This window comes from Pantoea sp. GW821-FHT03E06 (assembly GCF_059420725.1).
Window position 1 is genome coordinate 4073352 of sequence record NZ_JBWKUG010000001.1, and the last position, 56525, is coordinate 4129876.

The 56525-nt window shown below is 52.8% G+C and carries 59 protein-coding genes (1 of these 59 only partly in view); 40 read left to right on the plus strand and 19 right to left on the minus strand.

Annotated elements, in window-relative coordinates:
• Window positions 1-156: 156 nt before the first annotated feature.
• From rfaD to rfaC, 3 genes are read left to right on the plus strand one after another with little or no spacing between them, the layout of a single operon-like run.
• Window positions 157-1089 carry an ADP-glyceromanno-heptose 6-epimerase gene (rfaD, locus tag AC07WB_RS19030; protein ID WP_097095594.1) on the plus strand — a complete coding sequence of 311 codons (933 nt, stop codon included), beginning with the start codon at window positions 157-159 and terminating at the stop codon, window positions 1087-1089.
• Window positions 1090-1106: 17 nt separating this feature from the next.
• Entirely contained in the window at window positions 1107-2150 is a 1044-nt protein-coding gene (gene rfaF, locus AC07WB_RS19035) for an ADP-heptose--LPS heptosyltransferase RfaF (RefSeq protein WP_494941008.1), read from the plus strand.
• A 2-nt stretch (window positions 2151-2152) separates the two neighbouring features.
• On the plus strand, window positions 2153-3121 hold the full coding sequence (gene rfaC / locus AC07WB_RS19040) for a lipopolysaccharide heptosyltransferase RfaC (RefSeq protein ID WP_097095592.1): 969 nt from the start codon (window positions 2153-2155) through the stop codon (window positions 3119-3121).
• Window positions 3122-3140: 19 nt separating this feature from the next.
• Here rfaC and AC07WB_RS19045 read toward each other — a convergent pair whose 3' ends face one another.
• A complete protein-coding gene (locus AC07WB_RS19045; RefSeq protein ID WP_400459206.1) occupies window positions 3141-4112 on the minus strand; it encodes a polysaccharide deacetylase family protein in 972 nt (323 codons plus the stop codon).
• Between the two features lie 319 nt (window positions 4113-4431).
• Between AC07WB_RS19045 and AC07WB_RS19050 the strand changes: the two genes are divergently transcribed.
• The 8 genes from AC07WB_RS19050 to coaD all read left to right on the plus strand — a co-directional run bounded on the left by AC07WB_RS19050 (window position 4432) and on the right by coaD (window position 12613).
• Complete coding sequence (locus AC07WB_RS19050; RefSeq protein WP_494941009.1) at window positions 4432-5556, plus strand: glycosyltransferase; 1125 nt, start codon at window positions 4432-4434, stop codon at window positions 5554-5556.
• Between the two features lie 42 nt (window positions 5557-5598).
• The gene (locus AC07WB_RS19055) at window positions 5599-6708 is read left to right on the plus strand and encodes a glycosyltransferase family 9 protein (protein ID WP_494941010.1); all 1110 of its coding nucleotides are present in this window, start codon (window positions 5599-5601) and stop codon (window positions 6706-6708) included.
• The gene (locus tag AC07WB_RS19060; RefSeq protein WP_494941011.1) at window positions 6705-7706 is read left to right on the plus strand and encodes a glycosyltransferase; all 1002 of its coding nucleotides are present in this window, start codon (window positions 6705-6707) and stop codon (window positions 7704-7706) included. Before AC07WB_RS19055 ends, AC07WB_RS19060 begins: the two co-directional genes overlap by 4 nt.
• Before the next feature lie 73 nt (window positions 7707-7779).
• Window positions 7780-8856, plus strand: a complete 1077-nt coding sequence (gene rfaQ / locus AC07WB_RS19065; protein WP_097095588.1) for a putative lipopolysaccharide heptosyltransferase III — start codon at window positions 7780-7782, stop codon at window positions 8854-8856.
• On the plus strand, window positions 8849-9982 hold the full coding sequence (locus tag AC07WB_RS19070) for a glycosyltransferase family 4 protein (RefSeq protein WP_494941012.1): 1134 nt from the start codon (window positions 8849-8851) through the stop codon (window positions 9980-9982). Before rfaQ ends, AC07WB_RS19070 begins: the two co-directional genes overlap by 8 nt.
• Window positions 9983-10067: 85 nt before the next feature.
• Window positions 10068-11342 carry a lipid IV(A) 3-deoxy-D-manno-octulosonic acid transferase gene (gene waaA, locus AC07WB_RS19075; protein ID WP_097095586.1) on the plus strand — a complete coding sequence of 425 codons (1275 nt, stop codon included), beginning with the start codon at window positions 10068-10070 and terminating at the stop codon, window positions 11340-11342.
• A 3-nt stretch (window positions 11343-11345) separates the two neighbouring features.
• Window positions 11346-12122: a glycosyltransferase family 2 protein gene (locus tag AC07WB_RS19080; protein ID WP_400459219.1), complete on the plus strand. Its 777-nt coding sequence runs from the start codon at window positions 11346-11348 to the stop codon at window positions 12120-12122.
• Window positions 12119-12613, plus strand: coding sequence for a pantetheine-phosphate adenylyltransferase (coaD, locus tag AC07WB_RS19085; RefSeq protein ID WP_494941013.1), 495 nt, complete (start codon window positions 12119-12121; stop codon window positions 12611-12613). The genes AC07WB_RS19080 and coaD overlap by 4 nt, the downstream gene beginning before the upstream one ends.
• Window position 12614: 1 nt before the next feature.
• On the opposite strand, the gene mutM is transcribed toward coaD, so the two are convergent.
• From mutM to radC, 4 genes are all read right to left on the minus strand, one after another.
• Window positions 12615-13424 (minus strand): bifunctional DNA-formamidopyrimidine glycosylase/DNA-(apurinic or apyrimidinic site) lyase, encoded by an 810-nt coding sequence (gene mutM / locus AC07WB_RS19090; RefSeq protein ID WP_097095583.1) that lies wholly within the window; start codon window positions 13422-13424, stop codon window positions 12615-12617.
• 69 nt (window positions 13425-13493) lie between these two features.
• Window positions 13494-13661, minus strand: a complete 168-nt coding sequence (rpmG, locus tag AC07WB_RS19095; RefSeq protein WP_001051798.1) for a 50S ribosomal protein L33 — start codon at window positions 13659-13661, stop codon at window positions 13494-13496.
• A gap of 11 nt (window positions 13662-13672) precedes the next feature.
• Window positions 13673-13909 (minus strand): 50S ribosomal protein L28, encoded by a 237-nt coding sequence (gene rpmB, locus AC07WB_RS19100; RefSeq protein WP_007885297.1) that lies wholly within the window; start codon window positions 13907-13909, stop codon window positions 13673-13675.
• A 243-nt stretch (window positions 13910-14152) separates the two neighbouring features.
• Window positions 14153-14809, minus strand: coding sequence for a RadC family protein (radC, locus tag AC07WB_RS19105; RefSeq protein WP_097095582.1), 657 nt, complete (start codon window positions 14807-14809; stop codon window positions 14153-14155).
• Between the two features lie 185 nt (window positions 14810-14994).
• Here radC and coaBC point away from each other — a divergent pair, with 185 nt between their 5' ends.
• The 3 genes from coaBC to slmA all read left to right on the plus strand — a co-directional run bounded on the left by coaBC (window position 14995) and on the right by slmA (window position 17364).
• Window positions 14995-16215, plus strand: coding sequence for a bifunctional phosphopantothenoylcysteine decarboxylase/phosphopantothenate--cysteine ligase CoaBC (gene coaBC, locus AC07WB_RS19110; protein ID WP_494941014.1), 1221 nt, complete (start codon window positions 14995-14997; stop codon window positions 16213-16215).
• Entirely contained in the window at window positions 16193-16651 is a 459-nt protein-coding gene (gene dut / locus AC07WB_RS19115; RefSeq protein WP_400459248.1) for a dUTP diphosphatase, read from the plus strand. Before coaBC ends, dut begins: the two co-directional genes overlap by 23 nt.
• A 116-nt stretch (window positions 16652-16767) precedes the next feature.
• Window positions 16768-17364: a nucleoid occlusion factor SlmA gene (gene slmA / locus AC07WB_RS19120; protein ID WP_097095579.1), complete on the plus strand. Its 597-nt coding sequence runs from the start codon at window positions 16768-16770 to the stop codon at window positions 17362-17364.
• 87 nt (window positions 17365-17451) lie between these two features.
• On the opposite strand, the gene pyrE is transcribed toward slmA, so the two are convergent.
• Together pyrE and rph are read right to left on the minus strand one after the other, a co-directional pair.
• Window positions 17452-18093, minus strand: a complete 642-nt coding sequence (pyrE, locus tag AC07WB_RS19125) for an orotate phosphoribosyltransferase (protein WP_097095578.1) — start codon at window positions 18091-18093, stop codon at window positions 17452-17454.
• Between the two features lie 49 nt (window positions 18094-18142).
• Window positions 18143-18859, minus strand: coding sequence for a ribonuclease PH (gene rph, locus AC07WB_RS19130; protein WP_097095577.1), 717 nt, complete (start codon window positions 18857-18859; stop codon window positions 18143-18145).
• A gap of 144 nt (window positions 18860-19003) precedes the next feature.
• Between rph and AC07WB_RS19135 the strand changes: the two genes are divergently transcribed.
• Window positions 19004-20188, plus strand: a complete 1185-nt coding sequence (locus AC07WB_RS19135; RefSeq protein ID WP_097097622.1) for a NupC/NupG family nucleoside CNT transporter — start codon at window positions 19004-19006, stop codon at window positions 20186-20188.
• A 71-nt stretch (window positions 20189-20259) separates the two neighbouring features.
• On the opposite strand, the gene AC07WB_RS19140 is transcribed toward AC07WB_RS19135, so the two are convergent.
• Complete coding sequence (locus tag AC07WB_RS19140) at window positions 20260-20703, minus strand: DUF3574 domain-containing protein (RefSeq protein WP_097095576.1); 444 nt, start codon at window positions 20701-20703, stop codon at window positions 20260-20262.
• A gap of 155 nt (window positions 20704-20858) precedes the next feature.
• On the opposite strand from AC07WB_RS19140, the gene AC07WB_RS19145 reads away from it, so the two are divergent.
• The 3 genes from AC07WB_RS19145 (at window position 20859) to AC07WB_RS19155 (ending at window position 22551) form a co-directional block, all read left to right on the plus strand.
• On the plus strand, window positions 20859-21722 hold the full coding sequence (locus AC07WB_RS19145; protein ID WP_097095575.1) for a YicC/YloC family endoribonuclease: 864 nt from the start codon (window positions 20859-20861) through the stop codon (window positions 21720-21722).
• Between the two features lie 249 nt (window positions 21723-21971).
• The gene (locus tag AC07WB_RS19150) at window positions 21972-22100 is read left to right on the plus strand and encodes a DUF3289 family protein (RefSeq protein ID WP_494941015.1); all 129 of its coding nucleotides are present in this window, start codon (window positions 21972-21974) and stop codon (window positions 22098-22100) included.
• A complete protein-coding gene (locus AC07WB_RS19155; RefSeq protein WP_494941016.1) occupies window positions 22087-22551 on the plus strand; it encodes a DUF943 family protein in 465 nt (154 codons plus the stop codon). Before AC07WB_RS19150 ends, AC07WB_RS19155 begins: the two co-directional genes overlap by 14 nt.
• A gap of 490 nt (window positions 22552-23041) precedes the next feature.
• On the opposite strand, the gene AC07WB_RS19160 is transcribed toward AC07WB_RS19155, so the two are convergent.
• Entirely contained in the window at window positions 23042-23557 is a 516-nt protein-coding gene (locus AC07WB_RS19160; protein WP_345827713.1) for a hypothetical protein, read from the minus strand.
• Complete coding sequence (locus AC07WB_RS19165) at window positions 23554-24405, minus strand: winged helix-turn-helix domain-containing protein (protein WP_494941017.1); 852 nt, start codon at window positions 24403-24405, stop codon at window positions 23554-23556. Before AC07WB_RS19165 ends, AC07WB_RS19160 begins: the two co-directional genes overlap by 4 nt.
• Window positions 24406-25014: 609 nt before the next feature.
• On the opposite strand from AC07WB_RS19165, the gene AC07WB_RS19170 reads away from it, so the two are divergent.
• From AC07WB_RS19170 to AC07WB_RS19205, 8 genes are all read left to right on the plus strand, one after another.
• On the plus strand, window positions 25015-25572 hold the full coding sequence (locus tag AC07WB_RS19170) for a fimbrial protein (RefSeq protein ID WP_494941018.1): 558 nt from the start codon (window positions 25015-25017) through the stop codon (window positions 25570-25572).
• 101 nt (window positions 25573-25673) lie between these two features.
• On the plus strand, window positions 25674-28172 hold the full coding sequence (locus AC07WB_RS19175; protein ID WP_494941019.1) for an outer membrane usher protein: 2499 nt from the start codon (window positions 25674-25676) through the stop codon (window positions 28170-28172).
• Between the two features lie 50 nt (window positions 28173-28222).
• Window positions 28223-28972: a fimbria/pilus periplasmic chaperone gene (locus tag AC07WB_RS19180; RefSeq protein ID WP_494941020.1), complete on the plus strand. Its 750-nt coding sequence runs from the start codon at window positions 28223-28225 to the stop codon at window positions 28970-28972.
• Window positions 28973-28976: 4 nt separating this feature from the next.
• On the plus strand, window positions 28977-29459 hold the full coding sequence (locus AC07WB_RS19185; RefSeq protein WP_494941021.1) for a fimbrial protein: 483 nt from the start codon (window positions 28977-28979) through the stop codon (window positions 29457-29459).
• Window positions 29460-29468: 9 nt separating this feature from the next.
• Window positions 29469-29966: a fimbrial protein gene (locus AC07WB_RS19190; RefSeq protein ID WP_494941022.1), complete on the plus strand. Its 498-nt coding sequence runs from the start codon at window positions 29469-29471 to the stop codon at window positions 29964-29966.
• A 2-nt stretch (window positions 29967-29968) separates the two neighbouring features.
• Entirely contained in the window at window positions 29969-30445 is a 477-nt protein-coding gene (locus AC07WB_RS19195) for a fimbrial protein (protein WP_494941023.1), read from the plus strand.
• A gap of 2 nt (window positions 30446-30447) precedes the next feature.
• Window positions 30448-30981, plus strand: coding sequence for a fimbrial protein (locus tag AC07WB_RS19200; RefSeq protein ID WP_494941024.1), 534 nt, complete (start codon window positions 30448-30450; stop codon window positions 30979-30981).
• Window positions 30981-31820 (plus strand): MrpH family fimbial adhesin, encoded by an 840-nt coding sequence (locus AC07WB_RS19205; RefSeq protein WP_494941025.1) that lies wholly within the window; start codon window positions 30981-30983, stop codon window positions 31818-31820. The genes AC07WB_RS19200 and AC07WB_RS19205 overlap by 1 nt, the downstream gene beginning before the upstream one ends.
• Window positions 31821-32154: 334 nt before the next feature.
• On the opposite strand, the gene AC07WB_RS19210 is transcribed toward AC07WB_RS19205, so the two are convergent.
• Complete coding sequence (locus AC07WB_RS19210; RefSeq protein ID WP_494941026.1) at window positions 32155-32625, minus strand: fimbrial protein; 471 nt, start codon at window positions 32623-32625, stop codon at window positions 32155-32157.
• An 899-nt stretch (window positions 32626-33524) separates the two neighbouring features.
• Between AC07WB_RS19210 and lpxP the strand changes: the two genes are divergently transcribed.
• The 5 genes from lpxP (at window position 33525) to AC07WB_RS19235 (ending at window position 37590) form a co-directional block, all read left to right on the plus strand.
• Complete coding sequence (lpxP, locus tag AC07WB_RS19215; RefSeq protein ID WP_097095562.1) at window positions 33525-34448, plus strand: kdo(2)-lipid IV(A) palmitoleoyltransferase; 924 nt, start codon at window positions 33525-33527, stop codon at window positions 34446-34448.
• A gap of 76 nt (window positions 34449-34524) precedes the next feature.
• A complete protein-coding gene (locus tag AC07WB_RS19220) occupies window positions 34525-35667 on the plus strand; it encodes an alanine racemase (protein ID WP_494941027.1) in 1143 nt (380 codons plus the stop codon).
• Window positions 35668-35773: 106 nt separating this feature from the next.
• On the plus strand, window positions 35774-36169 hold the full coding sequence (locus tag AC07WB_RS19225; RefSeq protein ID WP_097095560.1) for a polyketide cyclase: 396 nt from the start codon (window positions 35774-35776) through the stop codon (window positions 36167-36169).
• 435 nt (window positions 36170-36604) lie between these two features.
• Complete coding sequence (locus tag AC07WB_RS19230; RefSeq protein WP_494941028.1) at window positions 36605-36871, plus strand: hypothetical protein; 267 nt, start codon at window positions 36605-36607, stop codon at window positions 36869-36871.
• A gap of 74 nt (window positions 36872-36945) precedes the next feature.
• Entirely contained in the window at window positions 36946-37590 is a 645-nt protein-coding gene (locus AC07WB_RS19235; protein ID WP_097097621.1) for an oligosaccharide flippase family protein, read from the plus strand.
• An 80-nt stretch (window positions 37591-37670) separates the two neighbouring features.
• Here the strand turns inward: AC07WB_RS19235 and AC07WB_RS19240 are convergent, their stop codons facing one another.
• Window positions 37671-38558, minus strand: a complete 888-nt coding sequence (locus AC07WB_RS19240) for a response regulator transcription factor (protein ID WP_494941029.1) — start codon at window positions 38556-38558, stop codon at window positions 37671-37673.
• Window positions 38559-38715: 157 nt separating this feature from the next.
• On the opposite strand from AC07WB_RS19240, the gene AC07WB_RS19245 reads away from it, so the two are divergent.
• On the plus strand, window positions 38716-39333 hold the full coding sequence (locus tag AC07WB_RS19245; protein WP_345827691.1) for a trimeric intracellular cation channel family protein: 618 nt from the start codon (window positions 38716-38718) through the stop codon (window positions 39331-39333).
• Here AC07WB_RS19245 and ligB read toward each other — a convergent pair.
• Complete coding sequence (ligB, locus tag AC07WB_RS19250; RefSeq protein WP_494941030.1) at window positions 39247-41016, minus strand: NAD-dependent DNA ligase LigB; 1770 nt, start codon at window positions 41014-41016, stop codon at window positions 39247-39249. The two genes, AC07WB_RS19245 and ligB, sit on opposite strands and share 87 nt — an antisense overlap.
• A gap of 240 nt (window positions 41017-41256) precedes the next feature.
• On the opposite strand from ligB, the gene gmk reads away from it, so the two are divergent.
• From gmk to recG, 5 genes are read left to right on the plus strand one after another with little or no spacing between them, the layout of a single operon-like run.
• Complete coding sequence (gene gmk, locus AC07WB_RS19255) at window positions 41257-41880, plus strand: guanylate kinase (protein WP_097095555.1); 624 nt, start codon at window positions 41257-41259, stop codon at window positions 41878-41880.
• A 57-nt stretch (window positions 41881-41937) separates the two neighbouring features.
• Window positions 41938-42213, plus strand: coding sequence for a DNA-directed RNA polymerase subunit omega (rpoZ, locus tag AC07WB_RS19260; RefSeq protein WP_007885265.1), 276 nt, complete (start codon window positions 41938-41940; stop codon window positions 42211-42213).
• Window positions 42214-42233: 20 nt separating this feature from the next.
• Complete coding sequence (gene spoT, locus AC07WB_RS19265; protein WP_097095554.1) at window positions 42234-44345, plus strand: bifunctional GTP diphosphokinase/guanosine-3',5'-bis pyrophosphate 3'-pyrophosphohydrolase; 2112 nt, start codon at window positions 42234-42236, stop codon at window positions 44343-44345.
• A gap of 3 nt (window positions 44346-44348) precedes the next feature.
• Complete coding sequence (gene trmH / locus AC07WB_RS19270; protein WP_097095553.1) at window positions 44349-45044, plus strand: tRNA (guanosine(18)-2'-O)-methyltransferase TrmH; 696 nt, start codon at window positions 44349-44351, stop codon at window positions 45042-45044.
• The gene (recG, locus tag AC07WB_RS19275; RefSeq protein ID WP_097095552.1) at window positions 45041-47119 is read left to right on the plus strand and encodes an ATP-dependent DNA helicase RecG; all 2079 of its coding nucleotides are present in this window, start codon (window positions 45041-45043) and stop codon (window positions 47117-47119) included. The genes trmH and recG overlap by 4 nt, the downstream gene beginning before the upstream one ends.
• On the opposite strand, the gene AC07WB_RS19280 is transcribed toward recG, so the two are convergent.
• On the minus strand, window positions 47116-47601 hold the full coding sequence (locus AC07WB_RS19280; protein ID WP_494941031.1) for a MarR family winged helix-turn-helix transcriptional regulator: 486 nt from the start codon (window positions 47599-47601) through the stop codon (window positions 47116-47118). The genes recG and AC07WB_RS19280 overlap by 4 nt on opposite strands.
• Window positions 47602-47671: 70 nt before the next feature.
• Here AC07WB_RS19280 and AC07WB_RS19285 point away from each other — a divergent pair, with 70 nt between their 5' ends.
• The 3 genes from AC07WB_RS19285 to AC07WB_RS19295 all read left to right on the plus strand — a co-directional run bounded on the left by AC07WB_RS19285 (window position 47672) and on the right by AC07WB_RS19295 (window position 51884).
• On the plus strand, window positions 47672-48607 hold the full coding sequence (locus AC07WB_RS19285) for a quinone oxidoreductase family protein (RefSeq protein WP_494941032.1): 936 nt from the start codon (window positions 47672-47674) through the stop codon (window positions 48605-48607).
• 92 nt (window positions 48608-48699) lie between these two features.
• On the plus strand, window positions 48700-50085 hold the full coding sequence (locus tag AC07WB_RS19290) for a nucleobase:cation symporter-2 family protein (RefSeq protein ID WP_494941033.1): 1386 nt from the start codon (window positions 48700-48702) through the stop codon (window positions 50083-50085).
• Window positions 50086-50207: 122 nt separating this feature from the next.
• Complete coding sequence (locus tag AC07WB_RS19295; protein ID WP_097095548.1) at window positions 50208-51884, plus strand: AsmA family protein; 1677 nt, start codon at window positions 50208-50210, stop codon at window positions 51882-51884.
• Between the two features lie 249 nt (window positions 51885-52133).
• Here AC07WB_RS19295 and fabY read toward each other — a convergent pair whose 3' ends face one another.
• From fabY to typA, 5 genes are all read right to left on the minus strand, one after another.
• Window positions 52134-53081 carry a fatty acid biosynthesis protein FabY gene (gene fabY / locus AC07WB_RS19300; RefSeq protein ID WP_007885253.1) on the minus strand — a complete coding sequence of 316 codons (948 nt, stop codon included), beginning with the start codon at window positions 53079-53081 and terminating at the stop codon, window positions 52134-52136.
• 59 nt (window positions 53082-53140) lie between these two features.
• Window positions 53141-53578: a D-aminoacyl-tRNA deacylase gene (dtd, locus tag AC07WB_RS19305; protein ID WP_097095547.1), complete on the minus strand. Its 438-nt coding sequence runs from the start codon at window positions 53576-53578 to the stop codon at window positions 53141-53143.
• Window positions 53575-54447 (minus strand): virulence factor BrkB family protein, encoded by an 873-nt coding sequence (locus AC07WB_RS19310; RefSeq protein ID WP_097095546.1) that lies wholly within the window; start codon window positions 54445-54447, stop codon window positions 53575-53577. The genes dtd and AC07WB_RS19310 overlap by 4 nt, the downstream gene beginning before the upstream one ends.
• On the minus strand, window positions 54448-55044 hold the full coding sequence (gene yihX, locus AC07WB_RS19315) for a glucose-1-phosphatase (RefSeq protein ID WP_097095545.1): 597 nt from the start codon (window positions 55042-55044) through the stop codon (window positions 54448-54450).
• Window positions 55045-55227: 183 nt separating this feature from the next.
• On the minus strand, window positions 55228-56525 hold the 3' portion of the coding sequence (gene typA / locus AC07WB_RS19320) for a ribosome-dependent GTPase TypA (protein ID WP_097095544.1). The gene runs 523 nt beyond the window's last position; the window shows 1298 of its 1821 coding nt (coding positions 524-1821); its start codon lies beyond the right edge, outside the window; it ends in the stop codon at window positions 55228-55230.

Below are 56525 nucleotides of genomic sequence, written 5' to 3' on the forward strand. Positions count from 1 at the left end.
AATATCTCGGTTTTGCAGCATAGTTCACGCTGCGAACAGGATTTGTGCAGCGCTTACGGAGTCATCTGGCTGCCTGCGTCTGGTTGAAATGTTATGATGGTAGGTATTCGTGGCTGAAACCTCCTGTTTCACCCTAACTCTTTAAAGGCAAAGCATATGATTATCGTAACCGGTGGCGCTGGCATGATTGGCAGCAACATTGTTAAAGCGCTGAACGATCGCGGTCTTACCGACATTTTGGTGGTGGATAATCTGAAGGATGGCACCAAATTCGTGAATCTGGCCGATCTGGACATCGCTGATTACATGGATAAAGAGGAGTTCCTCAGCTATATCATGTCCGGCGAAGATCTGGGCCCTATCGAAGCCGTGTTCCATGAAGGTGCGTGCTCCGCGACCACCGAATGGGATGGCAAGTACATGATGGACAACAACTATCAGTACTCGAAAGATCTGCTTCACTTCTGTCTTGAGCGTGAAATCCCGTTCCTGTATGCCTCTTCCGCCGCGACCTACGGTGGCCGCAATGAAAACTTCATTGAAGAGCGCCAATACGAGCAGCCGCTGAACGTCTATGGCTACTCGAAAATGTTGTTCGATCACTATGTGCGCCAGATTCTGCCAGAAGCCGAATCACCGGTGTGCGGTTTCCGCTACTTCAACGTGTATGGTCCGCGCGAAGGCCACAAAGGCAGCATGGCGAGCGTGGCCTTCCACCTCAACACGCAGATCAGCAACGATGAAAATCCGAAGCTGTTTGAAGGCAGCGACGCTTTCCGCCGCGACTTCATCCATGTTGATGACGTGGTCGCCGTGAATCTGTGGTGCTGGGAGAACGGCGTTTCTGGTATCTACAACTGCGGTACCGGCCGCGCTGAATCTTTCCAGGAAGTGGCGGATGCGGTGCTGAACTTCCACCAGAAGGGCCAGATTGAGTACATTCCCTTCCCTGACAAGCTGAAAGGCCGCTATCAGGCATTCACTCAAGCCGATCTGACCAATCTCCGAGCGGCCGGTTACGACAAGCCGTTTAAAACCGTGGCGCAAGGCGTGGGCGAATATATGGCCTGGCTGAATCGTAACGCATAAGGAAACCGGCACCAGCGATGAAAATTCTGGTTATTGGCCCATCATGGGTCGGCGATATGATGATGTCGCAAAGTCTCTATCGCACGCTCAAGGCGGAACATCCTGACGCGGTAATCGATGTAATGGCCCCAGCCTGGTGCCGCCCTTTGCTGTCGCGTATGCCGGAAGTGAATCAGGCACTGGCGATGCCGCTCGGTCATGGCGCTCTGGCGTTAGGTGAGCGTCGACGCCTTGGGAAAACGCTGCAGGCGAGCGGTTACGATCGCGCCTATGTGTTGCCGAACTCCTTTAAATCCGCGCTGGTGCCCTTCTTCGCCGGCATCAAGCGTCGCACCGGCTGGCGCGGCGAGATGCGTTATGGCGTGTTAAATGATGTCCGCGTGCTGGATAAAGCCGCGTTTCCGTTGATGGTTGAGCGCTATGTGGCGCTCGGCTATGACAAGCCCATCGCCTCGGCGCAGCAGCTGCCGCAGCCCTTGTTGTGGCCGCAGCTGCGTGTGGATGACGACGAAAAACGCATGACGGCGGCACAGTTTGCGCTGTCAGCCGATCGTCCAGCAATTGGCTTTTGCCCGGGTGCAGAGTTTGGTCCGGCCAAACGCTGGCCACATTATCACTATGCCGCGCTGGCAGAACAGCTGATCGGCGAAGGCTATCAGGTGGTGCTGTTTGGTTCGGCAAAGGATCGCGAAACCGGCGAAACCATTGTACAAACGCTGTCAGAAACAGCGCGTGCGCACTGCAAGAATCTGGCCGGCGATACGCAACTGGAACAGGCGGTGATTTTGCTGGCCAACTGCACGGCAGTGGTTAGTAATGATTCGGGCTTAATGCATATTGCGGCGGCTCTTAACCGTCCGCTGGTGGCGCTATATGGCCCAAGCAGCCCGGATTTCACCCCGCCGTTGTCCCATCAGGCGCGCATTATTCGCTTGATCACCGGTTATCACAAAGTCCGCAAAGGGGATGCCGATCAAGGCTATCACCAAAGCCTGATTGATATTCAACCGGCGCGAGTTCATCAGGAGCTTAGCGCGCTGTTGCATCCGGTGCAGGAGTAAAGATGCACGTTTTGATAGTAAAAACCTCCTCAATGGGAGACGTGCTGCATACGCTTCCGGCGCTCACCGATGCGATGCAGGCCATTCCAGGCATTCGCTTTGATTGGGTGGTGGAGGAGAACTTCGCCCAGATTCCAGGCTGGCATCCGGCGGTGGATAAAGTGCTGCCCGTCGCGATTCGCCGCTGGCGCAAACACTGGTTTGGCAGCCAGCAGCGCGAAGAGCGCGTGCGCTTCAAACGCGATCTGCAATCGCGCGACTATGATGTGGTGCTGGATGCGCAAGGTCTCATCAAAAGCGCCGCGCTGGTGACGCGCCTGGCAAAAGGGGTGAAGCACGGTCAGGATAGCCGCAGTGCCCGCGAGCCTTTCGCCAGCTGGTGGTATGACAAGCGTCATGAAATCGACAAGCAGCAGCATGCCGTGGAACGTACGCGCGAGCTGTTTGCCAAAAGCCTCGGCTATGAAAAACCGGCTACACAGGGTGATTATGCCATTGCCGGTCATTTCCTGACGTCACTTCCGGCGGAGAGCAGCCCTTATCTGGTGTTTCTGCACGCGACCACGCGTGACAACAAACACTGGCCGGAATCGCACTGGCGCGAGTTAATCGAATTAATGCAACCTACGGGCCTGCGCGTGAAGTTGCCGTGGGGCGCAGAGCACGAGCATCAGCGCGCGCAGCGTCTGGCGGAAGGCTTCTCACATGTTGAAGTGTTAGCCAAATTAACCCTCGAGCAGGTCGCGCAGCAATTAGCGGGCGCGCGCGCGGTGGTATCGGTGGATACCGGCTTAAGCCATCTGACCGCGGCGCTGGATCGGCCCAATATCACCTTATACGGCCCAACCGATCCGGGACTCATTGGTGGATATGGGAAAAATCAGTATGTGCTGCGCCCTGCACAAGGCCACAGCATGGCAGATATCCAGGCAAAGGATGTCGCGGCAATGATGAAAGAAATCGCGGTATAGAGGTATACCGCGTCTTGATTCAGCTCGGCTGGCGATCGCGCTTTAATAACGCATATTCTGTTAGCGTCATGCCCTGGGTACGTGACTGGAGCCAGCTGAAAAGCTGCTCTAAATCATCATAAAGACGTTCAATGTCAGCCTCATTTTTAAACGTGGGGCTGCCATCCGGCATGAATTCTGAAGAGTGCAGCATAAATTCAACGTAGTCATTCCCACGCCTGAGCGTCTGCTCAGCCACCTGCTTCATCTGCGCCACATTGCCACCAACCGGCCGCAGCCAGTTGACTGAATGGCCGCGTTTCTTGCCGCGAATGTCATTCCACACTTTTTTTAACTGATTGGTCAGCGCACCGTAGCGATATTCGATGCTCATCGGCAGCTCTAAAAGCGCGCTGTCGCCCTCTTTGGAAATATCATTCACATCAAGATAATAAGCGTGATCGGGAAAGTGGCGATAATCGGTGCCGCCTTTACCCTGAGGCGCGCCAGAAGAGGTACGCCAGTCAACGCGCGGTGTGACGGAACAATCAACCAAATAACCGTGGTCGAGCAGTGCGCGCGCATAGATTTCATTGAAAGCCCAGCGTCCAGCACGGTGACTGGTCATCTTCTGCTGAAAGGCCGTTTCCAGTAAATCTGTCATGAAAGCGACTTTTTCACGCAGCACATCTTCAGGATATTCAATTAAATAGGGCTGATAGCGCCAATCATCATTCGTTAGCGCATAGTCTGGCGGGCTATACCATGCGTGCAGATGCATGCCGATTTCACCCTGCCCCCGCGCCAGCAGATCGCGGCCAAACTCTACATAAGCGGGATCGCTCGCCATTTCAAAATTGGTTAGCCAGGTTGGTTTAAAACCGTATTTCTCACATAACGACTGAAAACGCGGCAGGAATCGAACATTATGCGTGGTAACCTTGCCGCTGCGATTGCGCCAGAGGTTATCCCCTTCAGTATCGAGAGTGATTAAAAACGCAGGCTTATCCATAACTTATCCGATAAAATGAGCAATTTCTCGTCGTTATGGTACGCAAGCCCGGGAATGAGGGCAAACATTTCATCGGACAGGCGCGGCGATAAGTGTGTAGCAGTATAAGCACGGTTAAACTAGAGTGAATTAAACTACATAAGGTTCAGAATACGCTGGGTGCTCAGCTAAAATGCCCTGCGAATTTATTTAATACCAAACACATCTAATAAATTGATTTATCTTATATTCAGTCCTGTTTTTAGCGGGGATGATAGTTTTTGTATCATTAAAAACAGGCTGGCGATTAGGAGTAACGAATTTGTCAAAGCGCATTCTGATGGTGATTGATGGCCTGCCGGGAGGAGGGGCCGAAAAAGTCGTCCTGACGCTGGCAGAAGGTTTTATAAGTCAGGGACATCGGGTGTCGCTTTTTTCATTGCGTAAGGTGTGTGATTACCCTATTCCATCCGGCGTTGATTATCAGACCATCATTGATAGCAGCTCTCGTCCCTGGCGTAAGTTGACTGAAACTTATCGTCGAGCGCATCTCCTTGACGCCGCCGTGCGTGCAAGCGAAGCAACGCACGGAAAATTTGACCTGGTTCTTTCACATCTACACAAAACCGATCGCATTGTGCGGCGCGCACGCGCGCTGGATACGAATAAAACCTGGTATTGTCTGCATGGCGTCTTCTCAGCCTCGTACCTTAAGCGTAAATCAGGATTCTCGCTGTGGCTTAAACGGCTCAAAATACGCCTGACTTATCAAGGCAAACAATTGATTGGTGTTTCACAATACGTCATTGATGATGTTGTTCAGAATATTGGCGTAAAGCCCAGCAAAACGCGTGTGATAGTCAACCCCTTCGATTTCAATCTTATTAGTCGCCTTGCCGCCGAACCTTGCCCCCTGGCCGGCAGTGATTTCGTCCTGCACGTTGGGCGTTTTCATGAAACAAAACGCCACGATCGCTTGCTGGACGCCTATGCTATGAGTGGTATCAGCGCTCCCTTAGTGTTATTGGGTCAGGGAAGTGAAAAAATCACGGAAAAATTACGTCAGCAAACCGCTGATTTAGGTATTGCTGAGCGCGTGCGCTTCGAAGGCTTTCACGCCAATCCTTACCCGTGGATTCGCCACGCACGTCTGTTAGTGCTTAGTTCAGATAGCGAAGGATTCGGTAATGTGCTGGTAGAAGCCCTGAGCTGCGGCACTTCCATCGTCAGTACGCGTTGCCCTGGTGGCCCGGCGTCGATAATGAGCGGTGACCTTGCGCGTGGGCTTGCTGAATTAAATGCGCAGTCACTGGCGGAAAAAATGCGCGAAATTTATGCAAACCCGCCAGAGTTGCAACATCTGGACTTAAGCATTTATAGTCTCAACGTGGTTTGTCAGCACTATTTGCAACTGGCTGAAGCGGCAAAACCCTCATATTCACATACTCAGCACGTTTCAGGTTAAACAGGTCCCCATGTCGGTGTGGCCGAACATGGGGATAGATCGTTGACGTATACCATTCTCTTCATTCTTTTTTTACCGGTTAAATGGTTGATGAAAATCTTCCATGCCAGGACCGGTAAAAATCTCGTGATTCAAACAGCGAAGATTGGTGATTTTATTAACATCACTCCGCTATTAACCCATTTGGGAAAAAGCGATGCGCTACTAAGCCATAGCGTAGCGGCTCTGGCGACGCGTGACAGCACGCTAGAAAATATCTGGTACATCGAAGATCATCGTTCAGGACTGATTAAGAAATTCAAATTAATATGGTTATTACTTAATCGTTACGACAATATCTATCTGCTGCATCCGACCAATCTCAATCTATTTATTGCCGCTTGCTGTAACGCCAGTAACAAGCAATTTCTTTCCAGCTATCGTCGCCGAAGCTATCAAAAGCTTTTTTATCTCACCGCTTCAGGTGTCGTGCAGCACGAAAAAAATACGCTCACGCTGGAAAATTATTTAAAGCTCGCCGATCGTTCTTTTACTAAAGAGAGCTATCCGAAACATGCGACACAACCGCTTTGGCAACCTCACGCGCTGCCTGCAGAAATTTTCCAGCATGATGGGATCCGAATTGGTATCAGTATCACCGCCGGTAACCAGGCGAAAACGATTCCTCCGCTTATTTGGCAGCGACTGTTTGATCATCTCAGCGATTTGCCCTGTCAGTTCTTTGCCTTTGGCGCACCGAATGAACAATCACGTCTACAAGAGCTGTATAAAGTTGTCGGCGCGCGTGAGAATGTGATCAGTTTGGTAGGTAAAGTGCCGTTAGAAGACGTTCCCGCCGTTATCAACGAGATGGATTTCTATATCGCGTCTGATTCGGGGAACGTTTATATTGCCGATGCGCAGCACGTTCCCATTATTTTGATTTACGGTCCTTGCTGTGTAGAAGAACAGCGCCCTCTTGGCGATGTCTTGCTGATTGGCCCAAATCATATTGCGCCTTCATCATTTGTTTTCGCAGCGCAGTACAAATTTAAGCATCCCACTGAACAGCTGTTTGAACTGGATCAGCGGAAGCTGGATGATATTCATGATTTTATTACCGCGAGGCAGCAACAACGCCTGGCGCGACGGAAGAACACAAAAACAGCATGACAATGCCCCCTGCTCAATCAGCCCCTTTACTCAGCCTTATCATTCCCATGTTCAATGCGGGCAGCGATTTCACTGTCTGTATGCAAGCGCTGCTGGCACAAACGCTTAGCGACATGGAAATCATCATTGTCGATGACGGATCTACCGACGGCTCCGGCGAGCGTGCCGACGCCTATGCACAACAGCACCACCATGTGCGCGTTGTTCATCAAGCCAACGGGGGCGTGTCTCGCGCCCGCAATGCCGGATTGGCCGTCGCGCGTGGTAAGTACGTGTCATTCCCGGATGCTGACGACACCATGGACCCGGCGATGTATCAAACCCTGGTCGAAATGGCAGAGCGCGATAATCTCGACGTCGCGCAGTGCAATGCGGAGTGGTTCTTTAAGGCCAGTCAACAGGTAAAGCCGCTGATTCCCCGCGATCGCCTCACCAGCACCGGCGTGCTTAGCGGCCCTGAATGGCTCAATAAGGCACTGCAAACGCGGCGCTACATGCACGTGGTATGGCTGGGGATTTATCGCCGTGAACTGATCGAGCAGCTGCAGCTCTATTTTGAACCCGGCCTGCATCATCAGGATATCCCCTGGACCACCGAGCTGATGCTTAACGCTAAACGCGTGCGCTACACCGATCAAATCTTCTATCGCTACCACATGCACGATGCGTCAATCAGCAATCGTAAGCGCACCGGCCAGCGCAACGTTGAGTATCAGCGCCATTACCTGAAAATTGCGCGATTGCTGGAAGAGATTAACGTGCGCTATCGCGATAAAGTGAAAATCTATCCGTCATTTCACGCCCAGATTACGCATGAGGCGCTCAGCGTCTGCCACTGCATTCGTCGCGAACCCGAAGAGAGTGCGCGTCTGGCGATGATTGAAGACCTGTTTGCCACACAAACGCATAAACGCATGCTGCGTAACGCACGCGGCCTGCGGCAATGGTATCAACTGCTGTTGTGGCTGAGTCGGATTTATCGCTGGCGTAAGAAATAAGCGCTGCACCTGGCTTTCACGCTTTTGGGGTTTGCCCTACAATCAGCTGACTGAATTCTGAGATCATTTGAGTATGGCAAGCCCGATTCCAGACCCATTTACACCGAAAAATATTCTATTGATCAAGCTGCGCCATCACGGCGATATGCTGCTGACCACACCCGCTATCAATGCGCTTCGCCAGCGCTATCCGCAGGCCAATATCGACGTTCTGCTGTATAAAGAGACCCGTCCGATGCTGGAAGCGCATCCGGCCATTCGCCAGTTACACTTTATCGATCGCAACTGGAAGAAAGAGGGCGGCTGGCAGAAATTCCGTCACGAAATGCGCCTGATTTCAGCGGTACGCGCCTGCCACTATGACCTCGTGATCAACCTCGCCGATCAGTGGCGCAGCGCCATTATTACCGGCCTTTCCGGCGCCAACGTGCGTATCGGTTTTGCTTTTCACAAGCGCGACAATGTTTTATGGCGCCGAATGCACAATCAGTTGGTTAGCACCGCCAATCATAACCAGCTGCATACGGTTGAACAGAATATGGCGGCGCTGACGCCGCTGGGTATCAGCGCCGCGGGCGCGAAAGCCTCAATGCACTTCAGCGCGGCCGATTGGCAAAAGGTGCAGGACATGCTGGCACAGCACGCGGTCAGCGCGCCTTTTATTGTGGTGCAACCCACTTCTCGCTGGCAGTTTAAATGCTGGGAAGATGACAAAGTCGCACAGGTGATCGATGCGCTCACCGCTGAAGGCCGTACCGTGGTGCTTACCGCAGGACCAGACCAGAAAGAGCTGGCGATGATCGCTAATATTCAGTCGCTGTGCCGCAGCCACAATGTGGTGTCGCTGGCGGGTCAACTCTCCTTGCCGCAATTGGCCGCACTCATCAATGCGGCGCAGCTGTTTATCGGCGTGGATTCTGCTCCCATGCACATGGCCGCTGCGCTGGAAACCCCCTGCCTTGCGCTGTTTGGCCCAACTAAGCTGCAACACTGGCGCCCATGGGGCGAGAACAACCGCGTGATTTGGGCCGGCGATTATGGGCCGCTGCCGTCGCCAGACGCAATCGATACCAATACCCAACAGCGCTACCTTTCTGCTATTCCCGTTGAGGATGTGGTCGCTGCCGCCAGGAGTTTTTTGCATGAGTAAGTTACGCCTGGCGATAGTCAGGCAGAAATACCGTCCCGACGGCGGCGCCGAGCGCTTTATCTCACGTGCGCTGGAAGCACTGGATAGCGAACAGCTCGATCTCAACATTATCACCCGCAGCTGGCAGGGCACGCCGAATCCGGCCTGGCATCTGCACATCTGTAATCCGGCGAAATTCGGCCGCATCTCGCGCGAACGGGGTTTTGCCCGCGCCGCCCGGGCATGCTGGGAACGTGAGAAGTTCGATATTGTGCAGAGCCACGAACGCATCGCCGGCTGCGATATCTTCCGCGCGGGAGATGGCGTGCATCGCGTATGGCTGGAACAGCGCGCGCGTATTGTATCGCCGTGGCAACGTTTGAGCGCCAGCCTCAGCCCTTACCATCGCTACGTATTGCAGGCGGAAGCCGAGATGTTCAATGCGCCTGCGTTGAAGGCGGTGATCTGTAATTCCGAGATGGTGAAGCAGGATATTTTGCGGCACTTCACGCTCGATGCCAGCAAGATTCATGTGATTCACAATGCGATTGATAGCCAGCGTTTCCAGCCCGCCAGCGAAACATTGCGCCACGCAGCACGTCAGCAGCTCAACCTGCCGCACGATGCCACAGTGATGATTTATGTCGGTTCGGGCTTTGAGCGCAAAGGACTTAAGGCCGCGATTGAGGCGGTAGCGAAAAGCGATCGCTATCTGGTGGTGGTTGGCCAGGATAAGCACCTGTCGCGTTATCAGCAGTTAGCGAATCAGCTTAACTGCCTGGATCGAATGCGTTTTGTTGGCGTGCAGCAGGATGTACAGCCGTTTTACCATGCCGCTGACGCGCTGCTGCTGCCCACGCTTTATGACCCCTTTCCCAATGTGGTGCTGGAAGCAATGGCCTGCGGCCTGGCGGTGATCACCAGCACCGGCTGCGGTGGCGCTGAATTTATCACTGCAGGCCAGGAAGGCTTTGTTTGTGATGCGTTAGATATCAAAGCGTTAAACGAAGCCGTAATCGCCACGCCAGCACTTTCACACAATTCTGCCATGGGTGAAGCCGCACGACGTAGAATTGAACCTTTTGGTCCGCAGCGACTGGCGCTGGCGCTGACTTCACTTTATCAGCAAGTGCTGCAGAGCCGCTGACGAAGTGGTATGAGCAGGCGGCTAGTTTCTGATAACATGCCGCCTTTCATCTGTTTTTTGACGCGATTCTGTCGTAACGGTAACTATGACGACTCTATACACAGCCTTGCTTTATCTGATTCAGCCACTCATCTGGCTGCGCCTGTGGCTGCGCGGTCGAAAAGCACCGGCCTATCGTAAGCGCTGGGCAGAACGCTACGGCTACTGCGCTGGAAAAGTACTGCCGCACGGTATTGTGCTGCACTCCGTATCCGTCGGCGAAACGCTGGCGGCGGTGCCGCTGGTGCGCGCGCTGCGCCACCGCTATCCCACTTTACCGATCACCGTCACCACCATGACGCCAACCGGCTCCGAGCGCGCGCAATCGGCATTTGGCAAAGATGTGCACCACGTTTATCTGCCATACGATCTGCCTGGCTCCATTAATCGCTTCCTTGATAACGTCAATCCACGGCTGGTGATCATTATGGAAACCGAGCTGTGGCCAAACATCATCCGTATTTTGCATCAGCGCCAAATCCCGCTGGTGATTGCCAATGCGCGCTTGTCTGAGCGTTCAGCCAAAGGCTACAAAAAGCTCGGCGGCTTTATGCGCGATTTGCTGCAACGTATCACGCTGATTGCTGCGCAAAACGCCGAAGATGGCGACCGTTTCCTTAGCCTTGGCCTGAAACGTTCGCATCTTACCGTCACCGGCAGCCTCAAATTTGATATCTCGGTCACGCCGGAATTGGCGGCCAAAGCGGTGACGCTGCGTCGTCAGTGGGCATCGCGTCGCCCGGTATGGATCGCCACCAGCACCCACGAAGGCGAAGAGGCGATTGTGCTCGATGCCCATCGGCGCCTGCTGCAGCAGTTTCCCGATCTACTGCTGATTTTGGTGCCGCGCCATCCAGAGCGTTTCAAAGATGCCTGTGACCTGGCGCAAAAACGTGGCTTCAGTTTTATCTTACGCAGCAGCGGTGAAATTCCATCAAGCTCCACACAGGTCGTGATTGGCGACACCATGGGTGAATTGATGATGCTGTACGGCATTGCTGACCTCGCCTTTGTTGGCGGCAGTTTAGTGGAGCGCGGCGGGCACAATCCGCTCGAACCGGCCGCACACGCGATCCCCGTGCTGATGGGTCCGCACATCTGGAACTTCAAAGATATTTGCGCCAAGTTGCAGCAGGCCGAAGGTTTGATTACCGTTACTGACGTGGTGTCGTTACAAAAAGAGGTCGCTAACCTGCTGCAGGATGACGATTATCGCCGCTATTACGGTCGCCATGCCGTGGAAGTGCTGCATCAGAATCAGGGCGCCTTACAGCGTCTGCTACAGTTACTCGAACCTCACTTACCGCCGCGAGCACACTAACTCATGTCGCAACGCCAACGCCTCTCTGTGGTAATGATCGCCAAAAATGAAGCTGAGCTGCTGCCAGAGGCGCTGACCTCCGTTAGCTGGGCGGATGAGATTGTGGTGCTGGACTCCGGCAGTTCAGACCACACCGCACAAGTCGCGCGGGAGCATGGCGCACAGGTGTACCAGGCTGAAGGCTGGGATGGATTTGGCAAACAGCGCCAGCGCGCGCAGGCACATGCCAACGGCGATATGATTTTGATGATCGATGCTGATGAGCGGGTGACGCCAGAACTGCGTCGTGCCATTGAACAGGTTTTAGCTCAGCCGCCGTCAGACACCGTTTACAGCCTGGGGCGCAGCAACCTGTTTCTCGGTCGCTTTATGCGCCACAGCGGTTGGTATCCCGACCGCGTGATGCGCCTCTACCCGCGCAAGCTAAATTACAACGACAACCTGGTACATGAATCGCTGGAGACGCAGGGCGCGCCGGTGGTGACGTTGCCGGGCGATCTGCAACATCTTACCTGCCGCGATCTCATCGCTTTCCAGCGCAAGCAAATGAACTATGCCGAAGCCTGGGCGCAAGAGCGTTTCCAGCGCGGCAAACGCTGCGGCTTGTTCTCTATCTTTAGCCATACGCTCGGCGCGTTCGTGAAAACGCTGCTGCTGCGCGCCGGTTTCCTTGATGGCAAACAGGGCTGGATTCTGGCGGTGGTGAACGCGCAATACACCTTCAACAAATACTCGGCGCTCTGGGCGCTGCATCACACCTCAACAAAAGGCCGCGTATGAGCACCAAAGCGATTTATCCCGGCACCTTTGATCCTTTCACCTTGGGTCATCTGGATATTGTGACGCGCGCGGCGCAGATGTTTGACCGCATCGTGGTGGCGATTGCCGCCAGCCCGAGCAAGAAACCGCTGTTCAGTCTGGATGAGCGTGTGGATATGGCGCGCCAGGTAACGGCACATTTACCCAATGTGGACGTCGTGGGTTTCAGCGATTTGATGGCGAACTTTGCGCAAGCGCAGAACGCCAACGTGCTGGTGCGCGGGTTGCGTGCGGTTTCCGATTTCGAATATGAGCTGCAGCTGGCGCAGATGAACCGTCATCTGTTGCCCACCCTTGAAAGCGTATTTCTGATGCCGTCCGAGGGCTTCTCGTTCGTCTCTTCTTCGCTGGTAAAAGAAGTGGCACGCCATGCCGGTGACGTGCAGGCATTCCTGCCTGCCGTGGTGCACAAGGCTTTACTGGCGCGACTGGCGCGACTGGCGCAGCCTTAACTCAGTGCTGGCAGCGTGGACACCAGAAGGTGCTGCGCTGGCCATGCTTGCCGCTGACAATCGGCGTACCACAGGCGCGGCAAGGTTCTCCGGTGCGGCCATAAACCTGCAACTCCTGCGCGAAATAGCCGGGTTTACCATCCGTTTGCAGGAAATCGCGCAGCGTAGTGCCACCCTGCTCAATCGAGCGCAGCAATACGGCTTTGATGGTATTCACCAGCAGCTCGGCCTCTTCCTGACTCAAACTCATCGCCGGACGATCGGGTAAGATCCCGGCGGTAAACAGCGATTCGCTGGCGTAGATGTTACCGACGCCAACCACCACTTTGTTATCCATCAGCCACTGTTTGATCAGCGTGCGTTTGCCGCGTGACTTTTCAAACAGATAAGCGCCATCAAATTCGCTGCTTAACGGTTCCGGACCGAGATGCGCCAGCACGCTGCTGCCGGCCAGATCGCTGCTCCACAGCCAGGCGCCAAAACGCCGCGGATCGGTGTAGCGCAGCACTTTGCCGTTGCTCATCACCAAATCGACGTGATCGTGTTTGGCTGCGGGCTGTTCGCCGGGCAGCACGCGCAGGCTACCGGACATGCCGAGGTGAATGATGATCCAGCCATGCGGCAGCTCCAGCAGCAGGTATTTGGCGCGACGCTGCACGCTTAATACCGGCTGGTCGCTCAGCGCATGGATTTCATGCGAGACCGGCCAGCGCAAACGGGAATTGCGCACCACCGCATGCAGAATGGTGGCACCCACCATATGGGGTTCAATACCGCGTCGACTGGTTTCTACCTCAGGTAATTCAGGCATCTCATCTCCTCAACGAATCGCAGAAACAAAAAACCCGGCCGAAGCCGGGTTTTTCTAAGAACACTAAAATTACTTAATTTTAGCTTCTTTGTAGATCACGTGCTGACGTACAACCGGATCGAACTTTTTCAGTTCTAATTTCTCTGGTTTAGTACGTTTGTTCTTCGTGGTGGTATAGAAGTGACCTGTACCAGCAGAGGAAACCAGCTTGATCTTCTCACGAATACCTTTAGCCATGATTCAGTTCCTTAGTACTTCTCACCACGGGCGCGGATTTCGGTCAGAACCGTATCGATGCCCTTTTTATCAATAACACGCATACCTTTAGCAGATACACGCAGAGTAACGAAGCGCTTTTCGCTCTCAACCCAGAAACGGTGAGAGTGCAGGTTCGGCAGGAAACGGCGTTTCGTCGCGTTCATTGCGTGGGAACGGTTGTTACCCGTTACCGGACGCTTTCCAGTTACCTGGCAGACTCGTGACATTTCTATTCTCCAAAAATCAAATCAGCTCGAGCTTTAAAAACTAGGTTTTGGCCGCCTCGTCAGGCCTTAGCCCGCCCAGGCGAGTTCCATGTGAACCCGCTAAGCTGGCCCAAACGCCAAACCCGAGATTCTCAAAGGTGGCGTAGTATACGCCGCTCAGCCTGAGTGCTCAAGTCCCGAACAGATAAAGATCCCTCTGGATCGCGCAAAAATGCCTCATTTCTGTTCAATTGAATCGATGAATTACAACCAACCCCGCTCAGCGAAAGAGGTAAACTCGCCGTGACCGATCACCAGATGATCAAGTAAACGGATATTGAGCAGCGCGCAGGCCTGGCCAATTTTCGCGGTAATATCGCGATCGGCCCGGCTCGGTTCAGCGACGCCCGAGGGGTGATTGTGCGCCAGAATCACCGCCGCAGCGTTAAGCTTCAAGGCTTCGCGCACAATTTCACGCGGATGCACCTCCACGCTGGCAATCGAACCCGAAAACATCTTTTGCGCCTGCAACACGCGATGCTGATTATCCAGAAACAGCGCCATAAACACTTCTCGTTCCTGATGGGCCAGCACGCTTTGTAGGTAATGGCGCGTCACCTGCGGATTTTCCATCACATTTTCCCGCGCCAGCTGGCTGGCAAAAAAGCGTCGCCCCAATTCAGCGATGGCGTAAAGCTGCGTCATCTTGGCGCTGCCCACACCTTTAATTTGCCCCAGCTCCTCTTTGCTGGCGGTCATAATGCGATATAGCGAACCAAACTCGTTCAGCATCTGATGCGCCAGCAGCAGCACGCTGGTGCCGCGCGTACCGGTGCGCAAAAAAATCGCCAACAGCTCAGCATCATTCAGCCTTTCCGCGCCTATTAACAGTAGCTTTTCCCGTGGTGCCAGTTCCGTCATGACATTGCTCTCCCTGCTTTGCGGCGATTCTGCGCGTCTGCCGCACGGCGCGCCAGCAAGCAAAACGGAATTTCAGAGCCGGCTCGCAAAGGCCGCAGGCAGTGAAAAGGCGCGTTGCGGATTTTGTGATAAAGTTGCCTGCATCTGCCGCCTGTGACGCGGCAATCTGCTTTGAGGCGAAGAACATGATGGGATTAGCCGGAAAGAAAATTCTGCTGGGCGTCAGCGGCGGCATTGCGGCCTATAAAGCGCCGGAACTGGTGCGTCGGTTGCGCGATCGCGGCGCAGACGTCCGCGTAATGATGACCGAAGCGGCCAAAGCCTTTATTACGCCGCTTAGCTTACAAGCCGTTTCCGGGTATCCGGTATTTGATGACCTGCTCGACCCCGCTGCAGAAGCCGCGATGGGGCATATTGAACTGGCAAAATGGGCCGATTTGATTGTGCTGGCACCTGCAACAGCCGATTTAATTGCCCGCGTCACCGCCGGTATGGCGAACGATTTGGTCACCACCGCGTGCCTGGCAAGCGATGCGCCTCTCGCCATCGTTCCTGCTATGAATCAGCAGATGTACCGCGCGGCCATTACGCAAGAGAACCTGCTGCGTCTGCAGCAACGCGGCGTGCTGATTTGGGGTCCCGACAGCGGCAGCCAGGCGTGCGGCGACATCGGTCCTGGCCGTATGCTCGACCCGCTGGCGATTGTTGCCCACGCGCTGGAATGGGCTGCGCCCGTCAACGATCTGCAACATCTCAACATTATGATCACCGCCGGCCCAACGCGTGAAGCGCTGGATCCGGTGCGATATATCAGCAACCACAGCTCCGGTAAGATGGGCTTTGCCATTGCCGCCGCCGCGGCAAAACGCGGCGCGAATGTGACGCTGGTCGCCGGTCCGGTTGCACTACCAACGCCAGCGGGCGTGCAGCGCGTGGATATCGATAGCGCGCTGGAGATGGAAGCCGCGGTGATGGCGCAAATCCAGCAACAACATATTTTCATTGCCAGCGCAGCCGTGGCAGACTACCGGGCGGCGGCGATTGCCGCAGAGAAAATCAAAAAACAGGGTGGCGACGATAGCGTCACGCTGCAGTTGGTGAAGAACCCCGATATTGTCGCGGGCGTGGCGGCGCTGCAGGAACATCGCCCTTACGTTGTGGGATTTGCTGCCGAAACCCAGAATGTGGAAGAATACGCGCGGCAAAAACGGGTGCGAAAAAACCTGGATCTGATTTGTGCCAACGACGTGGCGCAGGCGGGTCAGGGATTCAATAGCGACACCAATGCTCTTCACCTTTTTTGGCAGGAGGGAGAAAAAGTCTTACCGCTCAGTGATAAGACGCTCCTTGGCCAACAATTAATAGACGAGATTGTCAGCCGTTATGATGAAAAAAATCGACGTTAAAATTCTTGATGCACGCGTAGGCAATGAATTCCCGCTGCCAACGTATGCAACCTCTGGCTCCGCAGGTCTCGATTTGCGCGCCTGTCTGGATGACGCACTGGAAATCGCCCCGGGCATGACCACGCTGGTGCCCACAGGCCTGGCCATTCACATTGCCGATCCCAGCCTTGCAGCGGTGATTTTGCCGCGTTCTGGCCTTGGCCATAAACATGGCATCGTGCTGGGCAACCTGGTGGGTTTAATCGACTCCGATTATCAGGGCCAGCTCATGGTTTCCGTCTGGAACCGCGGCCAGGACAGCTTCACCCTGCAGCCAGGCGACCGTTTAGCACAGCTGGTTTTCGTGCCGGTTGTGCAGGCGGAATTTAACCTGGTGGACGATTTTGACACCAGCGACCGCGGCGCGGGCGGCTTCGGTCACTCAGGCCGTCAGTAACACGCGACACTTTTCGCTTAGCCATCTTTTTATTTCTTGTCGCCACAGGCCGCTTTGTCTGTGGCAGATGAGGCAGTATTGCCTGTTTTTGGTGAATTTCAGGGGTGTTGAAGGTCATGGCAGAAAAAAAAGTCGCGAAACGGAATCGTCGCGAAGAGATTTTGCAGGCGCTGGCGCAAATGCTGGAGTCGAGCGATGGCAGTCAGCGCATCACCACCGCCAAGCTGGCAGCCAATGTAGGCGTTTCGGAAGCGGCATTGTACCGCCACTTTCCCAGCAAAACGCGCATGTTCGATAGCCTCATTGAGTTTATTGAAGACAGTCTGATTACCCGCATCAATCTGATCCTGAAAGACGAAAAAGAGACGCTGACGCGACTGCGTTTAATCGTGCAGCTGATTTTGGGATTTGGTGAGCGTAATCCGGGGCTGACGCGTATTTTGACCGGCCACGCGCTGATGTTCGAACAGGATCGCCTGCAGGGGCGGATCAATCAGCTGTTTGAGCGCATTGAAGTGCAGCTGCGTCAGGTGATGCGCGAAAAGAAAATGCGTGATGGAGAAGGTTTCCAGAACGACGAAACGCTACTGGCGAGCCAGCTGCTGGCGTTCTGTGAGGGACTGCTGTCGCGCTATGTGCGTTCCGAATTCCGCTTTCGTCCAACCGCTGATTTCGATAGCCGCTGGCCGTTGATGGCTGCGCAGCTGGTTTAAAACATCAGGTCGGCATCAATGCCGACCTGATGTCGTAGGGTTGCCATTCATGGCAACCTCATAATAAATCGCACCATTGTCTGGTGGTTAAATCCCATACTCTTTGCGATACGCGCGTACTTTCGCCAGATGGTCGGCCATCTCCGGCTTCTCTTCCAGATAATCAATCAGCTCGGCCAGCGTGATAATCGCGGTGACTTTGCACTTATAATCGCGCTCGACTTCCTGAATCGCTGAAATATCGCCGCGACCACGTTCCTGACGATCCAGCGAAATCAATACGCCCGCTAACGTGGCGTTGTGCGCGCTGATGATATCCATTGATTCACGGATCGCTGTGCCAGCGGTGATCACATCATCCACCAGCATCACTTTACCCTGCAGCGGGCTGCCCACCAGCAAACCACCTTCGCCGTGATCTTTGGCTTCTTTACGGTTGAAGCAGTAAGGCACGTCGCGCTCGTGATGATCGGCCAGCGCCACTGCGGTGGTGGTGGCAATCGGAATGCCTTTATACGCTGGGCCAAACAGCAGATCGAAATCAACGCCGCCATCCACCAGCGCCTGCGCATAGAAACGTCCCAGCAGCGCTAAATCACGGCCGGTATTAAACAGGCCGGCGTTAAAGAAATAGGGACTTTTACGCCCCGATTTTAGGGTGAACTCTCCAAACTTCAGCACCCCTTTGTTCAGGGCGAATTCAATAAACTGACGCTGCCAGGCTTTCATTTCTCACTCCTCAAATAAAGAAAAGGCGACTCTATGGTCGCCTGTTACATCAATTGGTTAGCGCCGCTTTCTGCGCCTGAATCAACTGCTCAATGCCGCCTCGCGCCAGCGCCAGCAGCTGCAGTAATTCGTCGTGGCTGAACGGCTCGCCTTCAGCGGTGCCCTGCACTTCAATCATGCGGCCATCTTCGGTCATCACCACGTTCATGTCGGTTTCTGCGGCGGAATCTTCTACATACTCCAGATCGCACAGCGCTTCACCGCCGACGATGCCAACGGAAATCGCCGCTACCATGCCTTTCAGCGGGCTGGCTTTCAGTTTGCCTGCCGCAACCAATGCGTTTAACGCATCAGCCAGCGCCACGCAGGCACCGGTAATAGAGGCGGTGCGGGTGCCGCCATCGGCCTGAATCACATCGCAATCCAGAGTAATGGTGAACTCACCCAGCGCCTGCAAATCGACGGCGGCACGCAGTGAACGGGCGATCAGACGCTGAATCTCCAGCGTACGTCCGCCCTGTTTGCCCTTGGCGGCTTCACGCGCCATACGGCTGTGGGTGGAACGCGGCAGCATGCCATATTCCGCGGTAATCCAGCCCTGACCTTTGCCTTTGAGGAAACGCGGCACGCTTTCTTCGACGGTTGCGGTGCACAGCACTTTGGTTTCGCCGAACTCAACGAGCACAGAGCCTTCTGCGTGTTTGGTGTAGTGACGAGTAAGGGTGACGGGACGTGTTTCTGCTGCACTACGGCCTGCTGGACGCATGGTTTCTCTCCGGCTTGCTTGGGTTTGGCTGCGCATTATACGGACTTCATCTCCGGCTGTCCTGCCCGCGATCGGCACAATCCTGGATGAAATTCCGCGGCGGCTGTGGCTAAATGCGCGTTTCCTCCCTTAAAAAGATAAATGATGATAGCGATACTGCATTTCCTGCTGGCGCTGGTGGTGATCTTTGCCCTTGCGCTGTTGGTCAGCCATGACCGTAAACGGATTCGTCCACGCTTTATTATTCAACTGTTGGTCGTTGAAGCCGCGCTGGGTTGGTTCTTCCTTCACTCAGCGGGCGGGCAATCGGTGGTTACCGCGGTGGGCGGCTTCTTCGAGACCTTATTAACCTTTGCGGCACAAGGCACTAACTTTGTGTTTGGCAATATGGCGAATCAGGGCCTGGCATTCATCTTCCTTGGCGTGCTCTGCCCCATCGTGTTTATTTCTGCGCTGATCGGTATTTTGCAGCACTGGCGTATTTTGCCGCTGCTGATTCGGCTGGTCGGCACCCTGCTGTCGAAAGTGAACGGAATGGGCAAGCTGGAATCCTTTAACGCCGTCAGCACGCTGATTCTTGGCCAGTCTGAAAACTTTATCGCGTATAAAGGCATTCTCGGCGATATCTCCGCACCGCGTATGTACACCATGGCGGCCACGGCGATGTCGACGGTTTCACTGTCGATTGTTGGCGCTTATATGTCGATGATTGACGCGAAATATGTGGTTGCGGCGCTGCTGCTCAACATGTTCAGCACCTTTATTATTCTTTCGATCATTAACCCGACGCGTCCGGAGAACGAAGAACATATCGCGCTGGATAAGCTGCACGAAGATCAGAGTTTCTTTGAGATGCTAGGCGAATACATTCTCGCCGGCTTTAAAGTGGCGATGATCATCCTGGCGATGCTGATTGGCTTTATCGCGCTGATTGCGGCCATCAACGCGCTGTTTGCCACGGTATTTGGCTACAGTTTCCAGCAGCTGCTCGGTTACGTTTTCTATCCGTTTGCCTGGCTGGTGGGAATTCCGTCCGCCGATGCGCTACAGGCGGCAAGTATTATGGCTACCAAGCTGGTGGCGAACGAGTTTGTGGCGATGATTGAGCTGAAGAAAGTGGCAGCGGAGATGACGCCGCGCGGTCTGGGGATTCTGTCGGTGTTCCTGGTATCTTTTGCTAACTTCGCTTCGATTGGCATTGTTGCCGGTGCCATTAAAGGCCTGAACGAGAAACAGGGCAACGTGGTCTCACGATTTGGCTGGAAGCTGGTTTATGGCTCCACGCTGGTGAGTTTGCTCTCCGCCGCATTCGCTGGGCTGTTTATCTGATGTATTTGGGTGCGCAGCAATGCGCACCCTACCAAAGCCTCGCGATATAAACGTCGGGTCAAGCTCAACCGTTAAAACGCCACGCACACCAGTGAATCAACGCGCATCACGGATTCCTGCTCAAAGCGCTTTTTGTAGACCTCACGCAATCCATTAATACTGTCAGAACTGCTGCGATCTGCATTGTGAATCAGCATCAGCGCTTTACTGTTTTCCCGCGCCAGCTTGCCGTTATCGCCCAGCCATTGCCCTTTGGCATCGTAGACTGATAATCCATCTTTGAAGCGCGGCGTGACGTCGTTATCCACGAACTGCTGCCATTCAAGGTTACTCACGGTGCCACCTTTCGGTTTATTCATGCCAAACCACAGCGTGGTTTGCATCATCACGTCACCAGAACCGCACACCGCCACCGGCGCCGTATTCGGCGGGATCTGCTGATGCGAGGTAACAGGCGTCTGACATCCAGCCAGCAGTAACGTCAATAAAGCAGGGAGAGCCACGGAGCGGAACATCACGAATCCTCAAAAGTGAACGAGGGCTAAGCATAAAGGCGCGTTGCGAAAAGCGGTAATATTTTGTTATTCAAGCTTAAGTGCGCTTATGCCTGTTAGCCTCGAGCCGGCCTCGCTATACTTCACCCAACATTTCTGAAAATGAGAAGACGACTATGATCCGCAGTATGACCGCTTACGCCCGCCGCGAAGCCAAAGGCCACTGGGGCAGCGCCGCGTGGGAACTTCGTTCTGTTAACCAGCGCTATCTGGAAACCTACATCCGTCTGCCGGAACAATTTCGTGGTCTGGAGCCGGTAATCCGCGAGCGCATCCGCAACCGTTTGACGCGCGGTAAAATTGAGTGCTACCTGCGCTACGACGCCGATGCCAGTGCGCAAGGCGAATTACAGCTGAATGAATCGCTGGCCAAACAGCTGGTGCAGGCCGCCAACTGGGTAAAAATGCAAAGCGATGAGGGCGCGATCAACCCGCTGGATATTCTGCGCTGGCCTGGCGTGATGTCCGCGCAGGAGCAAGATCTGGATGCGATTAACGCCGAACTGCTGGTAGCGCTGGATGGCGCATTAGATGATTTTATCGAAGCGCGCGAAAGTGAAGGCACCGCGCTGAAAGCGATGATAGAACAGCGCCTGGAAGGCGTATCGCAAGAAGTCAGCAAAGTGCGCGCGCAGATGCCGGAAGTGATCAAATGGCAGCGCGAGCGCCTGGTGACCAAACTGGCAGAAGCCGAAGTACAGCTGGAAAATAATCGCCTGGAGCAAGAGCTGGTGATGATGGCTCAGCGTATTGATGTGGCGGAAGAGCTGGATCGTCTGGATGCGCACGTTAAAGAGACCTACAACATCCTGAAGAAGAAAGAAGCCGTTGGCCGCCGCCTCGATTTCATGATGCAGGAATTTAACCGTGAATCGAACACGCTGGCGTCGAAGTCTATCAACGCCGAGATCACCGCATCAGCGATTGAGTTGAAGGTGCTGATCGAACAGATGCGCGAGCAGATTCAGAATATCGAGTAACACTGCTGTGGCATGAATTAGCCGAAAGCTAAAAAGCTCGCCCAGCGCGGGCTTTTTTTATTTGCACGCCATCCAGGATGGATAGAGCAAATCAGGCATCCTGAAAATATTTCACTGTGACTCCTTACTCAAAATCAACCAAACGAGGGCGAACAGAAAGCAAGCAGTTTATATACTTCTGCACGTCTCTACGTATGAATTGCACTGGAGACCATATAGGACGATTGAATACACAAGGAGTGTAAAACGATGGCCGCACTGCAATTTCCCTGCACAATATTTACCACGCAAAAACAAATGGACGATTACGGCACCAGCGATATGTGCTGCCCTTACCGGTATGTTGTGATTACTGGAGCCCGTAATGAAAGCCAGTAAAAAAAGGCTTCTGTGGGTACTGATACTGCTTTCAGCTATTCTGACATCTTATGTCTTCTGGCTATCTCAGCGCTCGGTAGAAATTGTTGCGGTTCATCAGGATGGTGAATTTAGTGATGTTTTAGTAAGGACATTCCCGCTAACTGATAAAGGAAAAATAGCATGGTGGCTAAAAAATAAAGATATGTTAAAAAATAAATATAACATTCCCAACCCTGGGCCCGATGGTTTTTTCTCCATAAACTTCTGGTTATTTAGTAATAGCTATAAAACAGAAGGCAAGTATGACAGGCGATGTTTTGAGGATATGAAAACGCAGGAAAATTGCATTGATAAAAATAAAACATTTTCTGTAAACAATAGCCGAAATATGGGCATTTCATTTACAGGTGACAGTGGAAGATATTTCATAAATGATGCTGGTGAAATAATAAAAAGAAGATCTGATTAAATTTGTCAGTCTCTCAAAAAAAGAAGACAACGCTGCAGCCGGGTAATCCTGCCTCAAACCAAAGGGATCAGTTCACACAGCGTGTAATTTTTTATTTTCACGCTATATAAGACGTTTTTAGCTTCATGCCATTTATGACGAACTAATGGTGGCGACTATCGATTAAACAATAACGGAACGGTCGTTGAAGTTCACCGCAAATAAAAGCGATTTTTCGGTATTGATTGAATACAACGTAGTCAACGCGCTGTGTTGCTTTATCCAGGCCCAACGGCCTAATGTCGCTCAGATAAGCATATATTCCGTAGCGGCGCGATTTATCGCGCAATAAATTATGTTTATATGCAGGTGCGCATGAATGCGCACCCTACGAAAAACCAGCTAAATAGATGTAGGGGAGCCATTCATGGCGACCGATTAACCTTAACTGACAAGCATTGCGCAATAAATTGCGCCGCTACTGTTCGTGCGCGCTATATCTGACAGGTTCTCACTTATCCAACGTAGAGCACATGGCGCGCGGGAACTGGCTGCTCCCTGCGGCATAACCTCCGCGATTGATTTTAACGATCATGCCAAACGAGGTGTGGCCCACTTTGAAGCCGGGATAGACATATTTTTCCGCATCGGCATCGCTGATTTCATCTCCCTGAATACGGCTCGAAGTGAGAGTGGTGGATTTGAGCATGCCCGGTAACAGTTGATATGAGAACTCCATGGCGCGATGAATGGATTGCTTCTTCAACACCTTACCTTGTCCATCCAGGTGAAAAAGGTGCCCAACATACGTTCCCACGCCATTTCCGCTCTGATAATACGTTAGCTGCATGCTGCCTTCAGAAGCCACCGCTGCTTCGCCCGTTGCACTGATGTATTTAAAGCCAAAGCGTGATTCGCAATGATACGGATAGCTGATCACCGAAAGGGTATAAACCCGTTCAACGATCCACGGCGCAAGCGCGATAAAAAGGGTAATCCCCAGCAGCCAGACTCGCTTATGCATCATGTTCCTTCCTGGATAGAGGTGTAAGCTTCGCAACCCTTCGCGTGCTGCTGTATCTCCTCGCGACAGAGAAAATAGCTAAAAACATCAGGGTTGTAGGAGCCGTTGATATAGATGAAATGCACCTCGCCCTCGAGTATGCGATGAAACCACTCATCACTCTCTAGCTGCTTAAGGGCATTCGCAAGATAGTCATTTTGCGTATCGATACTCTGGTTATAGAAGACCTGCAGCTGGTTAAAACGCGTCACCAGCGGCAGATAATGCACGGTGTGATATTGGGTGAAAATCTGCTGTACGGTGCTTTTATTGATGACCCAGAACAGGGAAAAACTGGCAAGCACGACAATGGCTGATAGCAAAGCAAGGCGCATGCGCCCCATCAGACGCGATGTTGGCTGGCGGGAAGGCGCCGCACGATAGCGTTCCTGGCGTGATGATTTTGTCATGTCATGAGTTTCGTCCTCCTCGGCCATGGCGCTGGTTTCTGACAAATCTGTCGACGTCGTGACTCCCGCGCATTCAATGCTGAACATGCGCGAGATCTTATAGCCCAGCCGCGGAACCGTCATGATCAACTCGCCGTTCAGCTCCAGCTCTTTCAGCACTTTGCGCAGTTGGGTCACCGCCTGATTTAAGCTGTTTTCACTGACAATGTGTCCCATTGCGCCCCATCCGGCATAAATTAACTGTTCGCGACTCACTGGCTCACCCGCTGATTCAATTAATGCCACCAGGCAACGTGCCGCTGCTGCGCTGATGGGGATGTTAGGCTGCGCGCTGCCTAAGCCCGCTAACGACGGCATATCCGTATTAAAGGCAACCTTGCTTTCAATGATGTAAACAGACATCTCGATTTCCCGTGAAAATACCGCCACTCATAAATAAATGCCGCTATGAAAGCGATACATTGCGATTCATAACGCTCAGCTAACCTATTGAAAACGATCCTTTTTCAACAAAAATCAGCACTTTTTTTTACCCTTCACCCCCGTTACGCTTAAACAGGCTCTGCGTCTTTTATTAATCATTATTAATTAGCGATGAAGCGGATGAAAACTTATGCAAAATAATGACTGATTTAGATGAATGATAATATTGAAAGCCAAAAAGCGGCTTATTCGAGACTGTTCTTAAATTTTTGTCATTAAGAAATTGAAGGTCGCCACCTTCCTTAGCAAATAATAAACAAACCATTAACCCGTTTTATATGAAATCCTTTATAGCACAATGAGTTAACTTCTTTTCACCGCTTCACAGGCGCATTTTTGACAGCCTGATACCGCTTATTGATAATCGGCCCAACTTCAGCAGGCCGTTATACGTTGCTTAGCGAAGGGTTAAAAAACATCAATGCAATATTGGCTTAAGTCAGTTATCAGGAGCACGCCTTTAACTATTCCATACAGCTTTGCATTGAACATATCCGCGTTAATTCGCGTACATATAGGAAATCGAAAATGAAGTTGAATAAGATCATGGTTGCAATGGGTTTTGGTTTAGTGATGGCAGCCGGTGCTGCAAATGCCGTTGAAGATCAGGGCCACGGTACCGTAACAATTAAAGGTTCCATCATTGAGGCGCCTTGTTCTATTACCCCTGAAAACCAAGATCAGACTGTTAACTTGGGCGAAATTTCAAGTGCACAGCTGAAAGACAGTGGCAAATCTAACCCACAGGCGTTCAGTATCAAACTGGAAAACTGTGAGCTGGAAGCAGGTAAAACCAAAGTTCAAATCACCTTTGGCGGTATGGAGTCTAAAGGAAATCCTGGCTTGATCGGTATGACCGGTTCCGCAGAAGGTGCCAGTATTGGCTTAACCAATGGTAGTGGTGAGCTCATTAAGCTGAACACGCCAACTGAAGTTACAATCCAGAATGGCAGCAACACCCTAGGATTCTCAGCTTTCTTGCAGGGTGACCCTGTTACTCCACCTGAAGATGGAGAAAGTGTTTTCGCGGGCATCCTTCCAGGTTCATTCCAGAGCGTAGTTGACTTCAACCTGGTTTACCCTTAATTCGGCTTGCTGTGTAACAAAGGTATGCGCATTAGTGCATGCCTTTTTATTCAGTTTTCAAAAATATAATAATGCTAATGAAATATCCTATAAAAAGAATAATGCTAACCAGGACGGTAATTACACCGCTGGCACTGGCTATTTCTTTAGCTTTATTCAATCCCTGCGAGACGCAGGCACAAGAGGTTGAATTTAATCTCGATAATCTTGACGTTAGCGATCGTGAAAATATCGACATGTCACAGTTCGCGCGTGCTGGTTTTATTATGCCCGGTCAATACGACATGGTAGTCAGGATAAATAAATCTGACCTCCCTGCCATGCCAATTACCTTTTTACCTCCCGATGATGATCCTAAAGATAGTGTGGCCTGTATGCCGCCCGAACTGATGCAGCAGCTGGGTTTAAAGCCACGCTCCCTGGAGAAGATCAGCTACTGGCATCAGGGGCAGTGCGCTAACCTCACCGACCTTCCAGGCACTACGGCACGGGGTGATTTGGCGAGCTCCGTACTCACTATCAGCGTCCCCCAAGCCTACCTTGAATATCAAGCGACGGACTGGGATCCCCCTTCACGTTGGGATGATGGCATCCCGGGGGTACTGTTCGACTACAACGTGAACCTGAATTACACCAGTGCACAGCAGAGTAGCGAAAGCACCAACGTCAGCGGTAATGGTTTAGCCGGAGCCAATTTAGGCCCATGGCGATTACGTGCTGACTGGCAGGGTCAGTACAACCGTAACCAGCACGGCACAACACATGAACTCAGCTGGAATCAATATTACGCCTATCGGGCAATTAAAGCCTGGCGCGCCAAACTGTTGCTAGGGCAAAACTATCTGACTACCGATATTTTCGGTAGCGTGCCCTTTGTCGGGGCAAGCGTCATCTCAGATGACAGTCAACTGCCGCCCAATCTTCGTGGCTATGCGCCGGAGGTCGGCGGGGTAGCGAAAACTAATGCCAAAGTTACCATCAGCCAACTTGGGCGGGTGTTGTATGAAAGCCAGGTCGCGCCAGGGCCATTTCTGATTCAGGATTTAAATGAAGCGACCAGCGGCACTCTTGACGTTCGCGTTGAGGAGCAGGATGGGTCGGTGCAGCAATTTCAGGTCGATACCGCCACCATTCCCTATTTAAGTCGTCCCGGTCAGGTTCGCTACAAAGTTTCTTCTGGACAACCCACCGATAGCCAGTTCAAGCCGCACGGTTCGTTGATGCATACCGGGGAGTTCTCCTGGGGTATCAGCAACGGCTGGTCACTGCTAGGCGGCGTGATGACCGCCGGTAAATTCAATGCCTATTCGCTCGGAGTAGGTCGAGATTTACTGGCATTCGGTGCTATCTCGTTCAACGCCACGCAGTCACACGCTGCGCTACCCCGCACGGGTAAGCAAGTTGGCAGCTCTTACAGCGTTAACTACTCCAAACGCTTTGAAGAGTACGACACGCAGGTGACCTTCGCTGGCTATCGTTTTTCTGAACGTAACTACATGACCATAAGCCGCTACCTGGATGAGATCCGATATGGCAATCGCCTCTATGCGCGCGGCAGCGACAAACAGACCTATTCTGTAACGCTCAATAAGCAGTTCCGCTCACTAGGAATCAGTGCCTATCTCAATTACTACTATCAAACCTACTGGAATCGCCCCGCCACCGGCCGCTGGAATATGTCGCTGGCGCGCTATTTTGATATTGGCAGCATTAAGAACATGAGCGTCAACTTATCTGCTTACCGCAACGAAGTGCGCGGCAAAACTGACGACACCCTCTACCTTAGTCTTAATATTCCCCTCGGCAGTGCCGCCTCTATCAACTACAGCGCACAAAGTGGCAGCGCCGGTTCCTCGCAGAATGCTGGCTGGTATCAGCGACTTGATGAACGCAATACCTATCAGGTTAGTACCAGTACCAGCAGCGGCGAAGCCCCAACGTTCAGCGGCTACTACACGCGGACTGGCGATATTGCGCAAATCAATACCAGCGCCAGTTACAAAGCGGGCTCCTATCGTTCTGCTGGTCTGTCTGTGCAAGGAGGCGCCACGGCCACCACGCAGGGTGCGGCGCTGCACCGTACTAACATGGCAGGCGGTACGCGATTGATGGTGGATACCGAAGGCGTCAGCGGCGTGCCGGTGCAGGGCGGAGGTTCCGCCTCCACGCACACCAATCTGTTTGGCAAAGCGGTAATTACCGACGTCAGCAGCTATTACCGCAACCAGGCCGGCATTGATCTCAATAACCTGGCCGATAACGTGGAAGCAGAACGTCCGGTGGCCCAGTTTACGCTCACCGAAGGCGCCATTGGTTACCGCAAATTTGGCGTAATCACCGGGCAAAAACTGATGGCGGTGATTCGTCGCGCAGACGGCAGTTTCCCACCGTTTGGCGCCAGCGTCCTCAATAACGAGCGTGAAACCGGCATCGTCAGCGACAGCGGCAACGTATGGCTGAGCGGCGTCAATCCTGGCGTGAAGATGGCCGTGCGCTGGAGCGGTGCAACGCAATGCACCATCACGCTGCCAGAGGTACTGCCTGAAGATCCGACCGGTGAAAACCACTTACTGCTGCCGTGTATCGACAGCAATGATTAACACCCGATGACGCGACTGCGTCATTAACTCTTCTGAATGAGATAGAAACTATGCTTGTTAACCGCCGTTTTATTGCCTGGGCCTCGCTGCTGATCGGCACGCTTATCACCCATCAGGCTCTGGCCGCCATCGCCATGGACCGCACCCGCGTTATTTATAACGGCAGTGAACGCTCGATCAGCCTCAGCATCAGCAACGAAAATAAAAGTTTGCCTTATCTGGCGCAGAGCTGGCTGGAAGATGCGCAGGGCAAAAAAGTGAACTCGCCGCTGCTGGTGCTGCCGCCGGTACAGCGTGTGGAACCGGGGCAGAAAGGCGCCATCAAAATCCAGGCGCTGCCGGTGACAAAAACGCTGTTGCCGCAGGATCGTGAAAGCCTGTTCTACTTCAACCTGCGTGAGATTCCACCGCGCAGCGAAAAACAGAACGTGCTGCAGATTGCGCTGCAAACCCGCATCAAGCTGTTCTATCGTCCGGCATCCATCAGCGTCACCAGCGAGTCGGCTACGCCGTGGCAAACCCAGCTGATGCTGAGCCAGCAAGGCGATGGCTATACGGTGACGAATCCCACACCTTATTACGTCACGCTGGTCGGCGCCGCCCGCAGTAAAGACGCCTTGAAGAGTGACAACGATTTTAAGCCGCTGATGCTGGAACCGAAAGGCAGCGCCACGCTGGGCGTTAGCGCTGCCGCGTTAGGTACGCATCCGGTACTGGTCTACATCAACGACTACGGCGGCCGTCCAACGTTGACCTTCAACTGCGCCGCTGGAAAATGCAGCGTGGGTAAAAGTGAGTAGCGTGATGAAAGGGTGGATGGCTCTGCTCGCAGTTGCCTTGTTAGGTTCAAAGGCAGCAACTGGCGCCGACGCATTGCCTTCAATGCCGGTTAACGTCTCGGGAACGATCATTGCTCATCCCTGTAAAATTAATGACAACCAAGCCAGAGTTATTGAGTTTGGCGATATTGTCATTCAGTCCATTGATGGCGTGCACTATGAACGTGATGTGCCTACAGACATCTCCTGCGAAAAATTCACAGGTGACCTCACTTTAACCATAAAAGGCATGGCAGCGGGATTTGATGAAAATGCCGCTGCCAGCAACAAAAGCGAGTTGGCCATTCGGTTTACTCGCGGTGGTGCGGTGGTACCACTCAACCAGCCAAATGCCATCAATAAAAACGTACCCATTGAGCTTAAAGCGGTGCCGGTCAAAGATCCTGCAAGTATGCCCACGGCCGGGGAATTTAAGGTCAACGTCACCCTGGTGCTAGGTATTCAATAAGGAAACATCATGCAGATACGGCACTTGTCTTTCATTCTCGCCCTTAGCCTGTTGGTTGCAAAGTCGGTTTGGTCTAATACCGAGCTGACGCTGCGCGGCACCTTAATTAATCTCGAATGCAAAATCGGTGACGCCGAAAAGCGAGATATCAACTTCGGTGACGAAGTGGTCGCAGAAGCGTTAGATGGAACGCGCTACGCGCAAAGTATGTATTTGCAAATTGATTGCGGCACGCAGTATACCGGCCGCTTAAAGTTCACCGTTAAGGGTACGGAATCAGGCTTTGAAAATACTGCGGTTAAAACCAATATTGAAAACCTGGGCATCCGCTTTATGTATGAAGAGAGCCCTGGCTCGGGCGTCAAGCCGATGGAGCTGAATAAACCCTATTATTATAAGCCTTCGGACTCCATTACCCTGGCGGTCGCACCGGTAAAAGCACCGAAAGCCAGATTAATAGGCGGTAAATTCGAAGCAACGGCCACCTTAACGTTGGAACCGGAGTAATGATGAACCGGCATATTTTGCTATGGGTATTAATCCTCCTCGCCTTACCTCTTCGCATCCAGGCAGCAGTCCCGATGAATATGAAAGGTACGCTGCTGGCACTGAGCTGCAAAATTAATAACGAAAAGCCGGTAGATGTTAGCTTTGGTGATGCCGTGGGCGTTAATTTGGTGGATGGCGTGAATTATCGGCAGAAATTAGAACTGGAAATTATTTGCACCGATCCACCGGGTAAACTTCTGCATTTGAAATTTTTAGGAAAGCCAACAGATTTTGACCCAAGCGCCATTATGACTAACATCGACGATCTGGGTATCCGGCTATTAAAGAATGATAAACCCGTCCTTATTAATGAAACGCTGCCGCTGGATAACGATCGGTTACTTGAGTTTGCAGCCGTACCGGTTAAAGACGTGGGCAGTCAGCTTAACGGCGGTGATTTCCATAGTAAGGTGACGTTGCAGATTGTTCTGGAGTAATGATGAAAACCGCAACCGCTATTATTTTGTGTTTGATGCTGCTGACAGCAGTAAGGTTTGCAGTCGCCGATACTGATGTCAATTTTAGTGGCACCCTTGTAGAGACGCCTTGTGTGCTGGATCCGAAAGACAAGGAAATTGAGATTGATGTGGGTTCAGTTATCGTTAAATACCTTTACAGCTATCAACGTTCACCAGGCACCCCCTTTGCCGTGCATTTACTCAATTGCGATCTTTCGCTAGGTAAAGAAGTAACCATTTGGTTTGAAGGCAGTAAAGATCCATTGCAACCAGATTATCTGGCAGTGCAGTACGATAACGGCAACGGAGCGCAAGGTGTGGCTATTGGCATAGAAACAGCTGAAAATATCTTCATGCCAATTTTTGAAAAGCTCGATTTTATCGCCTTAAAACCTGGCGACAATATCATTAATTTAAAAGCATTCGTATCTGCCGAACGGGAAGCGATAGCGCAAAGGAAGATTTTTCCCGGATCATTATTCACGTTAGCGACATTTCATCTGGATTATCAATAATGAAATTTAAAACTGGCAGTAAATTTATGAAATTTTATTTTCATTCTTTTATTATTATATTAACTTTAATTACACCACATTTTTCGTTCGCAACAATATTAATGCATGTCACCTCAGTCTCTAAAACCTCCTCACGAGTAAACCTTAAAGGCTATATTGACTCTTGGGATGAAGATGATAATACACCTAATCCTTGCTACCAGTCTGTCGAAGACTGTTTTTATTCTTACCAAGCTAAACCCCAAGAAGGTGGTCAAATGGCTTCCCAAAATATGGAATTTCCAGCTCGTAGCTATAAAACCATTGGAGAGGCAGGTAAAGCTTTTAAAAAAAAATATTCATTACCTAAATACGTAGAAGTTTATTATATTGCAGGTGATAAGGATAATTATCTTAAGAGTTGCATAACCATGGGCTACTACGCTAATTATGGTCGCACAGGTGATCCCTTACCCAACGTGGCATGTAAAACCAGCCCTCCAGAAGACTTAATCTGTACTTTTACTGGCAACACTAATTTGGAACATGGAATACTCTCGACTAATGAGATTGATAATAACGAAGCAGAGTCAAACTTATGGTTAACCTGTAATAAAAACACCAAACTAAATTTATATGCCTTTGGCGAAGCTGGTAATAAATATATCACGTTGAAAACTAATGGTTCGCTAAAGTCACAGCTTCTTATTTCGGACCAGGAAGCTGATAAGGGAATATTAGCAGATGTCAAGGCGAATACACCTTACGCGGTCAACATAAAATCCAGGCTAATAAAAAGTGGTGAAGTAGAGGAAGGTCCATTCCATGGTTCCGGAGTAATCACGGTATCTATGGAGTAAGGTATAAAATAAATATAAAAATTAACAACTATCCCTGATATCTCGCCATCAATGACGAGATATCTTTCTTTTATTCATCATTTTATGGTTCCAATTTAAGCAGGTAAAACCCATACCTGATAAAAATATCTTCGCGCTAAATGTTATGACCGGCAGAGATATGGGCAGCTTTGAATATATTATTATCTAGCATAGGATTAATATGTTCCATGCGGGACTGTCAGCACCTTCTATACTCTTCCACACTGGCCTATCCGGCAATATCACTATATGAAGTCATTTAACTTCCAGGCAGATAAATACCTGCTGATGCATAAGAATACCAGTTCTTTATTTATTCGTAGGCCAGCGTTAACTGACTCATCGCAGAACTGGACTGCACCGCATCAATAGAACCCTTCAACGTCGCGGTAAAATCCAGCGTATTATTTTTACTCAACACCAGCTGCGGTTCCGGCGTATTACGCATTTTAATCACTTTACCGTTGCTGTGCTGCAGCATTACCGCAGCATCGTCAGAGAGCGCCAGTAAACTCTCTTCGGTCTCAGGGCCGGTAAAGGTCGCCGTGATGTTTTCCAGGGTTTCATGCGCGCACTGGTTAACCTTGAGGGAAAACTTGATGGCCTTAGCATTGGAAAGCTCAATCGCCTGGTCGCTGTTCTGGTGAACGATTTTGCAGGGTTCGTCGCCCTCAACAATCTGGCCACGAATAGTGACGCGTCCGCTATCAATCGCTGCCATTAATGAAGAAGAAAAAGTAAATAACGCCATCATTGCCACCGATTTAATCACATTAATTTTCATTTTAAATTCCTTGCCAAATAATCAATCAATTTCCAGGCACGCTAATTTAATGGTTTCAACCATGCGTGATGATATGCGCTAACAATAGCGGACATCATGAATAAGTAATGCCAGGACACGTCTTAAAGAGGGAGCGCATTCTGCTGTTTTTAACGCGGCAATTTTATGTTCTAGCGCAATAAAACTCACTATTAACCCGCAACGCAAGAAATGTCTTAAATATTGGTAGGTTAGATCAATATAGCCATTATTACCGCCCAAAAAATCTCATCGCTTACTTTTCGTTTTAATATTAATACGGTGGCAACAAGTTCGTATGGGAAAATAAAAACAAGTAATGCATGCCTATATTAATATAGCTGCCCATGCTATTTTTCACACCGCTCAATTTCATCAGCAACCGATGGTGAAATAAATCAGCACCAGGAGAAACCAGAGCGGTTATTGATCGCTATACGAATACGGCTTACTGCACTACACTGTAAATTGTGATGAAGATCACAAACCATACCCTTCCCAGGCTTGTTAAGGCCTTCCGTCGAAACGTCGCATCAGCGCTTTAGACGATATTGTGGTTTTTTCAATGTAAAGAATGTGAAAGCGTGTATGTGCATCCATGTCATTTTCTGACTGAAAATGCGGCGAGAAATGGATAGAAAAGCATCAATGCATCAACCTAATTCATTGTTTAGCAAACAGATTAGCGTACCTAAAAACGTTGCACGCTAAACTTAAGCCCTCATTCAATGAAACCTCTCAATCCTAAAGATTGCAGAGTTTACATAACTTTGAAGGCACTATTTGCTAAAGTACTGGTCGTATTCAATACAGTTGTACCGCATCAGGATTCCAGGGAAATGCTTCTTGCGCGATACATTCACTTTTTCACTGAAGGCGCCATGAAGAAAACTGGTAAGTTCCGCTCAAAACTGCTCCATCCCCGCTACTGGTTGACCTGGTTTGGGCTGGGTGTGTTATGGCTGCTGGTGCAGCTTCCTTATCCTGCTTTGATACGGCTTGGCGCTTCTGCCGGCAAGCTGTCACGACACTTCCTTAAGCGCCGTGAGCGCATTACCCGCCGCAACATCGAACTCTGCTTCCCGAACATTAATGAGGAAGATAAAGAGTTGATGATTGCCGGTAACTTCGCATCGCTGGGCATGGCGCTGGCTGAAACCGGCATCGCCTGGTTCTGGTCCGATGCGCGCGTGCGTCGCCTGTTCCAGGTGAACGGCATCGCCAACCTGCAGAATGCGCAGAGCCACCAGCGCGGTGTGATGGTGATCGGCGTGCATTTTATGTCACTCGAGCTGGGCGGCCGTATTACCGGACTGTGCCAGCCGATGATGGCGATGTATCGCCCGCACAACAATCAGGCGATGGAGTGGGCGCAAACCAAAGGTCGTATGCGTTCTAATAAGGCGATGATTGATCGTCGCGATTTGCGCGGCATGGTACATGCGCTGAAACAGGGCGAAGCGGTATGGTTCGCGCCGGATCAAGATTACGGCCCAAAGGGCAGCGTGTTTGCGCCGCTGTTTGCCGTGAAGCAAGCCGCCACCACCAACGGTACCTTTGTACTGTCGCGTCTGGCTAAGCCGGCCATGCTGACCATCGTGCTGATTCGTAATGCGGATAAAAGCGGTTATCAGCTGATCATTCAGCCAGAGCTGGAGAATTATCCGTACGAAGATGAAGCAGCAGCAGCGGCTTATATGAACAGAGTGATTGAGAAAGAAATCCTGCGCGCTCCCGATCAATATCTGTGGCTGCATCGCCGCTTTAAAACTCGTCCACCGGGCGAAGCCTCACTGTATATCTAATCTGCTCTCGGCTGGTATTCTGCCCCTCATTAATGAATGATAGTCCGCACGGAATAATCACCTGCGGACTATCTTGATGGAACAGAATATTACAGCTGGCTGGTTGCGGCCTTTAATTGCCGACCGACTCACACCTTATCTCGAAATTGATGCACCGCGCCTGCAGCGTAATCTGCAGCTGATGCAGCAAAAAGCCGATGCCGCGGGCGTCGCGCTACGTCCCCATATTAAAACCCATAAAAGCGTCTGGATTGCCGGGCAACAACGTGCGCTTGGCGCGCGCGGCATTACCGTATCGAAGCCGAGTGAAGGCATAGCCTTTATTTTGGCAGGTGAACGCGATCTGCTGCTGGCTTATCCCATTGTGCACGCCTACACGCTGGCGGAACTGCTGGCGGTGGCGGCAGAGCATCAGGCGCGCATTACCTGCATCGTGGATGGCGAGATGGGCGTTACGGCGATCGCGGCGGCACATCAGCGCCAACCCGATTGCTCACTGGCGGTGGCGATCAAGGTGGATGTGGGATTGCATCGCATCGGCGTTGATCCCCACAGCGAGATGGCTACCACGCTGGCTCAGCGCCTTAAAAACGCAGGCCTGCCCTTTGCCGGGTTGGTATCCCATGCCGGTCACGCTTATGGTGCGGGCAATCCTACGGCCATTGCAGAAGTCGCATTGCAGGAAATCGCCCTGATGCGCGATGTGCAGCAACGCCTGGCCGAAGCCGGCTTTACGCCCTGCCCGATTTCAGTGGGTTCCACCCCAACGGCGTTGGCGGCACCCGTGGCGTCAGGCAGCGATGAAATTCGTCCCGGTAATTACGCGCTATTGGATCTCACCGCCTGGCGGCTGGGTTTGTGCTCGCCGGATGCGCTGGCGCTGAGCGTGATCACGCGCGTGGTGGCGGTGAATCCACACTTTGCCATCATCGATGCCGGTTCCAAGATGCTCAGCTCCGACAAAGGACCACACGGCACCAATGCCAGCGGATTTGGCATCGCGGTGGATGAGCAAGGTAACCACTATGAGGTGCTGAAGCTGTCGGAAGAGCATGGCTTCCTGCAATACGGCGATCAGGCTCCGCCTGTTGGTGCGTTGCTGCGTATTTTCCCTAATCACAGCTGCGCCGTGGTTGCACAGTCCGATCGCTTTGTCCTGCGTGCAGCAGACGGAACAGCGCAAGAGCGGGATATTCAGGGGCGCGGCAAGTTTATTTGATTACAGCATTTTCACGGAAACCGCTGTTAACCCACACTTCCACTACCGGGCAATTTTCTGCCCGGTATCACCGTGCTTTAATGGCTGTCTCACATCAGGAGGTTCCATGCTGCCATCACAGACAGTCACACTGACCGTTCCACGCAACTGGTTAGATTTGTATGAAACCATCTGGAAACCCGAGTGCTTTGCCAAATGGGCAAGCGGGCTCAGTAGCAGCACGCTGACGCAGGAAGGAAACAGCTGGAAGGCCAAAGGTCCCGAAGGCACGGTAAAGATTCGTTTTACGCCGCATAACCCGTTTGGCGTGATGGATCACTGGATTGATACCGGCAGCGGCAAAGAGATTTATATGCCGATGCGGGTGATTGCTAATGAGCAAGGCGCCGAGGTTGTGATGGTGGTTTACCGCCAGCCGCTGATGTCCGACGAGAAGTTTGCGCAGGATGTTGCCTGGGTAAAACGCGATCTCGAACAACTGCTGCATCTGTTAACTCATTAGAATCAATGCATTATGCAAACTCCTTCTCTGTAACTTGCGCTGGAATTAATTAATAAAAAGTGGTTTCTTTTTTGCACAGTAGCGTTTAACTGTTTTGGCGAAATCTTCACTCATCAATGTGTTAATCAACAATGCTGCTTAAGCTTCCTCACCGGGAAAATTCCTGGTGGGGCTTTGCGATAAAATGCTGAGTGCCTCTGATTTATCGAAGTTTTTTGTCCATTCAGTTGATGTGGCTTCATTAATCGATGCTGAAAGGCGTAAAAGACTAATAAATGGCACATCACTCGCCTTATATATTCTGATGCATATTATGAAACCATTTATTTCTGCAGTCCATTTATAGGAGTTTTCTGATGGTGTTAATTTAATTAAAACACGGTATAACTCTTCCACACACAGCAATACCCATAATAACAACAGCAGGGAAATAACATGGATCGCTCAACCTATCCTTTGTTATCAGAAAAAGAATTTGTTGAGATTGCCAGGAGGATGCTGGCCGGGGAATATATAAACTCAAAGGGATTTTATAATGATCTTATGGATCTCCTCCGCACCGGAGGTGATACCATTAAGACAAAAAAAACATTATGCGCCAGGGGCATCTTTTTAAAATCAGAACATCACTTAATTGAGTGCATCTATACATGGCTGAATCTGAAAGGTATTTCAGGATTGCGCCAGGAATCGCTGCATTAATGTGATCTGTGCCCGAGCCTGTGGCTCGGGTAACCCCTTCATTGCACTGGTACATGTACCATAAAGAGCAGGGTATGGCGATAAGAGAAAGAAATCTGACCAACGCTAAGTGGTCAGTGTTGTCATCGATTAAAATTGTCGGCATTGGTGTTTTGCAGCTTTCACTTTTGGCACAAATACTTCAGGCAAATGAGTTGAATTTACTCGCCATCGCGATTGTAATGCTATTGGTTATTGATACGTTGGCGGATCGAGGTTTTGGCAATGCCATTATCAGAAATAAAAGCCTGAATAATAGCGATCTCTCGATTTTATATTGGGGCAATGTATTATGCGGAATGGCCATTTTTGCCGCACTGTTTATTGGTAGCGATATTTCCAGTCGTATTATGAATCAACCCGAAATGGCGATTATGCTCGAGATGATTTCGGTGATATTCATTATTATTCCGCAAGGACAGCATTATCGCGCCATATTGCAACGGGAAAATCAATTTTCACGCATTGCCTTCACGGAAACCGCTTCTGTGTTAGCAGGGCTGGGTATCACACTGTTTACCGTGTGGCTAACACCTTCGGTGTTGTGCGCAATCTGGGGCTACCTCGCCATGGTATCCATCAGAATGCTGATCTACTGCTATTACGGTCGTTCCTGGTTCCAGCCAGAATACCGTTTTAGCCTGAAAAGTTTCGCCAATGTGCGAGCAAGAAACGGATAATAAAAACAAGTCTGTATGGTGGGCTCTGGGCATCTGAGAAGATGCGTTCGCGTGCTGGTTACCAGCACGCTTTTTTCTTTTTACGCTTCCAGCAATACGTCCTCTAACGGAACGATGGCTTCGCCTGCGTTGTCGCTGTGCTGCAAGTGTAACCAACTCGTCAGCATGCGTAATTCATCAATCACCATGAAGAGATCGACCATATCGTTCTTACTTTTGATTTGCAGTCGTGACAGCGCAATGAGCTTATGTGCATTGACCGTTTTATGGCTGAGCCCTAAGCACGTGCCAATGTGCTCTGTACTGTAACCCCAGGCAATCATCAGCAGCACGCGCAATTGTCGATCCGGCAGCAGAACGTCAACACCTTCCACTAAATGAACCGGGCTCTGCCTGTTCATGCACGCCTTCAGGCTTCGGATAAGCTTTTGCCGCGATGATTTTAAATCCAGCACGCTGAGCGTAGGCAGATAACGACTGAGTCCATGCATCAGCGGTAATAGACGCTGGGTTAGCACCAGTATTTGCATGTCGGGGAACTGCTGCTGCAGGCCATAAAATAACTTTAACGTACCGGCCAGCGGCATGTTTTCATGAAAGATGCACACCAGCAGCCGCGGCCTGAGCGTCTCGCACTGGGCGATTATCGTGCTGAGCGACCACACTTGATGAATCTTGCTGGCAACCGGTAACGAGGTCAAAAGACTCTCCAGCCCTAATGCTGCCAGTTTGTCAGAAGAGAAAAGGAGAATGTCTTCGTTACGCTTTTTCATGCCTGTCCAATAGTTGCTTAATGCTGATAAGTTAAGCCGCATCGTGCGTGCTTCTGCCCGGTGCACATTCAATGCGCACCCTACAACGGGCCGGAGAGAGAAAAGCCTGGTTAGCAGGCAATAATCAGGTACGACACAAACAGAATGGAACTTAAGAAGGCGAGTTTTAGCCCTCTTCGCATCATTTTTACTCATGCCTGATTCGCACAAAATCCCGATTTATCACGCCAGCTAGGCCTGTTAGCATGCATGCCATCAAAATGGCTAATCCGACGACACTTTCTTTAGAAAATCTCAGTGGTTTACACTCTGGGAAATCTTTAGCCTTGCCGCCAATCTGTTGGAGTGCTCTATGTTATTAACCGTTCTCTATATTATTGGTATTACTGCCGAAGCCATGACCGGCGCACTGGCGGCGGGACGTCGTAAAATGGATCTGTTTGGCGTGATCATCATTGCCTCGGTCACCGCCATTGGTGGCGGATCGGTGCGCGATATCCTGCTGGGCCACTATCCACTGGGCTGGGTGAAGCATCCGGAATACATCATGATTGTGGCCGCCGCCGCTGTAGTGACGACCTTTGTTGCCCCGCTAATGACGCACCTGCGCAAAGTCTTTCTGGTACTCGATGCGCTAGGTCTGGTGGTGTTTTCAATTATTGGTGCACAGGTGGCGCTCGATTCAGGCCACGCATCGATTATTGCCGCCATCGCCGCGGTCATCACTGGCGTCTTTGGCGGCGTGCTACGCGATATGTTTTGTAATCGCATTCCACTGGTGTTCCAGAAAGAGCTGTATGCCGGCATCGCGTTCGCCTCTGGCTGGATCTACATTCTGCTATTGAAAACCCCGCTGCCCCACGAGGCGGTAGTGATCATCACGCTACTGTTCGGCTTCTTTGCCCGTTTGCTGGCGCTGCGTTTCCGCCTCGGTTTGCCGATTTTCAACTATCCCCACCCTGAACACTGAGTTCGCAGCAGGAATATCCTGCTGCTGCAAAAAGTGAATCAACTGCTGCAGGTCTGCATCCTGCAGCATCGTCACGATGCGCTGTGCCAAAATCGTGCCGACGCCTGGCAACTGCTGCCAGCTCTCTGCCGTTCGCGACAATAGCTGCGACCATTGGGAATCCGGCAATGCCTGTAGCGCCGTGCGCGGCAGCGGTATTCCCAACGCATTCACCCAGCGCCGCAGCGGCTGTTGGCGCGTAAGGTTAAAGCGATGCCAGATAAGCTGGGCACGAGCGGACGTAATACCGTTGGCCTGCGCGATTTGATCGGGCGTTAACATCAGCCAGGAGAAGAGATGCGTAATTGCACCGTTATCCAGCAAGCGCTGCCAGGTACTGCGCTGCACGCCCGCAATATTCAGCACCGATTTCTGGCTCAGCCAACTGAGCCGTGAAAGAAACTGTGCCCGGCAGGTTGCGCTAATTTGCAGGCAGCTTAAATGATCGAATTCGCCTTTCTGCGGCGATGCCGGATAGTCGCGCTGCGCCACTCGCCAGATCACGCGCTCCAGCCGGGGAATGCCTAAACCTGCCAGCGTAAGGGTTACCTGATCGCCCGCAATAACGTCCAGCTCCCGCCAGCGTCGCAGTGAGCCAAGATTGACCCGGCGTACGGTTTTATCTTCTAACTGCACCGGAATCAGGTTAAGCACAACGGCCACTTTGCCGGTACGCCCGACATTAAAATCTACTGACAGCACCTCGCTGCTGACTTCCGCCGGCTGGTATTTCCACGCCGCTGACCAGCTGCCCTGCCCGGGTTGCCAATCGCGACCTGCGCTGACAGGGGATTGATGGATCACGACGCCGTCGGTGACAAACGGCAGCGATTCACGGAACCAGCGATCGCGCCATACTGCTACTTCCTCTTCATTACTCACCTGACGACTCCAGCTCTGCGCCAGACCAAATCCCCACTGCGCCAGCTGTGTTAGCCGCTCAGGCATCAACGCCGGGCCGTCTGGCCACGCCCAGATAAAAATGCCCAGTTGTGCCAGCAGCGGGCTGTTGTCATGTCGCATCATGGCGCCAGCAACCTGAGCACGGGCATTTTTCCCTCCGTCGCGCGCCTGTTGATGATCGGTCATTTGCAGAAACAGCTCACCTTGCAGCACCACTTCTTCGAGTAAGGTCGCGATGCTCTTGGGAATGGCAGGAATGTGCTCGGCTTTGGCGCGCCACTCTTCTCCACGTAAGCCATCGCCGCGGCTGATTAATGACACCAACTTACCTTGCCGATACACCAGCGTGACGGCAACGCCATCAACTTTAGGCTGCAACCACAGTGCAGATTTGTCCTGCATCCAGTACGCCACCGCGAGCTTGTCGCGCAGTTTGCGCACACCAGTGTGCGCCACAGGATGATGCGTGCTGCCATCGGTGCTGAGCTGCGCATCGTAAGCGGGCTGAGCGGGGATGAAGCAGCGCTGCCACTGCTGTAATCGCTGCTGCAGGCTGTCGTAATCCGCATCAGTTATCTGATTGATGCCTTGCCGATAGTAGGCATCATCCCATTGGCGTAGCTGGGTTTGCAGCTGCGTTATCTCCTGGCTGGCACGCACCGGCGACCAGTTCGGACACAGCGCTTCGGCCCAGCAACCGATACTGAATAAGCAACCTAGTAGACTCAGACATCCTTTCATCTTCGCTCTCCTTTTTCGTTATTGGAGAGCGCTGGACGATCTTTTACCAGCGGCAAAAGCGATGCGCTGGAGACAGATTCCAGGCTTTTCATCCGGATTGCAGCTTGCTACATCAGCCTCTGGCGCGGCTTCACAGAAAAAAGAATTGCCTCAGCCAAGCGGCAAACGCTGCGCCACCTCCCCAAGCCGTGTATACTGTGCAGGAAATCGACTCCGCTCTTTACTCAATTCAAGATAACCATGGCTCAAGGCACGCTTTATATTGTTTCCGCCCCTAGCGGCGCGGGTAAATCCAGCCTGATTCAGGCGCTGTTAAAGACACAACCGCTGTACGATACGCAGGTGTCTATTTCGCATACCACCCGTGGCGTGCGTCCCGGTGAAGCTCATGGTGAGCACTACTTTTTCGTCTCTAAGGGCGAATTCGAAACCATGATTGCAGCAGACGACTTCCTCGAACATGCGGAAGTGTTTGGCAATTATTACGGTACGTCACGCGCTGCGATTGAGCAGGTGCTGGCGACCGGCGTTGACGTCTTCCTGGATATCGACTGGCAGGGCGCGCAGCAAATTCGCAAGAAAATGCCGGCCGCACGCAGCATCTTTGTGCTGCCGCCTTCTACCGAAGAGTTGGATCGCCGCCTGCGTGGTCGCGGTCAGGACAGCGAAGAGGTGATTGCCCGTCGTATGCAACAGGCCGTGGCGGAAATGAGCCACTACGCCGAGTACGACTATTTAATTGTTAATGATGATTTTGATCTGGCGCTGTCAGATCTCAAAACCATTATCCGCGCAGAACGTCTGCGTATGGGTCGCCAAAAATCGCGACATGATGCTTTAATCAGCAAACTATTGGCAGTCTGAATTCACTTTCAGTATTATGCCCAGTCATTTCTTCATCATCTGTGGAGTAGCACACCTATGGCACGCGTAACCGTTCAGGACGCAGTAGAGAAAGTTGGTAACCGTTTTGACCTGGTGTTGGTCGCTGCACGTCGTGCACGTCAGATGCAGGTAGGCGGTAAAGATGCGCTGGTTCCAGAAGAGAACGATAAGCCGACCGTTATCGCCCTGCGCGAAATTGAAGAAGGTCTGATCACGACCCAGATTCTGGATGTGCGTGATCGTCAGGAACAGCATGAGCAGGAAGCCGCTGAGTTACAAGCCGTTACCGCTATCGCTGAAGGTCGTCGTTAATAGCACGCGGCAGGTCGCCCTTGTATCTGTTTGAAAGCCTCAATCAACTGATTGAAAAATACTTGCCTGAGGAGCAAATCAAGCGCCTCAAGCAAGCTTATCTCGTCGCGCGTGATGCCCACGAGGGACAAACACGCTCCAGCGGTGAGCCTTACATCACCCATCCTGTTGCGGTTGCCTGCATTCTGGCCGAGATGAAACTCGACCATGAAACGCTAATGGCAGCGCTGCTGCATGATGTGATTGAAGATACGCCCGCCACCTACCAGGATATGGAACAGCTGTTTGGTAAAAGCGTTGCCGAACTGGTGGAAGGCGTATCCAAGCTCGATAAGCTGAAGTTCCGCGATAAGAAAGAAGCGCAGGCTGAAAACTTCCGCAAAATGATCATGGCGATGGTGCAGGATATTCGCGTCATCTTGATCAAACTGGCTGACCGCACGCACAACATGCGCACGCTCGGCGCGTTACGCCCGGATAAAAAACGTCGTATCGCGCTGGAAACGCTGGAGATTTACAGTCCTCTGGCGCACCGCCTGGGTATTCATCACCTGAAAACAGAACTGGAAGAGCTCGGCTTTGAAGCGCTCTACCCGAACCGTTTCCGCGTGATCAAAGAGGTGGTGAAAGCGGCGCGCGGTAACCGTAAAGAGATGATTCAGAAGATCCTCGCTGAAATCGATGGTCGCTTACAGGAAGCAGGCATTCCCTGTCGCGTAAGTGGGCGTGAGAAGCATCTCTACTCGATCTACCGCAAAATGCACCTGAAAGAGCAGCGTTTTCACTCGATCATGGATATCTATGCCTTCCGCGTTATCGTGAAAGATTTGGATACCTGTTATCGCGTGCTCGGCCAGATGCACAGCTTGTATAAACCGCGTCCCGGACGCGTGAAAGATTACATCGCTATTCCCAAGGCCAACGGCTATCAATCGCTGCACACGTCAATGATTGGCCCGCACGGCGTGCCGGTTGAAGTGCAGATCCGTACCGAAGATATGGATCAGATGGCTGAAATGGGGGTGGCTGCACACTGGGCTTATAAAGAGACCGGTGAAATCAGCGGCACCACCGCGCAAATTCGCGCTCAGCGCTGGCTGCAAAGCCTGCTTGAGCTGCAGCAAAGCGCCGGTAGCTCGTTTGAATTTATTGAAAGCGTGAAATCCGATCTCTTCCCGGATGAGATCTATGTGTTCACGCCGGAAGGCCGCATTGTCGAATTACCGGCTGGCGCTACGCCGGTTGATTTCGCCTATGCGGTGCATACCGATATTGGTCATGCCTGCGTCGGCGCACGCGTCGATCGCCAGCCTTATCCGCTGTCACAATCGCTAGCCAGCGGCCAAACCATTGAAATTATAACGGCTCCAGGCGCACGACCGAACGCCGCCTGGCTTAATTTTGTCGTGAGTTCTAAAGCGCGCGCTAAAATTCGTCAGCTGTTGAAAAACCTCAAGCGTGAAGACTCCGTAAACCTTGGTCGTCGCCTGTTGAGCCACGCGCTCGGCGGCAGCAAGAAACTGGCGGAGATTCCGGCCGAGAACATTCAGCATGAGCTGGAGCGCATGAAGCTGACCGCCATTGATGATTTGCTGGCGGAAATTGGTCTGGGTAACGCCATGAGCGTGGTGGTAGCGAAGAATCTGTTGCAGTCTGGCAGTGAAGAGCCACAAAAAAACAGCAAACGCAAAAAGCTGCCGATCAAAGGCGCGGATGGCGTGCTGATTACCTTTGCCAAGTGCTGCCGTCCCATTCCCGGCGACCCGATTGTCGCGCACGTCAGTCCCGGCAAGGGATTGGTGGTGCATCACGAATCCTGCCGTAACATTCGCGGCTACCAAAAAGAGCCTGAAAAGTTCATGCCGGTAGAGTGGGATAAAGTGACCGATCAGGAATTTGTCGCCGAAATTAAAGTCGACATGTTCAACCATCAGGGCGCGCTGGCCAACCTGACGGCGGCAATCAATACTGCCGGTTCCAATATTCAGAGCCTGAATACCGAAGAGCGTGATGGTCGCGTATACAGCGCCTTTATCCGCCTCACCGCGAACGATCGCGTCCATCTGGCGAATATTATGCGCAAAATCCGCGTAATGCCGGACGTGATTAAAGTTCACCGAAATCGTAACTAGTCCATGAACGCTCAACGCTTTGCTCGTATTCAGGAGATGCTGGCCCTGCGCCAGCACGACCTCACCGTCTGCATGGAACAGGTGCATAAGCCGCATAACGTTTCAGCGGTAATCCGTACCGCCGATGCGGTCGGCATCCACGAAGTGCACGCCGTGTGGCCCAGCGTGCGTATGCGCACTATGGTGTCCGCTTCGGCTGGCAGCAACAGCTGGGTGAAGGTGAAAACCCATCGTCATATTGCCGAAGCGGTGCGTCATCTGAAAGAGAGCGGCATGCAGGTGCTGGCGACCAATCTGTCGGCCAAAGCGGTGGATTTTCGCGAGATCGATTACACCTTGCCGACCTGCATTCTCATGGGTCAGGAAAAAACCGGGATTACCGCAGAAGCGTTGGCATTGGCCGATCAGGACATCATTGTGCCGATGGTGGGCATGGTGCAGTCGCTCAACGTCTCAGTGGCGTCCGCGTTGATTCTGTATGAAGCGCAGCGTCAACGACAGAACGCGGGGATGTATCAGCGCACCTACAGCCTGCTGGATGAAGACGAGCAGCAGCGTTTGCTGTTTGAAGGCGGCTATCCGGTGCTGGCGCGCGTGGCAAAGCAGAAAGGCCTGCCTTATCCCCGCATCAATGCCCAGGGCGAGGTGGAAGCCGACGCTAATTGGTGGGCCACCATGCAATCGACGGGTAAAAAATGAAAGGCCGTCTGCTGGATGCCATCCCGCTCAGTACCCTGACCGGCGTCGGCGCCAGTCAGTCGAGCAAACTGGCCAAACTTGGCCTGTTCACCATTCAGGATTTGCTGCTGCACCTGCCACTTCGCTACGAAGATCGCACCCAACTTTATAAAATTAATGATCTGCTGCCGGGCGTTTATGCCACGGTGGAAGGCGAAGTACTGAGCAGCGAAATCAGCTTTGGTCGCCGCCGCATGCTGGTTTGCAATATCAGCGATGGCAGCGGCATGCTCACCATGCGCTTCTTTAATTTCAATGCCGGAATGAAAAACAGCCTGTCACCGGGCCGCCGCGTTACCGCCTATGGCGAGATTAAACGCGGCCAGCGCGGTGCGGAAATCATTCATCCCGAGTATCGCGTACAGGGAGAACAAGGCGGCGTTGAGCTGCAGGAAACGCTGACGCCGGTGTATCCCACCACCGAAGGCATTCGCCAGGCCACGCTGCGCAATCTTACCGACCAGGCGTTGACGCTGCTGGAGAGTTGTCCGATTGCCGAGCTGCTGCCCGCTGAACTGAGCGGCGGGTTGATTAGCCTGCCGGATGCACTGCGCACGCTGCATCGCCCACCGCCGGATTTACGTCTGAGCGAGCTGGAAACTGGCCGCCATCCGGCCCAGAAGCGTTTAATTCTGGAAGAGCTGCTGGCACATAACCTCAGCATGCTGGCGGTGCGCGCGGGTGCGCAGCGCCATCATGCGCTGCCGATGACGGCGCGCCATGAACTGGTTAATCAGCTGCTCGCGGCGCTGCCCTTCTCACCAACCGGTGCGCAAAACCGCGTGGTGGCAGAAATCGAAAAGGATCTGGCCAACGATTTTCCGATGATGCGTTTGGTGCAGGGCGATGTGGGTTCCGGCAAAACGCTGGTGGCCGCGCTGGCGGCGCTAAATGTCATCGCGCACGGCAAACAGGTGGCGTTGATGGCACCGACCGAACTGCTGGCCGAACAGCACGCCAACAATTTCCGCCAGTGGTTTGCGCCGCTGGGCATCGAAGTAGGCTGGCTAGCGGGCAAGCAGAAAGGCAAAGCGCGCGAAGCGCAGCAGGAAGCGATTGCCAGCGGCCAGGTTGCGATGGTGGTTGGCACCCATGCCCTGTTCCAGGAACAGGTGAAATTCAACGGCATGGCGCTGGTGATCATTGATGAGCAGCACCGCTTTGGCGTGCATCAGCGTTTAGCGCTGTGGGAAAAGGGCGAGGAACAGGGCTTCCATCCGCACCAGTTGATTATGACCGCAACACCGATCCCCCGCACGCTGGCGATGACCGCTTACGCCGATCTCGATACCTCGACCATCGATGAATTACCGCCTGGACGTACGCCGGTGACCACGGTGGCAATTCCCGACAGCCGTCGTAGCGAGATCATCACGCGCGTGCAGAGCGCCTGCCACGAAGGGCGCCAGGCTTATTGGGTCTGTACGCTGATTGAAGAGTCGGAAGTGCTGGAAGCGCAGGCGGCGGAAGCCACCTGGGAAGAGCTGAAAGTGGCGCTCCCCGATTTGCAGGTGGGCCTGGTGCACGGCCGCATGAAGCCAGCCGAAAAGCAGGCGGTGATGGCAGCGTTTAAAGCCAATGAAATCCAGCTGTTAATCGCTACCACCGTGATTGAAGTGGGCGTGGATGTGCCGAATGCCAGCCTGATGATTATCGAAAACCCGGAACGTCTCGGTCTTGCACAGCTGCACCAGCTGCGCGGTCGCGTGGGCCGTGGCGCGGTCGCCTCGCATTGCGTGCTGCTGTACAAAGCACCGCTAAGCAAAACCGCCCAAAAGCGCTTGCAGGTGCTGCGCGATAGCAATGACGGCTTTGTAATTGCCCAGCACGATTTAGAGATTCGCGGTCCGGGTGAGATGCTTGGTACGCGGCAAACCGGAAACGCCGAGTTTAAAGTGGCCGATTTGCTGCGCGATCAGGGGATGATCCCTGAAGTTCAGCGCGTGGCGCGCCATATCCACCAGCATTATCCTGAGCAGGCGCAGGCGCTGATTGAGCGCTGGCTGCCGGAAACCGAACGCTACAGCAACGCTTAATCCGTGGTTTTGCGGTTATCGATGGCGATGAAATCCCCAACAAATTTTTGCAGCAAACGCGCCAGCTCGGCGCGTTCTTCATCCTGCCAGTTGGCAAACAGGTTCTGATAAATCTGCGCACGCGCCGCATCGATTTTATCTGTCATTGCCTTTCCCGCTGCGGTAATAATCGCTTCGTTTACCCGTTTATCTTTGGCATTTTTCTGCCGCTGCGCCAGTCCTGACTCTTCCAGCTTTGCCACCTGACGACTGACGGTGGTGTAATCCCGCCCGACACGCTCCGCCAGTTCTACCACGCCAATCGGCCCAAAACGCCCAATCTGGATGAGCAGCGGAAACAGCGCGCGATCGAGCTGAATATTGGATTCTTTTATCAATAATTCATCACGTTGCGGCCGGTTGAAGGTGCCGACAATCATTAGCAGCGCATTATGCAGATCATCAAATGCTGCACTATTATGTGTATTTTGCACACTTTCCATTGACGTTATCCCGAGGTAAGCCTAATGTGTGCATATTACACATATTATCCAGTTAACTGAAGGTGAAAGCATGAAAGCAGCATTTGTTTCCGCAGCCGGTGAACAGCCGGTGTACGGTGATTTCCCTGAACCGCAGGCCGATGACAGCCATGTGGTCGTCACGGTGAAAGCCGCCGCGGTCAGCCAACTGGCAAAAGCACGCGCCGCTGGCACCCATTACAGCGCAACAACACAGTACCCCTTTATTACCGGCATTGATGGCACCGGCACGCTGAGCAATGGCGATCCGGTTTATTTCCTCGCTTTCAATTCGCCGTGGGGCAGCATGGCGGAAAGAACCTTAGTACCCGCTGACAGCATCGTTGCGCTGCCCGCAACGCTTGATCCGGTGCTGGCCGCAGCGCTGGCTAATCCGGGCATGTCATCCTGGGCGGCACTCACCCGCCGCGCACAGCTGCGTGCCGGCGAGACCGTATTGATCAATGGCGCCACCGGTACTTCGGGCGGTTTAGCGGTGCGTATTGCGCAGCATCTGGGAGCCGGAAAAATTATTGCCACCGGCCGTAACCGCGCAGCCCTCGATCAGCTGCGGGCGCAGGGCGCCGACATCACCTTAACGCTGGATGAATTATCAGGCGCGTTACCGGCGCTGATGAAGGAAGGCATTGATGTGGTGCTGGATTATCTGTGGGGCCAGAGCGCGCTCGATATCATGCAGGCGGCGGTTGCGGGCGGTGAAAAAACAGTGCGCTTTGTGCAAATCGGTTCACTGAGCGGCCAGGAAATCACGCTGCACAGCAAACTGCTGCGCTCATCCGGACTGACGTTGATGGGTAGCGGTTTGGGTAGCGTATCCGATAAAGAACTGATCGCCTGCATCAGTGAAATGCTGGCCGCCGCCGCAGAGAGTGATTTTTCCATCCCGTTCCAAATGCGTCCATTAAATGAAGTGGCGCAGGCGTGGCAGGAAGATGATAGCCGCTGCCGCACCGTGTTTACGCTCTAGATCAACGGAAGTAAAAAGGGGCATTGCAAACGATTGCTTTCACAACGCAACCGTTTAAAATCGCCCCTTTGTTGTAATTGAGAACGTCCACCATGTCCGTCAACACCACTGAATCATCTCAGCCTGCCAGCGCTGCAAGCCCAAAAAGTGAACTGATTTACCGCCTCGAAGATCGCCCACCGCTGCCGCAAACCCTGTTTGCTGCCTGTCAGCATCTGCTGGCGATGTTTGTCGCGGTGATTACGCCCGCACTGCTCATCTGCCAGGCGCTGGGTTTACCGGCGCAGGATACACAGCACATTATCAGCATGTCGCTGTTTGCTTCTGGCGTGGCCTCGATTCTGCAAATCAAAACCTGGGGACCGGTCGGTTCCGGCTTGTTGTCGATTCAGGGCACCAGCTTTAACTTCGTGACCCCGCTGATCATGGGCGGGATGGCGCTGAAAAATGGCGGCGTTGATGTACCGACCATGATGGCCGCGCTGTTCGGCACCTTGATGGTGGCATCCTGTACCGAAATGGTGCTGTCACGCGTATTGCATCTGGCGCGTCGTATTATTACGCCGCTGGTTTCCGGCATTGTGGTGATGATTATCGGCCTGTCACTGATTCAGGTCGGTTTGACTTCGATTGGTGGCGGCTTTGCTGCAATGAGCGATCACACCTTCGGCGCACCGAAAAACTTACTGCTGGCTGCGGCGGTGCTGGTGGTGATTATCCTGCTCAATCGTCAGCGCAATGCCTATCTGCGCGTCGCCTCATTGGTGATCGCGATGGCGGTGGGTTATGCGCTGGCCTGGGCGCTGGATATGCTGCCCGCTACAACTGCGCCAACCAATCAACCGCTGATTGCGGTACCTTCACCGCTCTATTATGGCCTTGGCTTTGACTGGAATCTGCTGATCCCGCTGATGCTGGTGTTTATGGTGACGTCGCTGGAAACCATCGGCGATATCACGGCAACCTCTGATGTTTCCGAGCAGCCGGTAAGCGGCCCGCTGTATATGAAGCGCCTGAAAGGCGGCGTGTTGGCCAACGGCCTCAACTCGTTTGTTTCTGCGCTCTTCAATACCTTTCCGAACTCCTGTTTCGGCCAGAATAACGGCGTGATTCAGCTGACGGGCGTTGCCAGCCGCTATGTCGGTTTTGTGGTGGCGCTGATGCTGATCGTGCTGGGTCTGTTCCCGGCAGTGAGCGGATTTGTGCAGCACATTCCAGAACCGGTGCTGGGCGGTGCGACCATTGTGATGTTCGGGACCATCGCCGCATCCGGTGTGCGTATCGTTTCACGCGAGCCACTTAACCGTCGCGCCATCATGATTATCGCGCTATCGCTGGCGGTAGGTCTGGGTGTTTCTCAGCAGCCGCTGATTCTGCAATTTGCCCCCGATTGGCTGAAAACCCTGCTCTCATCTGGCATTGCAGCCGGTGGTATTACCGCCATTGTATTGAACCTGATCTTCCCGCAAGAAAAGTAAAGCACCAGGCAGGCTTCGGCCTGCCTGATATTTATCCGCTTTTACATCCAGGCTGTTGAGGTGTAACGGTAATTCAGGCATAACAACCACTCACCGGATAAATATCGGGATGGATGAGTGCGATGAAATTTTTAGGCAAGTTTTTCCTTAGCTTACTGCTGCTGATTCTGCTGGCGCTGGTTGTGCTGTATGTGTTGCTGCAAACACAATGGGGCGCTGGCTGGTTTAGCCGTTGGGTTAGCGATAAAACCGCCTGGCATCTCTCTCTCAGCAAGATTGAGCACGACTTTACCTCCCCTTCGCACATCATCCTCGACGATTTCAGCTTTGGTCATGATGGCCAGCCCGCGGTATTAGTGGCAAAGCGCGTCGACCTTGGCCTTGCGCTGGTGCAGTTCAGCGATCCGCTGCATTTCAACAGCATTGAAGTGCGCGACGGTGAGATCAATCTCGCCAATCAAGCGCCCGATACCACGCTACCAATGCAGGCTAATCGCCTGCAGCTGAACAATGTGCGTATTGAGAATCCGCATAGCACCATGCCGATGACCGCTCAGCGCGTGAACGGCGGTCTTCTGCCGTGGAAGCCGCTGCCTAATGACGTGCTGGGCAGCGATGCGCAGTTCCAGATCAGTGCCGGAACCCTGACGCTGGATGGCGTACCGGGCAACAATGTGTTGCTGCAGGGCAGCATTAAGCAACGTCGTCTGGTATTGAGTAATATTGGTGCCGATTTAGCGCGCGGTTCTATGACCGGCAACGCCGAGCGTGATGCGCAAGGCAACTGGAAGATTGACCAGCTGCGCCTCAACGATATCCGCCTGCAAACCCATCAAAGCCTGAGCGACTTCCTCAATCCGCTGCGCGATGTACCTTCGGTGAGCATCAATCGTCTGGATATGACCGATGCGCGCCTGCAAGGGCCTGACTGGGCAGTCACCGACCTTGATTTGACGCTGAAAAACGTTACCTGGCGCGGTGATGACTGGCAAAGCGAGGGCGGTTCAATTTCGATGAATGCCGGGAATTTTATCAACGGTGGATTTGAATTGAACGATCCTATCGTTAATGCCGATCTTTCAGCACAGGGCATCGCATTGACGCAGTTTAGCTCACGCTGGGTCAATGGCGTGATTCGCGCCAGCGGGAGCTGGACGCGCAGCGATAAGCGTTTGACGCTGGATGAACTGGCAATTGCTGGGCTGGAATACACTCTGCCACAAAACTGGCGTGAACGCTGGCAGGAGACTTTACCGAGCTGGCTGGATAGCGTGCTGGTAACGCGCGCCACTGCTAACCGTAACCTGATAATCGATATCAATCCCACCTTCCCCTTCCAGATGACGTCGCTGGATGGCAGTGCAGATAATCTGCTGCTAGCACGCCAGCATCAATGGGGAATCTGGAGCGGCAAAGCCAGCTTCAATGCGGCCGAAGCCACCTTTAATCGCACCGATTTGCGCCACCCTTCCATTGCGCTGAATGCCAATGATCAACAGATTCAGGTCACTGAACTGAGCGCCTTTAACGGCAGCGGCTTACTGGAAGGGACAGCAACGGTGGGCCAGGATGTGCAACGTCCGCTGACGCTGAATCTGAAAGGTCAGGCGGTGCCGGCAAACGTGCTGGGGAATTGGGGTTGGCCAACGCAGCTGAGCGGCAACAGTAATTTGCAGCTGCAACTGAAAGGCTCGCTGAATGCCAGCGCGCCGCTTCGCCAGAGCGTGGATGGCACCTTGTCGGTGACCACCGATGCACAAGCGGTGCAGCAGACGATGCGTGGCGGGCAGGTTCAATAGATTAAAAACCAGGTCGCCATGAATGGCGACCCTACGATTATATCGCTGGGTTTTCGTAGGATGCGCATTCATGCGCCTCTGCATAAATAAGCAATTTATTGCTTAAATTAGCGGTGTTAAGCCATGAATGGCAACCCTACGATTATATCGCTGGGTTTTCGTAGGGTGCGCATTCATGCGCACCTGCATAAATAGGCAATTTTTTGCTTAAGTGAGCGGTATTAAGCCATGCGTGGCGATAATACGATGCTAGTTAATACGCGCCCCAGAGCCGCCTTCTTCCAGCGAGCCGTCAGAATCAGCCGGCAGCACGATATACACGCCTTCAAACACCGCGCCTAACTCCTCGTCACCGAACAATTCGACTTCCATCTGTACACGCGCTTTACGACCACGCGCCAGACGATCGAGATCGCCACTCAGCGAGCCAAGATCGGCAATCGCCCCCGGACGACCGCTGATGGGCTTGCTATAGCGGATATGCGCATCCGCCAGAATGATGGTCCCGCCAAGATGACGCTCGCGCAGCAGCAGCCAAATTAAGCCCCAACCGGTGAGCGTGGCGAGAGAAAAAAGGCTACCCGCAAAGAGCGTATGGTGAGGATTCTGGTTGCCCGCTTCAGGCATAGTGGTCACAAATTTCTGCCCGGTATATTGCAGAATGCGCACGCCCATTTTTTCACTCAGCGGGATGTGCTCGTACCACGCTTGCTGCAGCTGCCCGCACCAATCTGCACGATGCAGAATATCGTCGAGCGTGACTACCGGTTTGATCATCAGGAAGTGGCGCACCGGCGTGGTTTGCGGCGCAGTGATTTCGCCCTGGTTGACGTAGCCCAGCTTGGCAAAGAATTCGACGGCGTCTTCGCGCGCGCTACAGGTGACGCGTTTGGCGCCTTCCTGACGCGCGACCGACTCCAGCGTCATCGCCACCAGCGTGCCCAGGCCTTTACCCTGTACGGAAGGATGCACTGCAAGGAAGCGAATCGCCGCTTCGTTTTCCGCGTTGATGTACAGACGGCCCACCGCGACGGGTTTGCCCTGCTCATCCACCACCATTTGATGATGCGCCAGCGCATCCCAGGCATCACGCTCAGAACCCTGCGGCTGACGCAGCGGCTTTCGTAACATTTCCCAACGGAACTGGTAATACATATCCAGCTCTTCCGCCGTTTGCGGTACGCGAAGATGATACATAAAGTGATTCTCTCGTTCGGAGCTTGCGTGGCTAAGTCCTTGCCGCTCGGCTGTTAACCTCACACCTGTAACCAGAAGGTCACCGGACCGTCGTTTACTAACGAAACCTGCATATTGGCGGCAAAACGCCCATTTGCGGTGGTCACACCCTGTGTTCGGCAGCAATCGCTGAAGTAATCATAGAGACGCTCGGCTTCCGCCGGTTCTGCACCACCCGAGAAGGAGGGACGCATACCTTTATTCGTATCAGCGGCAAGGGTGAATTGCGACACCACCAGCACGCTGCCGCCGGCCTGCTGTACGTTGAGATTCATTTTGTCATTCTCATCCGCAAAGATGCGGTAGCCGAGAACGCGTTCGGTCAAACGCTGCGCCTTTTGCTCGTCGTCGCCCTTTTCCACACCCAACAGCACCAATAACCCATTGCCAATTTCACCCACTGTCGCGTCATCAACGCTGACACTGGCGCGACTGACGCGCTGAATCAAAGCAATCATGTTTCCTCTCGTTCTCTTTCGCGTTCCTGCTGTTTTAACTGGCGATAGTCATCCAGCGTGACGGTGATTTCTGCGCCTAACAACACAATACACCACGACCAGTAAACCCAAAGGAACAGAATCGGGATGACCGCCAGAACGCCGTAAATTAACTGGTAAGAAGGGAACATCGTAACATAGAGCGCAAAGCCTTTTTTGCCCAGCTCGAACAGCAAACCGGCAACGATGGCGCCGATCAGCGCATCGCGCGTGGGAACGCGCCGCGTCGGCACAATGCTATACAGCAGCCAGAAGGCGAGGATAGAAAGAAACAGCGGGAAAATACGCAGCAGCTGATCGACCAGGCTGGTGACGCCGGTGACGTTCACCCAGCGCAGCGACAGCAGATAGGAGCTCAGGGCTAAGCTGGCGCCCGCTAATAGCGGACCCAGCGTTAGTATCATCCAGTACACAGCAAAGGAGTAGACCATGGGGCGCGGCTTATCGCTGCGCCAGATGGTGTTTAGCGCGCTATCCACCGAATGCATCAGCAGTAGCGCCGTGACAATCAATCCGACAATACCGACCGCCGTCATTTTGTTGACGTTGGCAACGAACTGGTCGAGATAGCGCTGAATGACGTCGCCCGTCGCCGGTATAAAGTTGGTGAAAATGAAGTTTTTCAGCTGCACGCTGATATCCGAGAACATCGGAAAGGCGGCGAACAGCGCAAAAACCACGGCAATGAGCGGCACCAACGCCAGCAATGAAACGTAGGCCAGATTACCCGCCTGCGTCGTCATGTTGTCTTCGTCAATGCGGCGCCACAGCAGTTTAATCCACAGAAAAAAGGCATGCGCCGAGTGGCGCAGTTGTCTTGGCTTTAGCACTCAGAGACGACCCGCAAACCAATCCGGCACGGTTTTCTCATCGACCACCAGCACGCTCTCAATGCCCAGCGCACGCGCCGCGTCAATGTTGGCCTGATTATCATCGAAGAATACTGCCTGATCGGCCTGGTAACCTTCGTGCTGGAGTACATAGTTATAGATGCGCGCTTCCGGCTTACGCATGCCGATATCCTGCGACATATAAAGATGATCGGCCGCCTGCTGAACATCAGGATAGTGGGTTGGCCAGAATTCGAAGTGCAGCTGGTTGGTGTTCGACAGGATCACCACGCGCTCGCCATTGGCACGCAGCTTGTTCATGATCGCCAGCGTTTCCGGGCGCACGCCGACGAATACCGCCTGCCAGCCTGCCGTAAATTGCGGGTAGCTCAGGGCGATATCCAGCTGATCGCAAATGCGTGCCGCGAATTCAGGATCGCTGATTTCGCCACGTTCGTGTTTCTCAAAAGCCTCATCCATGCGGAAACGACTTTGCAGCGTTGCCAACGGCACCCGCCCTAAATCGCTCCAGACGCCGAGCACACGATTAAAATCGATATCAACAATCACATTGCCTAAATCAAAAATGTACAGCATGACGCCTCTCCTTTATGTTCCCTGGATCGTTAACTCTAGCGGTAAAAGCGTGAGCTGAACAGGGATGAGAGGCGGGAAATCAGCATTCTGGAAGCGAAGGCAAAGTTCATCAGGCGAGCGTTGCAGCGGATTGCAGGCATAAAAAAGCCCCGCAGTGCGGGGCTCAATATCAGACTGATTCGCTTAGTCTTTGCTGCCACGAGAAGAACGCTTACGATCGTTCTCGGTCAGGTGACGTTTACGAATACGTACTGACAGCGGAGTCACTTCTACCAGTTCGTCATCATCGATGAACTCGATAGCCTGCTCCAGCGTCATTTTCTGCGGTGGAACCAGAGTGGTTGCTTCGTCAGTACCTGACGCACGCATGTTGGTCAGTTTCTTACCGGTCAGACAGTTTACTGTCAGGTCGTTAGAACGGCTGTGAATACCGATGATCTGGCCTTCATACACTTCCGCACCGTGACCCAGGAACAGCTTACCGCGATCCTGCAGACCGAACAGGGCGAACGCTACCGCTTTACCCTGACCGTTCGAGATCAGTACGCCGTTCTGACGCTGACCCACTTCGCCCGGACGCACGTCGTCGTAGTGGCTGAAGGTGGAGTACAGCAGACCGGTACCAGAAGTCATGGTCATGAATTCGTTACGGAAGCCGATCAGGCCACGGCTTGGGATCATGTAGTCGAGACGTACACGGCCTTTGCCATCAGGATCCATATTTTTCAGATCGCCTTTACGCTCACCCATTGCCTGCATCACAGAACCCTGATGGGTCTCTTCGATGTCGAGGGTGACGTTTTCGAATGGCTCCTGCTTACGGCCTTCATGCTCACGGAAGATAACTTTCGGACGGGATACCGCCAGCTCGAAACCTTCACGACGCATGTTTTCGATCAGCACCGACAAGTGCAGCTCACCACGACCTGACACGCGGAACGCATCAGAATCTTCGGTTTCTTCAACGCGCAGTGCCACGTTGTGTACCAGCTCTTTATTCAGACGCTCCAGGATCTGGCGCGACGTCACGAACTTACCTTCTTTACCGCAGAACGGCGAGGTGTTGACGTTGAAGAACATGGTTACGGTTGGTTCATCGACGCTCAGGGCCGGCAGCGCTTCCACATTCTGCGTGTCGCAGATGGTGTCAGAGATGTTCAGCTCGCCCAGGCCGGTAATAGCGATGATATCGCCCGCTTCCGCCAGGGTGCTTTCGATACGTTCCAGACCCAAATGGCCCAGTACTTTACCGACTTTACCGTTACGGGTTTTGCCTTCGCTATCAATGATAGTGACCTGCTGGTTCGGCTTAACGGTACCGCGCTTGATGCGGCCGATGCCGATCACGCCCAGATAGTTGTTGTAGTCCAGCTGCGAGATCTGCATCTGCAGTGGCGCTTCAACTTCAACCTGAGGTGGAGAAACGTGGTCGACGATCGCCTGATACAGCGGGGTCATGTCGTCAGCCATGTCGGTGTGTT

Bases quoted from the DNA above. Each gene is read 5' to 3' on its own strand.
- rfaD (WP_097095594.1), top strand. From the start codon at position 157: ATGATTATCGTAACCGGTGGCGCTGGCATGATTGGCAGCAACATTGTT.
- rfaF (WP_494941008.1), top strand. From the start codon at position 1,107: ATGAAAATTCTGGTTATTGGCCCATCATGGGTCGGCGATATGATGATG.
- rfaC (WP_097095592.1), top strand. From the start codon at position 2,153: ATGCACGTTTTGATAGTAAAAACCTCCTCAATGGGAGACGTGCTGCAT.
- AC07WB_RS19045 (WP_400459206.1), bottom strand. From the start codon at position 4,112: ATGGATAAGCCTGCGTTTTTAATCACTCTCGATACTGAAGGGGATAAC.
- AC07WB_RS19050 (WP_494941009.1), top strand. From the start codon at position 4,432: ATGGTGATTGATGGCCTGCCGGGAGGAGGGGCCGAAAAAGTCGTCCTG.
- AC07WB_RS19060 (WP_494941011.1), top strand. From the start codon at position 6,705: ATGACAATGCCCCCTGCTCAATCAGCCCCTTTACTCAGCCTTATCATT.
- rfaQ (WP_097095588.1), top strand. From the start codon at position 7,780: ATGGCAAGCCCGATTCCAGACCCATTTACACCGAAAAATATTCTATTG.
- AC07WB_RS19070 (WP_494941012.1), top strand. From the start codon at position 8,849: ATGAGTAAGTTACGCCTGGCGATAGTCAGGCAGAAATACCGTCCCGAC.
- waaA (WP_097095586.1), top strand. From the start codon at position 10,068: ATGACGACTCTATACACAGCCTTGCTTTATCTGATTCAGCCACTCATC.
- AC07WB_RS19080 (WP_400459219.1), top strand. From the start codon at position 11,346: ATGTCGCAACGCCAACGCCTCTCTGTGGTAATGATCGCCAAAAATGAA.
- coaD (WP_494941013.1), top strand. From the start codon at position 12,119: ATGAGCACCAAAGCGATTTATCCCGGCACCTTTGATCCTTTCACCTTG.
- mutM (WP_097095583.1), bottom strand. From the start codon at position 13,424: ATGCCTGAATTACCTGAGGTAGAAACCAGTCGACGCGGTATTGAACCC.
- rpmG (WP_001051798.1), bottom strand. From the start codon at position 13,661: ATGGCTAAAGGTATTCGTGAGAAGATCAAGCTGGTTTCCTCTGCTGGT.
- rpmB (WP_007885297.1), bottom strand. From the start codon at position 13,909: ATGTCACGAGTCTGCCAGGTAACTGGAAAGCGTCCGGTAACGGGTAAC.
- radC (WP_097095582.1), bottom strand. From the start codon at position 14,809: ATGACGGAACTGGCACCACGGGAAAAGCTACTGTTAATAGGCGCGGAA.
- coaBC (WP_494941014.1), top strand. From the start codon at position 14,995: ATGATGGGATTAGCCGGAAAGAAAATTCTGCTGGGCGTCAGCGGCGGC.
- dut (WP_400459248.1), top strand. From the start codon at position 16,193: ATGATGAAAAAAATCGACGTTAAAATTCTTGATGCACGCGTAGGCAAT.
- slmA (WP_097095579.1), top strand. From the start codon at position 16,768: ATGGCAGAAAAAAAAGTCGCGAAACGGAATCGTCGCGAAGAGATTTTG.
- pyrE (WP_097095578.1), bottom strand. From the start codon at position 18,093: ATGAAAGCCTGGCAGCGTCAGTTTATTGAATTCGCCCTGAACAAAGGG.
- rph (WP_097095577.1), bottom strand. From the start codon at position 18,859: ATGCGTCCAGCAGGCCGTAGTGCAGCAGAAACACGTCCCGTCACCCTT.
- AC07WB_RS19135 (WP_097097622.1), top strand. From the start codon at position 19,004: ATGATAGCGATACTGCATTTCCTGCTGGCGCTGGTGGTGATCTTTGCC.
- AC07WB_RS19140 (WP_097095576.1), bottom strand. From the start codon at position 20,703: ATGTTCCGCTCCGTGGCTCTCCCTGCTTTATTGACGTTACTGCTGGCT.
- AC07WB_RS19145 (WP_097095575.1), top strand. From the start codon at position 20,859: ATGATCCGCAGTATGACCGCTTACGCCCGCCGCGAAGCCAAAGGCCAC.
- AC07WB_RS19150 (WP_494941015.1), top strand. From the start codon at position 21,972: ATGGCCGCACTGCAATTTCCCTGCACAATATTTACCACGCAAAAACAA.
- AC07WB_RS19155 (WP_494941016.1), top strand. From the start codon at position 22,087: ATGAAAGCCAGTAAAAAAAGGCTTCTGTGGGTACTGATACTGCTTTCA.
- AC07WB_RS19160 (WP_345827713.1), bottom strand. From the start codon at position 23,557: ATGATGCATAAGCGAGTCTGGCTGCTGGGGATTACCCTTTTTATCGCG.
- AC07WB_RS19165 (WP_494941017.1), bottom strand. From the start codon at position 24,405: ATGTCTGTTTACATCATTGAAAGCAAGGTTGCCTTTAATACGGATATG.
- AC07WB_RS19170 (WP_494941018.1), top strand. From the start codon at position 25,015: ATGAAGTTGAATAAGATCATGGTTGCAATGGGTTTTGGTTTAGTGATG.
- AC07WB_RS19175 (WP_494941019.1), top strand. From the start codon at position 25,674: ATGCTAACCAGGACGGTAATTACACCGCTGGCACTGGCTATTTCTTTA.
- AC07WB_RS19180 (WP_494941020.1), top strand. From the start codon at position 28,223: ATGCTTGTTAACCGCCGTTTTATTGCCTGGGCCTCGCTGCTGATCGGC.
- AC07WB_RS19185 (WP_494941021.1), top strand. From the start codon at position 28,977: ATGAAAGGGTGGATGGCTCTGCTCGCAGTTGCCTTGTTAGGTTCAAAG.
- AC07WB_RS19190 (WP_494941022.1), top strand. From the start codon at position 29,469: ATGCAGATACGGCACTTGTCTTTCATTCTCGCCCTTAGCCTGTTGGTT.
- AC07WB_RS19195 (WP_494941023.1), top strand. From the start codon at position 29,969: ATGAACCGGCATATTTTGCTATGGGTATTAATCCTCCTCGCCTTACCT.
- AC07WB_RS19200 (WP_494941024.1), top strand. From the start codon at position 30,448: ATGAAAACCGCAACCGCTATTATTTTGTGTTTGATGCTGCTGACAGCA.
- AC07WB_RS19205 (WP_494941025.1), top strand. From the start codon at position 30,981: ATGAAATTTAAAACTGGCAGTAAATTTATGAAATTTTATTTTCATTCT.
- AC07WB_RS19210 (WP_494941026.1), bottom strand. From the start codon at position 32,625: ATGAAAATTAATGTGATTAAATCGGTGGCAATGATGGCGTTATTTACT.
- lpxP (WP_097095562.1), top strand. From the start codon at position 33,525: ATGAAGAAAACTGGTAAGTTCCGCTCAAAACTGCTCCATCCCCGCTAC.
- AC07WB_RS19220 (WP_494941027.1), top strand. From the start codon at position 34,525: ATGGAACAGAATATTACAGCTGGCTGGTTGCGGCCTTTAATTGCCGAC.
- AC07WB_RS19225 (WP_097095560.1), top strand. From the start codon at position 35,774: ATGCTGCCATCACAGACAGTCACACTGACCGTTCCACGCAACTGGTTA.
- AC07WB_RS19230 (WP_494941028.1), top strand. From the start codon at position 36,605: ATGGATCGCTCAACCTATCCTTTGTTATCAGAAAAAGAATTTGTTGAG.
- AC07WB_RS19235 (WP_097097621.1), top strand. From the start codon at position 36,946: ATGGCGATAAGAGAAAGAAATCTGACCAACGCTAAGTGGTCAGTGTTG.
- AC07WB_RS19240 (WP_494941029.1), bottom strand. From the start codon at position 38,558: ATGAGTAAAAATGATGCGAAGAGGGCTAAAACTCGCCTTCTTAAGTTC.
- AC07WB_RS19245 (WP_345827691.1), top strand. From the start codon at position 38,716: ATGTTATTAACCGTTCTCTATATTATTGGTATTACTGCCGAAGCCATG.
- ligB (WP_494941030.1), bottom strand. From the start codon at position 41,016: ATGAAAGGATGTCTGAGTCTACTAGGTTGCTTATTCAGTATCGGTTGC.
- gmk (WP_097095555.1), top strand. From the start codon at position 41,257: ATGGCTCAAGGCACGCTTTATATTGTTTCCGCCCCTAGCGGCGCGGGT.
- rpoZ (WP_007885265.1), top strand. From the start codon at position 41,938: ATGGCACGCGTAACCGTTCAGGACGCAGTAGAGAAAGTTGGTAACCGT.
- trmH (WP_097095553.1), top strand. From the start codon at position 44,349: ATGAACGCTCAACGCTTTGCTCGTATTCAGGAGATGCTGGCCCTGCGC.
- recG (WP_097095552.1), top strand. From the start codon at position 45,041: ATGAAAGGCCGTCTGCTGGATGCCATCCCGCTCAGTACCCTGACCGGC.
- AC07WB_RS19280 (WP_494941031.1), bottom strand. From the start codon at position 47,601: ATGGAAAGTGTGCAAAATACACATAATAGTGCAGCATTTGATGATCTG.
- AC07WB_RS19285 (WP_494941032.1), top strand. From the start codon at position 47,672: ATGAAAGCAGCATTTGTTTCCGCAGCCGGTGAACAGCCGGTGTACGGT.
- AC07WB_RS19290 (WP_494941033.1), top strand. From the start codon at position 48,700: ATGTCCGTCAACACCACTGAATCATCTCAGCCTGCCAGCGCTGCAAGC.
- AC07WB_RS19295 (WP_097095548.1), top strand. From the start codon at position 50,208: ATGAAATTTTTAGGCAAGTTTTTCCTTAGCTTACTGCTGCTGATTCTG.
- fabY (WP_007885253.1), bottom strand. From the start codon at position 53,081: ATGTATCATCTTCGCGTACCGCAAACGGCGGAAGAGCTGGATATGTAT.
- dtd (WP_097095547.1), bottom strand. From the start codon at position 53,578: ATGATTGCTTTGATTCAGCGCGTCAGTCGCGCCAGTGTCAGCGTTGAT.
- yihX (WP_097095545.1), bottom strand. From the start codon at position 55,044: ATGCTGTACATTTTTGATTTAGGCAATGTGATTGTTGATATCGATTTT.